The sequence below is a fragment of the Microbispora sp. NPDC046933 genome, assembly GCF_040644635.1.
Classification (GTDB): Bacteria; Actinomycetota; Actinomycetes; order Streptosporangiales; family Streptosporangiaceae; genus Microbispora.
The window spans coordinates 147699-205369 of record NZ_JBEYWW010000015.1 but is presented as its reverse complement, the minus strand read 5'-3'; the positions used below and the strand labels follow the sequence as shown (position 1 = coordinate 205369).

Below are 57671 nucleotides of genomic sequence, written 5' to 3'. Positions count from 1 at the left end.
ATCGACAGCGACTCCCACGCCGTCCCGCATCTGGCCCACCAGAGGTTCGGCGTGGGCATCGCGCAGCGGGCCTGGCTCACCCCGGACGACGTGGTGAACACCTGGCCTCTCGACCGCCTGCTGAGGCACCTGCGCGGCTCGTAGACGGCGGCCGGGGCGCGGAACCGGAGACGTCCCCGTCGGCACCCCGCCTGTCAGGCGGGAAGACCGGCCGCGGTGGTCAGCAGGGGGAGAAGCCGTTCTCCCTGGCGCTTGATCTCCGGCAGATAGGGGGTGTCGGAGAGCACGAAGTGGGTGACGCCGAGGGCTTCGTACTTGCGCAGCGACTTCGCCACGTCCTCGGCCGAGCCGACCAGCCATGTGGTGCCGGCGCCGCCCCCGCCGAACCTGCCGGGCGTGGTGTAGAGGTTGTCGTCGAGCACCTCGCCCCGCGCGGCGAGCTCAAGCAGTCGCTGCTGGCCGACGGCGGCGTGCCGGTTCGGGTCGCGGGAGATGGCGCCCTTCGCCATCTCCGCGACCTTGGCTTCGGCGTCGGCCCAGGCCTGTTCGGTGGTGTCCCGCACCAGCGTGGTGACACGCAGCCCGAACTCCAGCGGAGGGTGCTCGCGCCCGAGCTTCTCGCCGAGCCGCCTGAGCCGCGCGATCCGCTCGGCGACGCCGTCGAGCGGCTCGCCCCAGAAGAGCTGCACGTCGGCCTCGGTGGCGGCCACCCTCTCCGCGGCCTCGGAGGCGCCGCCGAAGTAGAGCCGGGGGTTCCTGCGTTCGCCCCGGACGACCGGGCGCGGCACCACGGTGGAGCCGGTGACGCTGAAGTGATCGCCGTGGTAGGTGACGTTCTCCTCGGTCCACAGCCGGCGCACGATCCGCATGAACTCCCTGGTGCGGGCGTAGCGGTGGGCCTGGTCGCCCTCGCTGTCACCGTACGCCGCCAGATTGTCCTTGCCCGAAACGACGTTGACCATCACCCGCCCCCCGGTGAGATGGTCCAGGGTCGCGGCGGCGGAGGCGAAGTTGGCCGGATGCCAGTAGCCCGGCCGGATCGCGATCAGCGGCTGGAAAGTCGTCGTCCGCGCGGCCAGCGCGGCGGCGACCGTGAAGGTGTCGGGACGCCCCCAGCCGGTGCCGATGAGCGCCCCGCTCCACCCATGCTCCTCCAGGGTTCTGGCATGGCTGGTGAGGCTCTCCAGACTGTTGTGGTTCTCGACGACGTCGTCGCCGCGGTGCCCGGGCTGGATCTGGTTGGGGATGTACCAGAGGAACTGGAGGCTCATCGGCGGGTCTTCCTGTCCGTTTCGGTCGGCGACGCGGGGGATTGGGGTCTGTGACTCACATCACTATTAAAACCCACTCTTCATGTAGGTAAAGTGTAGTTCGTGATCGGGTTGCTGCGGCACTCCAGACGCGAGATCGACTTCGCGTTCTTCGCCGGCGCGCTGTGTCAGCGCTGACGGGCTCTCTCGCCGTTCTCGGGTAAGTGCCCGCGTCGGCGGCGAGGCCGCACGTCGTCATGGCCCCGAGCCATCCGCACCCGCGCACCGGGACGGTGCGCGTCCCCCTCCCTCTCCCCCGTGCCGCCTGTCGCGTGCCCTACGAGCACAAGGAACGTTCATGTCCGACCTTCGCAGTGCGATCGAACTCGCCACCCCGAGGCGCAGGAGGTGGCCCTGGGTGGCCGGCGCCGTCGCCGTCGGCGTCCTCCTGGTCGCCGCGAGCGGGTTCGCCCTCACCCGCGGTGACCGCTCCACCGGCGAGGCCGCAGCCGCCGCCGCACCCGTCCGCGGCGGGACGCTGCAGTTCGCCCTCATCGACTACCAACGCAGCCCGGACCCGCAGTGGGGCACCAACTACGCCGAGTCGCTCATCGGCAACAACGTCACCGACAAGCTGACCTGGCAGGACCCGGACACCGGTGAGATCACCCCGTGGCTCGCGCAGTCGTGGGAGTACACCAAGGACCTCACCGAGTTCACCTTCCACCTGCGCGAGGACGTCACCTTCAGCGACGGCAGCCCGTTCGACTCCCAAGTGGTCAAGGCCAACTTCGACCAGTACGTGCACGGCGACGAGAAGCTGGGGATCAACCCCAACGGCGCCGTCCTGCTGCCCGGCTACATCGAGACGCTGACCCCGGATCCGTACACCGCCGTCGTCCGCTTCAGGAAACCGCTCGCGAGCTTCCTGCAGGCCTCATCCTTCACCGCCAACGCGCAGCCCGGCTTCCTGTCGTTGTCGACGCTGAAGCTCAGCGCGGAGGAGCGGACGGACCCGAAGAAGGTGATCGGCACCGGTCCCTTCGTGTACGAGTCGTGGCAGCCGCAGGTCAAGACCGTCCTCGTCAGGCGCAAGGGCTACAACTGGTCGCCGCCGGCGCTCAGGCACAAGGGCGAGGCCTACCTCGACAGGATCGTGTTCAACACGATCCCGGAAGCGAGCGTCCGGACCGGCTCGCTCACGTCCGGCGCCGTCGACGCCACGCTCGACGTGGGCACCACGGACGAGAAGCCCCTGGCCGACCAGGGCTTCAGGATCATCCACAGGGGCGTCTCCGGCACCGCCATCTTCTTCAACTTCAACTCCCAGCTGTTCCCGACCGACGACATCGCGGTACGCAGGGCGATCCAGCTCGGCTGGAACCGTGAGGCGATCAAGAAGACCGTGCTCACCGACTCCTACTCCGTCGCGACGTCCGTCCTCGCCCCGTCGGTCCCCGGATACGCGGACTACAGCGGCTCGGTGCTCAGGTACGACCCCGAGAAGGCCAGGCGCCTCCTCGACGAGGCCGGCTGGAAGGAGGGCCCGGACGGCATCCGGGTCAAGGACGGCGAGAAGCTCGTGGTCAAGCTGCTCGGCATCAGCAACCTGGTGGTGAACAAGCCGGCGTACGAGTCGATCCAGCAGGACCTGAAGAAGATCGGCATCGACCTGCGGCTCACCGTCGTCCCGATCCCGGACTACACGGCCAACGTGGCCAAGGCGAAGACCGACTGGAACATCACCGCGGCCAACCGCTCGCGCAACGACCCCGCGGTCCTCAACCTCCAGTACGGCCCGGCACTCGGCAACGGCTCGTTCGTCACGAAGGACTCTCCCGGGATCGACGTGGACGAGGTCGCGAAGACCCTGGGCAAGCTGGAGCTCACCCTCGACCCGGCCACGCGCAAGCAGTACGCCAAGGCGGCGCAGGACCTCCTGCTGGAGAAGTACGCGCTGGTGAACCCGGTCTACAACCCATCGCAGGTGATCGCCCACGCGGACCACGTCCACGGGATCATCTTCGACGCCCAGTCCCGCAACCACTTCGTGGACACCTGGAAGAGCAACGGGAAGTGACGGCCGGCGGTCGCCTCGCCCGCGTGCCCGGCGACCGCCCGCCCGCTCTCGTGGAAGGAACGTCGTGCTGCGCTACCTCGCGCTGAAGATCGGCCGGGCCCTGTTCGTGGTCTGGGCCGCGTTCACCCTCACCTTCGTCCTGCTGTTCGTGCTGCCGGCCGACCCGGTGGACCTGCTCTTCGACCCCGCCGAGATCAACACCGTGCCACCGGAGGTCCGCGAGCAGATGGCGGCGAACTACGGCTTCGACAGGCCGGTGCTCCTGCAGTACCTGGCCCGGCTGGGACACGCGCTGACCGGAGACTTCGGCACCTCGGTGCAGTCGGGGCGGCCGGTCGTCGCCACGATCCTCGACGTGCTGCCGAGCACCCTCGTCCTCGCGGCCGGCGCCCTCGCACTGGCGCTGCTCATCGCCTTCGTGATCGCGCTCGCCGCCACCTCGGCCCGCCGTGCGTGGGTGCGGAACCTCGTCGAGGCGCTGCCGTCGGGCGCGGTCTCGGTGCCGGTCTTCCTCTCCGGTGTCCTGATGCTGCAGGTCTTCTCGTTCCGGCTCGGCTGGTTCCCGGCCTTCGGCGACAGGGGCGTGGAGAGCCTCGTCCTACCGCTGATCACACTGGCCATCCCGGTGTCCGGTCCGATCGCGCAACTCCTCGTCCGCAGCTTCGCGACCGAGTTCCGCTCCGGCTACGTCACGACGAGCTGGGCGAAGGGGGCCACCCGCGGCGGCATCGTCGTCCGCGACGTCTTCCGCAACGCCAGCCTGCCGGCGCTCACCATCGCCGGCATCACCTTCGGCAACCTGATCGCCGGCTCGGTCATCACCGAGACCGTCTTCGCCCGCCAGGGCGTCGGCCGGATGACGCAGGCCGCGATCAACACGCTGGACGTCCCGCTCGTGCAGGGGATCGTCGTGCTCGTGGCGGCCGGCTTCGCGCTGATCAACCTCATCGTCGACCTGATCTACCCGCTGCTGGACCCGCGGCTGCGGGCCACGCTCGCCGTCGGCTGAGCCGGGCGGCGGCGTGAGGAGGATGTGATGACCGTCGAACTCGACGCGTTCGCGGCGGGCCGCCGGCCCGGCTTCGCCCGCCCGCTCGCCAGGCACCTCGGCGGGCTCGCACGGCAGCCGATCCTCGTGGCCTCGTGGATCATCGTGCTGGTCGTGATCGGCTGGGCGATCGTGCCCGGCCTGTTCACCTCGTACGGCCCCTACGACGGCGACGCCGCCGCGAGTTTCGTGCCGCCGAGCGCGGAGCACTGGTTCGGCACCGACCGGCTGGGCCGCGACCTGTTCGCCCGCAGCGTGTACGGCGCGCAGACCACCCTGACCGCGACCCTGCTGGCCGTCCTCATCGCCTTCGGCGTCGGCACGCTCGTGGGGCTTGTCGCCGGCTTCGCCGGGGGGATCGTGGACACCGTCGTCATGCGGGTGGTCGACGTGTTCCTGGCGATCCCCAGCCTGCTGCTCGCGATGGTGGTGGTCTCGGTCCTCGGCTACTCCACGCAGAACATCGCCCTGGCGGTCGGCATCTCCTCCATCGCGTCGTTCGCGCGGGTGATGAGAGCCCAGGTGCTCGCGGTCGTGACCCAGGACTACGTCAGGGCGGCGTACGGCCTCGGTGTCGGCCGGTTGGGCGTGATGCTGCGGCACGTGGTGCCCAACTCGCTCAGCTCGGTGATCGCGCTGGCGGCGCTGGAGATCGGAACGGCCGTGCTCGCCGTCGCCTCGCTCGGCTTCCTCGGCTACGGCGCGCCCCCGCCGCAGCCGGAGTGGGGCCTGCTGGTGGCCGAGGGCCGCGACTATGTGGCGGTCCACCCCTGGGCCTCGATCATGCCGGGCGTGGCGCTCGCGATCGTCGTCATCGCCACCCACCGCATCAGCACCTCCTACCGGAAGGACCACCGCCGATGACCGACCCACACGAGGAGAGGCAGGACCCGCTGCTGCGGATCACCGGCCTCGTGATCGACTACCGGACGGGACGGCGCCGGTGGACGCCCGCCGTACGCGGCGCCGGCCTGCACGTCGGGCCGGGCGAGTTCGTCTCGCTCGTCGGGGAGTCCGGCTCGGGTAAGAGCACCCTGGTTCAGGGCGCGCTCGGCCTGCTTCCGGAATCCGCGCGGATCCGGGCTGGTTCGATCGCCTACTCCGGCGTCGACGTCACGGGGTGGAACGACCGGCGGATGGCGTTGGTGCGGGGCAACTACGTGGGCTTCATCCCCCAGGACCCCAACACGTCGCTGAACCCGGTCAAGAAGATCGGACGGCAGGTGGTCGAGGCGGTCCGGTTCAACGAGCCCGAAGCCCGCGACGCCGCGCGGCACAGACAGGCCGCGCTGGAGAGCCTGCGGACGGCCGGTCTCAAGGACGCGGAGCGGGTGTTCCACCAGTATCCCCACGAGCTCAGCGGCGGCATGAAGCAGCGTGCGCTCATCGCGATCGCGCTGGCAGGCAAGCCGAAGATCATCGTGGCCGACGAGCCCACCAGCGCGCTCGACGTCACCGTCCAGAAGGTCATCCTCGATCACCTCGTGCGGCTGCGCGAGGAGCTCGGCATCGGCATCCTCCTGGTCACCCATGACCTCGGCGTCGCGCTCGACCGCTCGGACCGGATCCTGGTCATGCGCGACGGCGAGATCGTGGAGGAGGGCCCGGTCCGGCAGGTGCTGGAGAACACGGCCGGCGACTACACCCGCCGGCTGCTCGACGCGGCGCCCGCCCGGCATGCCGGGCGGCTGGAGCCGACGTCGGGCGCCCGCCAGGTCCCCGCCTCCGCGCCCGAGGTGCTGCGGGCACGGGAGCTCACCAAGACCTACCGCCTGCGCGGCCGGGGCCACAGGCGTGAGCTGCGGGCGCTGGACGGCGTCGATCTCGTGGTGCGCGAGGGCACCACGCACGCGATCGTCGGCGAGTCCGGCGCGGGCAAGTCGACGCTGGCGAGCATCCTGGCCCGTTTCACCTCCCCCGACCACGGCACGGTGCACCTCGGCGACCGGGAGCTGACCGGCCTGTCCCGCAGGCGGCTGCGGGAGGTCCGCCGGGAACTGCAGTTCGTGTTCCAGAACCCGTTCACCTCCCTCGACCCGCGGTTCACGGTGAGCGAGATCGTCGCCGAGCCGCTGCGCGCCTTCGGTCTTGTGCCGGGCAGGCGGGAGCGGACGGCCCGGGTGACCGAGCTGCTGAAGGCGGTGGCGCTGGACGAGAGCCACCTGCACCGGCTGCCGAGCCAGCTCTCCGGAGGTCAGCGGCAGCGGGTCGCGATCGCCCGGGCGCTGGCGCTCAATCCCCGGATCCTGGTGCTCGACGAGGCGGTGAGCGCGCTGGACGTGTCGGTCCAGGCCCAGATCCTGCAGCTGCTGGTCGACCTGCAGGCCGAGTACGGCCTCAGCTACGTGTTCGTGACCCATGACCTCGGCGTCGTACGCCTGATCGCCGACGACGTCTCGGTGATGAAGGACGGCGCCGTGATCGAGACCGGCCCGGTCGAGCGGGTGTTCCGCTCACCGCGGCACGAGTACACCCGGGAACTGCTGGAGGCGATCCCGGGGATCCGGCTCACCGTCGCCGGCGCACGCTAAGGAGATCGTTCGTGTCACGCCGACTGCACCTCAACGTCAACATCCTCAACGCGGGCGTCTTCGGCGGCTCGTGGCGGTTCCCCGGCACCGACGGCACCGCGAGCTACACGATCGAGCACTACACCTCGATCGCGAAGAAGGCCGAGGAGGCCAAGCTCGACGCGGTCTTCCTGGCGGACGGCCCGTCGCTCGACCCCCAGATCAGGCACCGTACGGCCAACAACCTGGAGCCCACGACGGTGCTGGCGCGGATCGCCGCGCAGACCGAGCGGATCGGCCTGATCGGGACGCTGTCGTCGTCCTACAACGACCCCGTCGAGCTGGCGCGCCGCCTCGGCGACCTTGACCACGTCAGCGGCGGCCGCTTCGGCTGGAACGTGGTGACCACGGCGGGGGCGGTGGCGGCGCGCAACTTCGGCCGGGACGGTGAGCCGGGCCACGCGTTGCGCTACCGCCGCGCCGCCGAGTTCACCGAGCAGGTCGTCGCCGCCTGGGCGGGCCGGACTGGGCTCGTCTCCCCGCAGGGCCGACCGGTCGTGGTGCAGGCCGGCGGCTCCGCCGACGGCCGCCGGCTCGCCTCACGGGTCGGTGAGGTGATTTTCTCCGCCGACCAGGATCTCGACCACGCCCGCGCGTTCCGCGCCGAGATCCGCGACGGCGCGGTCGCGTTCGGACGGCGTCCGGAGGACGTCGTGGTCCTCCCCGGGCTGTCCACCGTCGTGGGCAGCACCGAGGCCGAGGCCAGGGCCCGGCGTGAGCTGCTGGACGAGATCCTCCCCGGCGAGTACGCCCGCAAGCGGCTCGCCGGCCAGCTCGGCGTCTCCCTCGACGGGCTGTCCGACGACGAGCCGATCCCGGCCGAGCTGCTCGTCGATCCCGACGAGGCCGGTGGCTCGCAGACCTTCTACCGCGTCGTCAAGACGATCATCGACACGGAGAAGCCGACGCTCGGCCGGCTGCTGAAGAAGCTCTCCGGCGGCGGTGGTCACCGGATCCTCGTGGGGACGCCTGAGCAGATCGCCGACGACATCGAGAGGTGGTTCCGCGCGGGCGCGGCGGACGGCTTCAACGTGATGCCCGACGTGCTTCCGTCCGGCTTCGACGACTTCGCCGACCACGTGGTTCCCGAGCTGCGGCGTCGTGGCCTGTTCCGCACCGACTACGAGGGGACGACCCTCCGCGACCACCTCGGGCTCGGCCTCCCCGCCGCCGGGCCGTACGAGCGCCGTCCCCTGGAGGCGGCCCTGTGAGCGGCCCGCGACGACCTGTCCCGCAACCGAAAGTGATCTTTCCATGAGCACAGTCATCCAGCTCGCTCTCGCGGTCGGGGAACCGGCCGCCCGGCCGGCCGAAGGCCCGGCGCCGGTGCCGCTCGCCGACGCCGTCGTCGTCGCGGCCGCGGCCGAGGAGGCCGGGATCACCGCGATCCGGCTGCTCGACGGCGTGACCGCGGGCCACGTCCTCGACCCGACCGTGGTGGCCGCCTACCTCGCCGGCCTCCACGACGGCGTCGGCTACGTCGCCGAGGTCCCGACGACGCACAACGCGCCGTACAACGCCGCACGCCGCCTGCTCTCCCTCGACCGGGCGACCGGCGGCCGGGCCGGTGTCGCGCTGCGGGCGGGCGGGGGCGACGAGGTGAGCCGGGCCACGGCCCCGGACCCTGGCGCCGCCGACCCCGTCAGGCGCTGGACGGAATACGCCCACGTGCTCACCCGGCTGTGGGAGTCCTTCCCGCGCGCGGCGCTGATCGGCGACCAGGAGGCCGGCGTCGTCGTCGACGACGCGCTCATCAGGCCGATCGACCACGAGGGTGCCTTCTACCGGGTCGCCGGCCCGCTGGACGGGCCCTCGTCGGCGCAGGGACGCCCGGTCGTCGTCGCGGACCTCGGCGCCCTCGACGTGACGGCGGTCGCGGAGTCCGCGGACGTCGTGGTGGTGGACCGGGAGCACGCCGCCGGCGCGGACGCCGCGCTGACGGAGACGCTGCGGCGCGCCGGCCGTTCCCGGGGGGAGGTCGCGCTGCTCGGCCGGGTCGAGGTCGCCCTGGACGACCCGGCGACCGTCCCGGCGGCCGCCGCGGCTCTCGGCGACGAGCTCCGCGCCTGGGCCGGCGAGCACCGGCTGGACGGGTTCGAACTGGTGCCCACCGGCGGCACCGACGCGGTGGTCACCGCGATCCGGGCGTTGACGCCACGGCTGACGGGCGCCGCCGGCTCGCCGTCTCCCACCCCGCGCCCGCTCACCCTAAGGGCCGCGCTGGGCCTGCCCGAACTCGCGGCGGGATCCCCCTGCCGCGCCGACTACACCGTAGACGGCATCCGCGCCGCCGTCGCCCCGATCCTGCGGCGCCTGCGCGCGGGCGCACGCGAGCGCGAGCTCACCCGCCAGTACGCGTTCGACGACGTCCGGGCGCTCGCCGCCGAGCGGATCACGCTGATCGGCATCGCCAAGGAGGACGGCGGCGCCGGCGGCTCGGTGCGTGACGTGGCCGACCTGGTCATCGCCATCGCCCGCGCCGACTCCAACGTCGCCCAGGCGCTGCGCAGCAGCTTCCTCACCGCCAATCAGGTGGCGAGCCGGCGTGACCTGCCCAACCGGGCGGTGACCCTGCGGCGGCTGCGCGACGGCGACCTTTTCGCCGGCACCGCCAACGAGCGCACCGGCGGCGCCAACGGGTCGGTCAACACCACCATCCGGCGTGACGGCGACGGATACGTCATCGACGGCGAGAAGTACTACTCGACGGGCGGGCTGTACGCCTCCTGGTTCTCCGGGCTGGCCAAGGACGAGGACGGGACGGTGCTGGGCTTCACCGTGCCGGTGGACCGCGAGGGCGTGGAGCGGCTCGACGACTTCGACGCGGTCGGCCAGCGGCTGACCGCGAGCGGCACCACCCTGCTGGTGAACGTGCGGGCCCGCGAGGACGAGGTCGTGGCCCGCGACAACAGCCTGCTGGACAACCCGTGGCTGGGCTCGTTCGCCCAGCTCTACCTGGCGGCGGTCGAGGCGGGCATCGCCGCCGCGGCGCTCGACGACGCGATCTGGTTCGTCCGGGAGAAGGCCCGGCCGATCAAGCACAGCACGGCGGCCGAAAGCGTCGACGACCCGTACGTGCGCCAGACCGTGGGCGAGATCGCCGCCCGGGCCCAGGCAGCCCGTTCGGCGGTGCTGTTGGCCGCCGAAGCGGTGGAGAGCCTGCGCGGCCTCACCGGTTCCCGGGCGCGTGCGGCCGGCGCGGAGGCCGCGGTCACCGTGGCGCAGACCGGTGTGATCGCCATCGAGTCCGCGCTGCGGGCCGCCGAGATGCTGTTCGACGTCGCGGGCGGCTCGATCACCAACCGCGACCTCGGCTTCGACCGGCACTGGCGCAACGCCCGCACGGTCGCCAACCACAACCCCCGCCAGTGGAAGGCCGCCGTGGCGGGCGCCTACCACCTGACCGGCGAGGACCCGCCGACGAGCGGGCTCTTCTGAAACCGAAAGGAAACCATGACCAGCAAGGTCAACCGGACGCTCGGCCGCACCGGCGTCCTGATCAGCCCGCTCACGCTCGGCACGATGAACTTCGGCCGGTGGCAGGAGGAGGGCGAGAGCGTCAGGATCATCCGGGCCGCCCTCGACGCCGGTGTCACGGCCGTCGACACCGCCGACGTCTACGCCCAGGGCGCGTCGGAGGAGATCGTCGGCAAGGCGATCAAGGGCCGCCGCGACGAGGTCTTCCTGGCCACCAAGTTCCACGGACAGATCGGGGACGAACCCCGGCGCGCCGGCAACTCGCGCCGCTGGGTCGTCCGCGCCGTGGAGGACAGCCTGCGCCGGCTCGGCACCGACCACATCGACCTCTACCAGGCGCACCGGCCCGACCCCCGGACCGACCTGCTGGAGACGCTGCGGACGCTCGACGACCTGGTCCGCCAAGGCAAGATCCTCTACTACGGCACCTCGGTCTTCCCCGCGCACCAGCTCGTGGAGGCACAGTGGCTCGCCGACAGGCACGGGCTCGTCGCCCCGCACACCGAGCAGCTGCCGTACTCCCTGCTCGTCCGCACCGCCGAACGGGAGGTCTTCCCCGTCGCGCGGAAGTACGGCGTCGGCGTCCTCGGTTACGGCCCGCTGGCTGCCGGCTGGCTGTCCGGGAAGTACCGCGTCGGCGGCGAGCAGCCGGAGTCGGCGCGCGCCGACCTCATCCCCGGCCGGTTCGACGTCACCCTCGAACGCAACCAGCGCAAGCTGGCCGCGGCCGACGCGCTGGCCCGGCTCGCGGAGGACAACGGTCTCACGCTTGTCGACCTGGCCCTGGCGTTCGCGCTCAACCACCCGGCGGTCAGCAGCGTGATCATCGGCCCGCGCACGATCGAGCACCTGGACTCCTACCTCAAAGCGGTCACCGTCGAGCTGAGCGAGGACATCCTCGACCGCATCGACGAGATCGTCGACCCGGGCACCCACTTCGTCGAGCGCGACACCGGCCGTGACACCCCGTCCCTCCAGCCGGCCGCGCTCCGCCGCAACCCCACGACCACCCATTGAGGAAGAGCGACCACCATGAGCTACGGCGCTTACGACAAGACCTACGCGGCGGCCGAGGACCGCTACGAGAAGCTGGAGTATCGGCGTGCCGGGAACTCCGGCCTCGACCTGCCGGCCGTCTCGTTCGGCCTGTGGCAGAACTTCGGCACCGACCACCCGTACGAGACGCAGCGCGAGATCGTGCTGCACGCCTTCGACCTGGGCGTCACCCACTTCGACAACGCCGACAGGTACGGCCCGCCGCACCGAGCCGCGCAGCGGTTCTTCGGGACGGTGCTCAGGCGGGACCTCGCCCCGTACCGGGACGAGCTGATCCTGTCGACCAAGGCCGGCAACCCGATCGGCCCCGGTCCCCACCTCAAGGGCGGCTCACGCAAGTCGCTGCTCACCTCCCTGGAGCACAGCCTGCGCGACCTGGGCACCGACTACGTCGACATCTTCTACAGCCACAGCCCCGACCTGACGACGCCGCTGGAGGAGACCGTCGGCGCCCTCGTCAGCGCCGTGCAGCAGGGCAAGGCGCTCTACGCCGGCATCTCCAACTACGCTCCGGAGCGGGCCCACGAGGCGGCCGGGCTGCTGCGCCAGGCGGGGGTGCCGCTGCTGGTCCACCAGCCGCGCTACTCGATCTTCGATCGCCGGCCCGAGCTCAACGGCCTGCTCAAGCTGGCCGCGGAGGACGGGTTCGGCCTGGTCGTCTACTCGCCGCTGGCGCAGGGGCTGCTCACGGACAAGTATCTCGCCGGCATCCCGGCCGGCGCGCGAGCCGGGAACAGCGCGTTCCTGTCGCCCGACGTGATCGATGACACCTACCGGCGGCGGGCCGGCGAACTCAACCGGATCGCCGAGGGGCGCGGCCAGTCGCTCGCGCAGCTGGCGCTGCAGTGGGTGCTGCGGCAGCCGCAGGTGACCTCGGCGCTCATCGGAGCCAGCTCGACGGCGCAGCTGGACCACAACCTCAAGGCGCTCGACTTCCCGCCGCTGACGGAGGAGGAGCTGGCGCTGATCGACGAGCACGGCGTGCACGGAACCGGACTGAGGCTCTGACATGACCGACCTCACCACGACGACAGGGGCCGGTGTCGAGGACGGCCGGCCCTTCCGCCTGGGCTTCCTGCTGCACCTCGACGGCGACCTGCCGCCGGGCCTGGCCTACCGGCAGGCGATCGACCTGTTCGTGGCCGCGGAGGAGCTGGGCTACGACTCGGGATGGGTCATCCACCGGCACTTCCGGCAGGGCAACGAGCACGTCTCCGCGCCACTCGTCGTGCTCGCCGCGATCGCCGAGCGCACCACGCGGATCCGGCTGGGCACCGGCGTGCTGGTACTCCCGCTGGAGGACCCCCTCAAGACCGCGGAGGACGCGGCGACCCTCGACGAGCTCAGCGGCGGTCGTCTGGAGCTGGGGGTGGGTTCTGGTCCCTTCCCCGGGGCCTGGGAGGCGTTCGGGAAGGACCTGGCCGACAGGCACCGGCTCTTCGACGCCTCCGTGGCGCGGCTCCACGAGGTGCTGGATGGGGTGCCGCTCAACAGCCTCGGCGAAGTGCTCCACCCGCCCGCGGCCGGTCTGCGGCGGCGGCTGTGGCAGGCCACCACCAGTGACCCGGAACGGGCTCACGCGGCGGCGGCCGCCGTCGGCCGCGCCGGTGACGGGCTGCAACTCTCCCGCGCCACCGCCTGGCGTGGCGGCACCGTACGCGAGGCGCAGCGGCAGCAGGCCGAGTGGATCGCGGCCTACCGCGCGGCCCACGAGGCGGCCTGGCCCGAGCCCGGCAGGGAGCCCCGGGTGCAGGTCTCCCGGGCCGTCTACCCCCACCCCGACCGGGCGAAGGCCGTGCGCCTGGTCACCCCCGGCGTCCGCCGCTGGCAGAGCTGGCTGTCCTCCCGGCGCGAGGTCGCGAATCTCAGCGTCGAGGAGTACCTGGAGGCCGACCGCGCTCTGCTCGGCCCGCCGGAGGCGCTCGCCGCCGAGCTGGCCGCCGATCCGGCGTTGCGGCTGATCACCGACCTGCTGGTGAGCTTCGTCCCCGGCGTGCCCGAGTTCGACGAACACCTCCGGCTGCTCGCCGCCGGCGCGCGCGAGCTGGCGCCCCTGCTCGGCTGGCGTCCCGCGCGGCAACCCGTCACGGTGCCGGGCGGAACGCGATGACCGGATTCCATCTCACCCTGTCGCTGATGACGCCCGGACACTTCCGGCACGCCTGGCGGCTGCCGCACGCCGACCCGCTGGCCTACGTGGACATCGACCACTTCCAGCGGCTGGCGCGGATCGCCGAGGAGGCGAAGATCGACGCGGTCTTCCTCGGCGACGCCCCCGCGCTGGGCGGCGAAATCGAGGAGGCGCCCGGCGCCGGCCTCGATCCGCTCGTGCTGCTGGGCAACCTGGCGGCGATCACCACGAACCTCGGCGTGATCGCCACCAGCTCGACGACGTACAACTCGCCGTACAACCTGGCCCGGCGGTTCCAGGCGCTCGACCACGTCACCAAGGGCCGCGCGGCCGTCAACGTCGTCACCACCGGCACATCCGGCGCGGCGGCGAACTTCGGTCTGGCCGAACACCCCGGGAAGGAGACGCGTTATCGCCGGGCGCACGAGTTCCTCGAGGTGGTGACCCGGCTGTGGGACGGCTGGGAGCCGGATGCGATCATCGCGGACAAGGAGAGCGGGCGGTACGCCGACCCCTCCCGCATCCACAGGATCGACCACGAGGGCGAGTTCTTCTCGGTGGCCGGGCCTCTCCCGGTCGGGGCCGGACCGCAGGGACGGCCGGTCATCGTCCAGGCGGGCGGCTCCGAAGGCGGGCTCGCCCTGGCCGGCCGGTTCGCCGACGTCGTGTTCACCGTGGCGCGGACCCGGGCCAAGGCGGTCGCGTTCCGCGACGGCATCCGGCGGCGCGCGGTCGCGGCCGGCCGCCACCCTGGCGACGTGAAGGTCTCCCTCGGCGTGGTGGTGCTCGTCGCGGCCACCGAGGAGGAGGCCCGGCGCCGGGAACGCGAGCTGTACGCGACGCTGCCGATCGAGCGGCTCACACAGGTGCTCCTGCGCAACCTGGGCCTGCCGGAGGGCAGCTTCGGTCCGGACGACCCGATCACCGTCGGCGACCTCCCCGCCTCCGTCCCCGACGGCGCCTTCTCCGCGGGCTTCAGCGCGTCCACGCGGGCACTGCTCGCGGAGGGCGCGCGCACTCCCCGTGAGCTGGTCCAGGGCAGCGCCGGCGGGTCCGGGCACCGGCTGCTCGCAGGCTCGGCCGAGCAGGTCGCCGACGACCTGCAGTCGTGGTTCGAGGCGGGGACGGCGGACGGTTTCACGGTCATGCCGGCCGACACCGCCGTCGACCTGGAAAACTTCGCCACGCTGGTGGTGCCGATCCTGCAGGAGCGCGGCCTCTTCCCGAAGGAGTACACCCATCCCACGCTCCGTGGCCGCTTGGGGCTGCGTCGGCCGGTGACGGACGACGTTCCGGCCTGAGGGCGGCGCACGCCGGTCCGGGGGCCCGGGTCTCGCCGCCGACGTCCGGATCGACCAGCATGGCGGTGGCGGACCCGTCGTCGTGGGCGGCGACGACCGGAAGCGTAATCCCGGCGGGGACGCGCCACAGCAGCTGCGCGCCCGTCCCTACCGCGCCGCACCAGTCGGGCCAGCCGAAGAAGTCCGTTCCTGCGACGAGCAGCCAGTCGCCGCGGAGCCGTGGGAAGAGCCTGCGCAGTCGCCGTCCGAGAACAGCGCCATCCCCATGGCGAAGTAGACCATGAGGCACGGCGGCAGCTTGCCGTCCGACCTCCGGGCCTGCCGCCCCGTCTCCAGCGGCGCCCGGTCGACGGCCTCCCGGGGGATGGACGCCGCCACGACCACGATCGACAGCCAGTCCGGGAGCCGCCCGTCCGCGTCACGCCTCATATGCGGACTGTGGAACACGGACGCCGGCCCTCACCCCGCGGATGGACGGCGGCGCCTTCCCCGCCACCTGGGCCGGGGCCGACCCGCCTCACAGGCCACGCATCACAGGTCGCCGCATCACAGGTCGCCGCATCACAGGTCACTGAGGATCGTGCGCAGCATGGTCACGGTGTCGCGGGCGGACTCGGCCTGCACGCTGAGGTCGTTCATCACGGCGGTGTAGTCGTCCACGTCCTCCTGCTTGTCGAGGTACAACGCGCTGCTGAGCTGTTCGAGGTAGACGACGTCGGGCAGGTCGGGCTCGGCGAACCGCAGGATGGTGAAGGGGCCGCCCACGGCGGGGTGACCGCCGGCCCGGAAGGGCAGGATCTGCAGGGTGACGTTCGGACGCGCGGCGGCCTCGACCAGGTGCTCGATCTGGCGGCGCTGCACGGCCCGGCCGCCCAGGGGACGGCGCAGCGCCGACTCGTCCACCACCGACCACAGCCGGGGCCCGTCGCCCTGGTCCAGGAGCCGCTGACGCCGCATGCGCAGGCCGACACGGCGGTCCACGTCGGCCTCCGGCGCCCCGCGATGCCGCAGCCGGATCGCCGCGCGCGCGTAGTCCTCGGTCTGCAACAGGCTGTGCACGAACTGGACCTCGTACGTACGGATGGTGGCCGCCGCCTCCTCCAGCCCGACGTAGACCTCGAACCATCCGGGCAGCAGGTCGTTGTACTGGTGCCACCAGCCGGGGGTGCCGGCCTGCTCGGCGAGCGCCAGCATCGTCTCCCGTTCCCCGCTGTCGACGACGCCGTACAGGGTGAGCAGGTCGGCCACGTCGCGCCGTTTGAAGGGGGTGCGGCCCAGCTCCAGCCGGCAGATCTTCGAGGTGGAGGCGCGGATGGCGTTCCCGGCCTGGTCGCGGCTGATGTCCCTGGCCTCGCGGAGCCTGCGCAGCTGGGCGCCGAGCATCATGCGCACCACCGTCGGCCCGCCCCTCGGCTGGACCGGCTGTCCGTCCGGAGATGTCGCAGCCTCCGGTCGAGCCGAGATCATCCCTGTCCTCCCCGATACGGGTCTTTCCGGTGCCGGCCGTACGCTGCCGGTGACGGGATGCTAGCGGCCCAACGGGGTCCGTAATCGCGTTTTCAGCCCGGCCGATGCGGTTGCGTGCCGGAGCTTGATCGGAAAGGATGAGCGCGACGCGCGATCCGCCAGCGACAGCGGAGATCACGGACGCGGGTGCGGTCGTCTCTCCGTTCCGACTGATCCGAGGCCCCCATGAGTGACACTCCCCTCGACACTCCTCCAGCCGACGACCCCGACGTCCGCAGGATCGACAGCAGCGTGCCGCACTCGGCTCGCGTCTGGAACTACTTCCTGGGCGGCAAGGACCACTATCCCGTCGACAGAGAGGCGGGAGAACGGATCCGGGCCGTCTTCCCCGGGATGGTCGACATCGCCCGCCAGTCCCGGCAGATGCTCGTGCGCACCGTCGGACACCTCGCCGGCGAGGCGGGAATCCGCCAGTTCCTCGACATCGGCACGGGCCTGCCCACCGTCGACAACACCCACGAGGTCGCCCAGCGACTGGCCCCGGCGTCCCGGATCGTCTACGTCGACAACGACCCCCTGGTGCTGGTGCACGCCCAGGCGCTGCTGACCAGCACGCCCGAGGGGGCCACCGACTACATCGAGGCCGACGTGCGCGACCCCGGCCACATCCTGCGGGAGGCGGCCAGGACGCTCGACTTCGAGCGGCCGACCGCGCTCATGCTGATGGGCATCCTCGGTCTGGTGGCCGACTACGACGAGGCGCGGGAGATCGTGCGCCGGCTGCTGACGGCCCTGCCCTCCGGCAGTTATCTCGCGCTCTACGACGGCTCCGACACCGACCCGGCGTACGTCGAGGCGCTGGGCCGCTACAACGCGGGCAGCGGCGCCACCCCCTACACGCCGCGAAGCCCCGAGCAGATCGCGGGCTACTTCACCGGCCTGGAACTGCTCGAACCCGGCATCGTCTCGGTGTCGCGATGGCGGTCGGAGGACAACCCGTGGGGCGAGCCCCGCGAGGTGGCCTGCTTCGGGGGCGTCGCACGCAAGCCCTGACCCACCGGCTCCCGGGTCTCGGCCCGGGAATCCGCGCGTGATCGCATTACCATTCGCCCGGTTTCCGTCGGCGGGCCGGGATCTCCAAGAGCCTGCCGACAAAGGGTTCGGTCGCTGGAGCCGTGGCCGGGAGCGATGCCCATAACCGCGATTCAGACGGTCCGGAGAACTGGAAACGGCCGCTCTTTTTACAGCGGCAAAGTGCCGGATCAGCCATTTCGCCGGGCAAACCTAAAAAAGATCTCGGCAGACATCGCTTCGCGCGAGCGCCTCTCACCGGCAAGGAGTGGCCGACTGCGGCCAGTCGGAAACTTGCCGTAAACGGCCTATTTACATCTATTCGCCGACCGGTCACCATATGACCGTGGCCACACCCGCCTCGTTGATCAGCGGCTGCCGCTGAAAAGGTCGCCGAGGTTGTCGAACAATGCGATTTGGTATCCACTCGCGCCGGCACACGAGGAGAGGGCGTCCCCGGGTAACGCAATCACAGGAATTTCGCACGGCCAGCGATCCCAAATTGGTTGTGGCATAACGCCATGCCAGAAGGAATGACACCGTGAGAATGACGCGAAGATTACAGGCCGCCGTGTGCGTGGTGGTGGCCGGTGCAATGCTGGCGGCCGGGGTAGGGACGGCGGCCGCCGCGCCCGGGGTCACCCCGGCGAACGTGACGCTGAACCTGGCCCCGGGCGAATCGAAGACGATCGCCAAGACCGTGTCCACTCCGGCGATCCCCCCCAAGCCAGATATCACGTTCCTGATCGACACAACAGGGAGCATGGGCGGGGTCATCTCGAACGTGCAGACCAATGCGAACACCATCCTGTCCAACGTCGCGTCGGCGCAGCCGGACGCGCAGTTCGCGGTCGCCGAGTACAGGGACGTGTCGTGGGACGCGACGCCGTTCCGGGTGGCGCAGAACCTGACCGCCAACCAGACCGACGTCGCCAACGGTCTCAACTCGCTGGTCGCGACGGGCGGCGGCGACTACCCCGAGGACGGCGTCAACGGTCTGTTCCAGGTCGCGTCCGGGGCGGTCGCCTTTCGGCCGAACAGCTCTCGGATCGTGTTGCTGATCGGGGACGCCCCCAGCCATGACCCCAGCAACGGCCATACGCTGGCCGATGCGATCAGCGCCCTGCAGGCAGCCGACATCACCGTGCTCGCGTTCGACCTGTCCGGGCTGAACTCGACCGGGCAAGCGACCGCGATCACCAACGCCACGGGTGGACAGGTGTTCTCCGGCATCAACGCCTCGGAGGTCAGCGACACCATCCTGGCGGCCCTGCACAACCTGCCGGTCACGGTCACCCACCAGCTGCGCGACTGCGACCCGAACCTGTCGGTGTCCCTGACGCCGGGCAGCCGGACGGTGACCAGCGGCGATGACGCCACCTTCACCGAGACCGTCTCCGTCGGGGCCGGAGCCGTACCGGGAAGCACCCTCACCTGCAAGGTGGACTTCCTGCTCAACGGCGTCCTGTCACCAGGCTTCACTGAAACGATCACCGAACACGTCCCGAAGGTGACCCCGTCGATCGCCACGACGCCATCGGGCCAGGTGCCCGCGGGTGGGAACGTCTCTGATACGGCGACCCTGTCCGGCGGGTACCACCCGACGGGCACCGTCACGTTCCAGCTGTTCGGGCCTGGTGACACCGACTGTGCGACGCCCATCGCGACTCGTACCGGGACGGTGTCGGGCAGCGGCACCGCCGCGTCCGGCAATATCGCCGCGGGTGGGGTGGGTACCTACCGGTGGGTGGCCTCCTACAGCGGCGATGACGCCAACAACCCGGTCACCTCCGAGTGTGGCGACGAACAGGTCGTGGTCGTCAAGGCCACACCGGGCATCGCCACCACACCATCGGGATCCGTGCCGGCCGGTGGCGTCGTGTCCGACACCGCCACCGTCTCCGGCGGGTTCCACCCCACCGGCACCGTCACATTCACGCTGTATGGCCCCGGCGACACCACCTGCGCGACGCCCATCGCCACCCGCAGCGACACGCTGTCCGGCAGCGGCACCGCCGCGTCCGGCAACGTGACCATCGGCGCGGCCGGCACCTACCGGTGGACCGCCACCTACAGCGGCGACGCCAACAACAACTCCGTCACCTCACCGTGCAGCGACGAACAAGTCACCGTCACGCCGCAGCGGCTGACCGGACGGGCCTACGGCCTGACCGCCGACGCCTCCCTGGCCGGCATCCAACTGGTCAACATCGCACGCACCCCCGACACCGGCCCCGTCTCCACCACCTCGACCGGCACCACCTCGGTGCCCTGCACCGCAACCCTCAGCGGACTGATCAGCGCGCACGCCCTGTGCGCCCAGGTCGCCACCACCGAATTCCCCGGCAAATCCGTGGCCACCGCCTCCATCGACGACACCACCATCGGGATCACGGGAATCCCGGTGATCACCCTCAAGACCATCAAGTCCAGCTCCACCACCACCTGCGCCGGATCCACCGGAACCACCACGATCGCCTTCCTCAAGGTCGGCAACACGGTGGTCATCGCAGAACCCACCAATATCCAACCGAACACCACGGTCAACGTCGGCGTCGTCAAGCTCGTCCTCAACGAGCAGACCTCGTTCACCACCCCCGACAAGGGCCTGACCGTCAACGCCGTCCACGTCACCGTCGACGCCCTCGGCCTGGCCAAGACCAACGTCGTCCTGGCCTCCTCCGAAAGCGATATCGGCAACTGCCCCTGACCCAACCCACCTGAACCGATCAACGCCAAGGCCGGGCGGAACACCGTAGCTCCGCCCGGCCTCGGCCGGGCCTCAGGCACCTTGGGGTCGCACACCCGAGCGCCCCGCGGCCTCGGCGAACACGGACGTCCAGACCCGGATATGGGGCGATACCGTGCCGCTCGCGTCCGGCTCGGGGCCGCTCCCCGCCCGGGACGCCGATCGTCTCGGGGAAGTCACGGGGACGCCTGAACATCCCCCGGCGGCACGTGGGAGAAATGCGGCGGTAACGCGGCGGGGCGATGATGGTCACGGTGCGCAGGCGGGTGGTTATCGTGCGCCAGGGGGATCGCCGCGGCGACGCGGCCCCCCGCGGACGACGCCCGGCCGGGCCGGCGCCGGGTGGCGACGACCGGTGCCAGGACAGCGGCCGCGGACCGGCGGCGGACCGGCGGCGGACCCGCCGCGGGATCGGCCGCGGATCGGGCGGTGTGAACAGGAGGATGACGAGATGCGCCAGTTGACGGCACTCGACGCGCAGTTCCTGAGCGTGGAGTCGGCGACGACCGCGGCCCATGTGGCGGGCGTCGCCATACTCGACCCGTCGACCTCTCCCTCCGGCACTCTGACCAGGGAGGCGCTGCTCACCCTGCTGCGCGAGCGGCTGCACCTCGCCCCGCCGCTGCGGATGCGGCTGGCCGACGTGCCCCTCGGGCTCGACCGGCCGTACTGGCTGGACGACCCGGACGTGGACCTCGACGCACACGTGCACGAGGCCACTCTCCCGGCGCCCGGCGGGGAACGGGAACTGGCGGCGTACGTGGCGGGCGTCCACGCGCGGCGGCTCGACCGGCGGCGGCCGCTGTGGGAGGCGCACCTCATCCACGGCCTGGAGGGCGGCCGCTGCGCCCTCTACACGAAGGTGCACCACTGCGCGATCGACGGCGTGTCGGGCTCGGAGATCCTGACCGCGCTGCTCGACCCGTCGCCGCAGCCGCGCCGGGTGGAGGCGCTCCCGGCCCCGGCGCCGCAGCAGCCGCCCGGGCTGCTCGCGATGCTCGCCGGAGCGATCACCCGGTCGATCGTCCAGCCGGTGGAGACGCTGTGCTCGCTCGCCCGCGCCGCCGCGGACCTGGACACGATCCCGGTGGTGGCGGCGCTGCCCGACGCCCGGCTCGTGGCCCAGGCCGCCCGCGCGCTCGCGGGGGACTCGCGCCCGCTGCCCGAGACGCCGCCGCTGGTCGCGCCGCGTACGCCGTTCAACGGCCCGATCTCCGGGAGGCGGGAGGTCGCCTTCGGCTCCGTACCGCTTGCGGAGGTCAGGAGGGTGGCCAGGGCCTTCGGCATGGGCCCGAACGACGTGGTGATGACGCTGTGCGCCTCGGCGCTGCGGCGCTGGCTGGTCGCCCACGACGCGCTGCCCGACCGGCCGCTGGTGGCCGCAGTGCCGGTGGCGTTGCGATCGCCGGGCGCGGGTGGGTCGTCCCCGGACGCCGCGGACGGGCGGGTCGGCAACCGGATCTCAGCCATGATCACGCCGCTGGCCACGGACGTCGCCTCCCCCAGGGAGCGCCTGGCGGCCGTCCGCTCGGCGCTGGCCGCCGCCAAGCGGCGCTTCGCCGTCTCCCACCGCACCTGGCTGGACGACGTGTGCGCGATGGTGCCGAACGCCTTCGCGGCGCTGGCCACGCCGGTGGTGTTCCGCCTCGCCGGGGTCGCGGGGGCGGGTGTCAACCTCATCGTGTCGAACGTGCCCGGTCCTCGCCTGCCGCTGTATCTGTGCGGCGCCCGTATGCTCGCCTACCACCCGCTGTCGGTGGTCACCGACGCCACCGGGGGGATCAGCATCACCTGCGCGTCGTACGACGGCCGGCTGGACTTCGGCGTCGTCGCCTGCCCGACCCGGCTGCCGGACGTCTGGAGCATGATCGACCACCTGCGCGAGGCGATGGACGAGCTTCTCGCCCTGCTCGATGACGCCTCACACGTTCAGGCCCCCCATGACCAAGCCCTCCACGACCCGGCCCCCCACGACCCGGCCCCCCACGACGACGCGGCTCCCGTACGACCCCGGCAGGAGCGGGAGGAGCGGGAGGAGCGGGAGGAGATGGTGCCCGCCTGACCGTCGGGTCGTGCCGGAGGCACGCCAGAAGCACTCATGCCGGAGGCACGCCAGAAGCACCCGTGCGGAGGCACGCCAGAAGCACTCATGCCGGAGGCACGCCAGATGCACTCGTGCCGGAGCGTGCCGGGAAGGAGCGCAAGGGGCACGGCCCTGTCAGTGCAGGGCGTTGGCGATCAGCTCCGCGACCGCGTCGGGGTCGATGTGATGCCCGGTGAGCAGGCAGATGCTCTCCTGGTACAGCAGGACCGCGGCGAAGGTCGCGGCGGCGGCCTCCAGCCGGGCGGCGTCACCGCGCCCGCCCGGCAGGGCGAGCTCCAGGGCGAACCTGGCCCGGCGGATGATCTCGGCGTTCAGGCGGCCCAGGCGCTCCCGTACGGACAGGTGGGTGTCGGCCTCCCGGAACAGGATGCGCCGCATCGCGGGGGACGCGCGCAGCGGCAGCCTGCGGGCGAGCCTCGACAGTGCTCCGGCCGCGTCGCCGGGGACCGCCTCGACCTCCTCCTCGATCACCACGGTGCGCTCGTCCACCAGCGAGATCAGTACGTCGATCTTGCGGGGGAAGTAGTGGAAGACCAGGCCCTTGGGCACGCCGGCGAGTTCGGCGATGCGCGCGGTCGGCGTGGCCTCGTAGCCGCCGCCCGCGAACAGTTCCTCGGCGGCGTCGAGGATGCGGGTGCGAGCGTCGCCGTCGGGCGGCTGCTTCCTTCTCCGCGAGCGGGACCACGCCTTGGCGGTCTGGAGAGGGCTGTCCACGGACCGAACCATAACCAGAGTGGGTGCCCCAACACCATGACGCGAGGGACAGGGCAGGCATACGCCCGGCCGCGGTCCTCCCCGGTGGAGGGTGGCACAGCGCCCGCGCAGCGGGGCGCATAGGGACACAGCGCCCGCGGAGGCGGGCCCATGGGGTCACAGCGCCCGCGCGGCCGGGCGCGTGGGGCGCCGGCTCCCCGGCGGCGGTGGGTGGCACCGCCGGGAGGCCGGCGAGGTGTGGCCGGGAGCCGGCGTCAGTGGCTCGTGGCCTGCTCGGCGCCGAGGCCGGTGAGCGAGCGGACCTCGATCTCGGCGTACTTCGACGCGTTGTACTCCTTGCTCAGGATCGTGCCGAGGTAGCCGCACAGGAAGCCGATCGGGATCGAGAAGATGCCCGGGTTCGACAGCGGGATCAGGTGGAAGTCGGCGTCGGGGAACATCGCCGTCGGCGCTCCGGAGACGACCGGAGAGAAGATCACCAGCACCACGGCGGAGATCAGGCCGCCGTAGATGGCCGAGACCGCGCCCGCCGTGTTGAACCTCTTCCAGAACAGGCTGTAGAGGATCGCGGGCAGGTTGCCCGACGCGGCGACCGCGAAGGCCAGCGACACGAGGAAGGCCACGTTGAGCGACTGGGCGAAGATGCTCAGCGCGATCGCGATCGCGCCGATCACGAACGCGGCGACGCGGGCGACCACGACCTCCTGGCGCTCGGTGGCGGCGCCACGCTTGAACACGTGGGCGTACAGGTCGTGGGCGAAGCTGGAGGAGGACGCGAGGGTCAGGCCCGCGACCACCGCGAGGATCGTGGCGAACGCGACCGCCGCGATGACCGCCAGCAGGACCGTGCCGCCGACGTCGCCGAAGATGTCCTGGCCCACCTTCTGGGCGAGCAGCGGAGCCGCCGTGTTGCCGGCCTTGTCGGCCGCGGCGATCGTCTTGGAGCCCACCAGGGCGGCGGCGCCGAAGCCGAGCACCAGCGTCAGCAGGTAGAACACGCCGATGATGCCGATGCCCCACAGGACCGACTTGCGCGCGTCCCTGGCGGTGGGCACCGTGTAGAAGCGGATCAGGACGTGCGGCAGACCGGCCGTGCCGAGCACCAGGGCCAGGCCGAGGCTGATCAGGTCGATCTTGCCCCAGGTGCCCTGGGCGGCCGTGCCGTACTTGAGGCCCGCGTTGAGGAAGGCGTCGCCCTTGCCGCTCTGGGTGGCGGCGTCGCCGAGCAGCCCGGACAGGTTGAAGCCGAACTTGCCGAGCACCAGCAGGGTGATCAGCGCGGCGCCGACCATCAGCATGACGGCCTTGACGATCTGCACCCAGGTGGTGCCCTTCATGCCGCCGAACACGACATAGATGATCATCAGCAGGCCGACCGCGATGATCGTCCAGATCTTGCCGGCCTCGGAGTGCACGCCGAGCAGCAGGCCGACGAGCGCGCCCGCGCCGACCATCTGCGCGAGCAGGTAGAAGATGCTGACGACGATCGTGGACACTCCGGCCGCCGTACGGACAGGGCGCGGCGACATCCGGAAGGCCAGCACGTCGGCCATCGTGTACTTGCCGGAGTTACGCATGAGCTCGGCGACCAGCAGCAGCGCCACCAGCCAGGCGACGAGGAAGCCGATCGAGTAGAGGAAGCCGTCGTAGCCCGACAGCGCGATGATGCCGGCGATGCCGAGGAACGACGCGGCCGACATGTAGTCGCCGCCAATGGCCAGGCCGTTCTGCAGCCCGCTGAACGATCGCCCGCCGGCGTAGAAGTCCGAAGCGCTCTTGGTGTTGCGGCTGGCCCAGAATGTGATCGCCAGCGTGCCGGCGACGAAGACCAGGAAGAGGATCGTGGACAGCGTCTCGTGACTCACTTGGCGCCCTCCCCGACCTCGTCACGGCTCTCGGCCCCGCCACGCAGTTCGTCGGCGATCGGGTCGAGCTTGGCCGCCGCGTGCCGCGAGTACGCCCAGGCGATCAGGAACGTCGACACGAACTGCAGCACGCCGAAGACGAGGGCGACGTTGATGTTGCCGAACAGCTTGGTGCCCATGAAGTCCCGGGCGAAGCCGGACAGCACCACGTAGAGCAGGTACCACACCAGGAAGGCGATGGTCATGGGGAAGGCCCAGGACCGGTAGCGGCGGCGCAGCTCCTGGAACTGCTCACCCGCCTGTATACGCTCATAGACCGATGGATCGTGCTGGACGGTCACAAGATCTCCTTCGGCAAGTGATCTGGATCACTTCAACGTAGGAGCGCGGCGCGTCCGCCGACGAGTCCCGACGCCCGCCGAGTCGCCCAGCCGTACCGCCCGCTCGTTCACATGGCGCATCCGTGCGACGAGTGGTCGGTTGCACGCGCCGAGCGGTCACGCACCGCGTTACATGAAACGCCCGCCGCAGCGAAGCGCCGGGCTACATGAAACGCGGGGCTACATGAAACGCGGGCGCCAGTCGCCGCGGTCGACGTTCAGCGTCTCCGGCGTGTGCAGGCGGACCATCGTGCGCGCCACGCCACGCGGCACCCGCGACGGCGTCAGCAGCGACACCACCACCATGACCGTGAACGACACGGGCACCGTCCAGGCCGCCGGCTCCGCCAGCAGCGACCCCGCCCATCCGGTGTGCGGGCCGCCGGTGATCGTGATCACGACCGCCGCGCAGGCCAGCCCTCCCCCGGCCAGCAGCCCGGCCATCGCCCCCGCCGTCGTCAGCCTGCGCCACCAGATGCCGAGCACGAGCAGCGGGCAGAACGACGAGGCGGCCACGGCGAACGCCAGCCCCACCACGGTCGCCACCGGCAGCGAGCGGGCCACACCCGCGAGCGCGAACGGCACGAGCACCGCGAGCACGGTCGCGACGCGGAACGCGCGCACTCCGCCGCGCAGGATGTCCTGCGCGATCACGCCTGCGACCGACACCGTCAGGCCCGACGAGGTCGACAGGAACGCCGCGAACGCCCCCGCGGTCACCAGCGCGGTCAGGAACTCGCCCACCGGCCCGCCGACCAGCCGCCCCGGCAGCGCGATGACGACGGTGTCGCTCTCCGGCATGCCGTAGACGTGGCCGAGGTAGCCGTACACCGCGGGCATCAGGTAGAAGGCGCCGAGCAGCGTCAGCACGACGAGCGTGGTGCGGCGGGCTGCCCGGCCGTCCGGGTTGGTGTAGAAGCGCACGAGCACGTGCGGCAGCCCCATCGTCCCGAGGAACGTCGCCAGGATCAGCGAGTACGTCTCGTAGACCGGATGCTCGCGGCCGTGCAGCGGCAGCGCCCACTCGTCCCCCGGAGCGAGCCCCGGCGTCCCGTCGGACCACCAGGCCACCAGCATGAACGCGAGCGGCACCGCCAGCGCGGTCAGCTTCAGCCAGTACTGGAACGCCTGGACGAACGTGATCGACCGCATGCCGCCCGACAGCACGTTCGTCGCGACCACCACCGCCACCAGCAGGCTGCCCGTCCACGGCGGCGCCCCGGTGATCGTACGGAAGACCAGCCCGGCGCTCTGGAACTGCGGCATGAGGTACAGCCAGCCGATGAGCACGACGAGCACGCTCGACAGCCGCCGCACCGCCATCGACTCCAGCCGCGCCTCGGCGAAGTCGGGCAGCGTGTACGCCCCCGACCGCCGCAGCGGCGCCGACACCAGCACCAGCAGCACGAGGTAGCCGCCGGTCCAGCCGACCGGCAGCCACAGCATGTCCGCGCCGAAGGTGAGGATCAGCCCCGCGATCCCGAGGAAGGAGGCCGCCGACAGATACTCCCCGCCGATGGCCGAGGCGTTCCACAGGGGCGACACCGTGCGGGAGGCGACGTAGAAGTCCGACGTGGTGCGGGACACGCGGATGCCGAAGGCGCCGATGAGGACGGTCGCCAGCATCACGAGGACGACGGCGGCGATCTGGCTCACCGGCGCACCGCCCTCATCCGTGTACCGCCCGCACCGCTCTCATCGGCGTACCGTTCTCACGGCGTACCGATCTCATCGACGTTCCACGAGGTCGGCGAAGTCCCGCTCGTTGCGCTCGGCCTGCCGCACGTACAGCCAGGCGCCCCCGACGAGCGCCGGGTAGATCAGCCCCGCGAGAACGACCCACGGCAGCGGCAGCCCGAACAGTTCGGCCTCGCGCAGCTCCGGGGCCAGCAGGAACAGCAGCGGCAACCCGCCCACGACGCAGGCGAGCAGGGTGCACACGAACAGCGCCAGGCGGAACTGGGTCCGCACCAGGGAACCCATGTAGACCTCGCCCAGGCGGGTCTGTTCGTCGATCTCCCGGGTGAGCGGGTGCCGCGGCCTGCGGGCCGCCGCCGTGCGCGGGCTGGTCACCGTCACCCTGCGGGGTTTGCCGGTCGTCGCCGCCCCCTCGCCCTGTCCGCGCGTGCCGGCCGCCGCCCTGCGGGGCTTGCCGGTCATCGCGCCCTCACCGCCCGCTCACCGGGTCTGGCCCCTGCGGGCCCGGCGGACGAGCAGGTCGCGCAGCTCCCGGGTGTGGCGGCGGCTCACCGGGATCTCGGTGTCCCCCACCCGCACCACGCACTTGCCCGAGTCGATGTGCAGCTCGTCGATGTGCTTGACCGCGACGAGGTGGCTGCGGTGGACGCGCAGGAACCCGGCCGACGCCCAGCGTTCCTCCAGCGTGGCCAGCGGGATGCGGACCAGGTGGCTGCCGGTCGCCGTGTGCAGCCGCGCGTAGTCGCCCTGCGCCTCGACGTACCGCACCTCCGTGCTCGCCACGAATCGGGTGACGCCGCCCAGCTCGACCGGGATCGTGTCCGCCTGCGGCCCCTCCCCCGGCTCGCCCCGGCTGCCGCACACCCGGCGGATCGCCTCGGCCAGCCGCTCCGGCCGTACGGGCTTGAGCAGGTAGTCCTCGGCCTTCAGCTCGAAGGCGTCCACGGCGTGGTCCTCGTACGCCGTCACGAAAACGATCTTCGGTGGGCGGGTGAACTGGGTCAGCAACCGGCCCAGCACCACGCCGTCGAGCCCGCGCATGCGGATGTCGAGGAAGACCGCGTCCACCGGCCTGCCGTCCGCGATGGCGCGGTCGAGCAGCCGGAGCGCGGCGGCCCCGTCGCGGGCGGTGAGCACGTCGCCGATGCGGGGATCCGCGCGCAGCAGGTAGGCGACGTCCTCCAGCGCGGGCTGCTCGTCGTCCACCGCCAGAACCCGCAGACCGCTCACGATCACCCCTTTCACCGACCGATCCCCTAGAGAGTGATGACCACAACGTCGGTAAGTCAACGCCTCCCCATCACGACCGCATCACGGCTGGGATCGCGGCGGTCCGAGGTCAGCCCGGACGGCGGAGCAGCGCCCTGGGGTCGAGCGTCACCCGGAACGGCTCGTCGAGCGTCACCGGCTCACCCATCCGCACGTCGTGACGCTCGCGATACTCTCCCGCGGCGAGCTCGAAGACGATGAGGCGCGGCTCCGCGTGGTCGAGGCGGACCACCCAATAGAAGGGGATGCCGATGCTCGCGTAGACCTGACGCTTGGTGATCATGTCACGGGTGATCGCGTCCTTGCCGGTGATCTCGGTGACGATCAGAACGTCCTTCCCCTTGAGCAGGTCGTAGCCACCCTCGGCCACCCTGCCCGGCACGGTGACGAGATCGGGGCTGCGGTAGCCGGGCAGCGGACCTGGGACGTCGACGTCGACCGGCCCGATGGTGATCAGATCCAGCCCGGCATCCTCTGCCGCGTCATCGGTCAGGCCCGGACACTGGGGTGGTATTTGGGGATCCGTACGGTGACCTTGGTGCCGGCGCCCTCGGCGGTCTCCACGACGAGGCCGTACTCGTCGCCGTAGACCTGGCGCAGCCGCTCGTCCACGTTGGCCACGCCGATGCCGCCCGCGCCCGAACGGTCCTCCCCGGCGAGCACCCGCCGCAGCCGTTCCGGGTCCATGCCGACGCCGTCGTCCTCGACGGTGATGCCGCACTCCGCGCCCGCGTCCTCGGCGACGATCGTGATGCGGCCCACGCCCGGCTTGGCCTCGAGGCCGTGCCGTACGGCGTTCTCCACCAGCGGCTGCAGGCACAGGAACGGCACGGCCACGGGCAGCACCTCCGGCGCGATGCGCAGCGTGACCTGGAGCTGGTCGCCGAACCTGGCCCGTTCAAGGGTGAGGTAGCGGTCGATCGAGCGCAGTTCCTCGGCCAGTGTGGTGAAGTCGCCGTGCCGCCGGAAGGAGTAGCGGGTGAAGTCGGCGAACTCCAGCAGCAGTTCCCTGGCCCGCTCGGGGTCGGTGCGGACGAACGACGCGATGGTGGTCAGCGAGTTGTAGATGAAATGGGGCGAGATCTGCGCCCGCAGCGCCCGGACCTCCGCCTCCATCAGCATCGTCCGCGAGCGGTCGAGCTCGGCCAGCTCCAGCTGGGAGTCGACCCACCGCGCGACCTCCTGCGCCGCCCGCACGAGCCCGGCCGAGGCGTGGTCGCCGTACGCCGCGAGCGAGCCGACGACGCGGTCGTCGGTGGTGAGCGGGACGACGACGGCGTGCCTGACGGGGCACTCGGGCCGCGGGCAGTCGAGCGCCAGCACCTGCGTGCGGCCGTCCTTCAGCGTCTCCGCCGCGTGCTCGAACGCCTCGGCGGCGTGGTGGTCGCCCGCGCCGTCGTAGACGAGCAACTCCTCGCCGTTGGTGATGGCGATGGCCGGGGATCCGAGCAGCTCGCGCAGGTGCCGCGACGCCTTGAGCGCCCCGGCCTGGGTGAGCCCGGCGCGCAGCGGCGGCGCGGCGAGCGACGCGGTGTGCAGCGTCTCGAAGGTCGCCCGCTCGGCGGGGCTGCTGCCGAGGTCGCGCCGGCCGCGCAGCACCCGCCACAGCACGACCGCCGGCACGGCGACCAGGACGGCGACGACGAGCGCGGTGACGACCGGTTCCACGCCGCCGCAGCCTACTCCGCGCCCGCCGCCCGCCCGCCGGCGCGGCGGTGAACGGTCCTCATCGCGCGCCGGGGCGCACGGCCGCCCGTTCCCCGGGCCTACCGGGCGGGCGTCTTGCGGACGAACGCGGCGACGGCCTCACCCAGCTCGCGGCCCGCGTCCTCCTGCAGGAAGTGGCCGGCGCCGGCGATGACGGGGTGGTCGAGCCCGGCCGCGCCGCGCATGGACTTCTTCAGGATCGGCGCCATCCCGCCCGTGATGGGGTCGCGGTCGGAGAACGCGACGAGGAACGGCAGGTCGAGGGTGACGAGGGTCTGCCAGGCGGCGCGGTTGGCGGGGGCGGCGGGGTCGCCGGGGGTGATCGGCACCAGGCCCGGCATCGCCCGCGGCCCCGCCTTGAACTCCTCGGAGGGGAACGGCGCGTCGTAGGCACGCCGTACGGGCCCGGACAGCTCGGTGACGCAGCCCGACTGGACGAACCGGGCGATGTCGAGCACGGGCGCCTTCTCGACGGCCTCCCGGAATCGGTGCCACACCTCGGGCATCGGGATGTCGCCGGTCGGCAGGCCGGTGTTGGCGGCGACGACCCGGGCGAAGCGGTCCGGGTGCTCGGCGACGAGCCGCAGCCCGATCAGCCCGCCCCAGTCCTGGCCGACCAGCGTCACGCCGCGCAGGTCGAGCGCGTCGAAGGCGAGCGACCGCACCCACTCCACGTGCCGGGCGTACGTGTGGTCCTCCGGACGGGACGGCTTGTCCGAGCGGCCGAAGCCCACCAGGTCGGGGGCGATCGCCCGGCAGCCCGCCGCGGCCAGCACGGCCATCACGTGGCGGTAGAGGAACGACCAACTCGGCTCCCCGTGCAGCAGCAGCACCGGCGGGCCGTCCGCCGGCCCCGCCTCGGCGTACGCCATCCGGGCGCCTCCGGTCACCTCGGCGTAGCGGGGTTCGTAGGGGAAGCCGGGCAGGTCGGCGAAGCGTTCCTCGGGGGTGCGGAGAAAGTCCATGCTCTCTGCCTTTACGTCGTAGATTCGCGAACGGGTTCGGCGTGCTCTGCGCCTCGGACGGAGGGCAGGCGGTCGGGCCCGGGAGACGGTCTCAGCGGAGTCCGGCCGCGGGAGGCTCGTCCAGCGCGGCGCGGATGCGGGCGGTGTAGTCCTCGATCTCGGCGTCCCCGTCGTACTTCACGCGGGGCCAGAAGAAGCCGCGCAGGCCGTCCTTGCGGTTGCGCGGCACGACGTGGACGTGCAGATGGGGCACGCTCTGGCTGATCCGGTTGTTCATCGCGACGAACGTGCCGGCCGCGCCCGTGCCCGCCTCGACCGCTCGCGCGACGGCCTGGACCCGGGCGAAGAACGGCCCGACCTCCTCAGGCGGAAGGTCCGGCAGGGTCTCGACGTGGCCGCGCGGCACGACGAGCACGTGCCCCTTGAACACCGGCCGGGTATCGAGGAAGGCCGCCGCGACCTCGTCGTCCAGCACCACGTGGGCGGGCCGCTCCCCCGCCGCGATCTCGCAGAAAACGCAGCCGTCCACCGTCACCAGCCGAGCATGGCGTCGCCCTCGACGAGGGCCTTGGCGATGATCAGCCGCTGCACGTCGTTGGTGCCCTCCCCGATCGCCATGAGCGGCGCGTCCCGGTAGAGACGCTCGACCACGAACTCCTGCGAGTAGCCGTACCCGCCATGGATCCGCATCGCCTCCATCGTCGCCCTGAGGGCCACCTCCGAGGCGAAGTATTTCGCCATCGCGGCCTCGCTGCGCACCGGCCCCGCCTCCGACCGCACCGCGGCCCAGTACGTCATGAGCCTGGCCGCCTGGATCTCGGTCGCCATGTCGGCCAGCTTGAGCTGGATCGCCTGGAAACCGGCGATCGGCTGCCCGAACGCGTGCCGCTCACGGGCATAGTTCAGGGCCGCGTCGTAGGCGCACTGGGCGACGCCGACGGCCCGGGCGGCGATGTTGAGGCGGCCGAGCCCGAGCGCCGACAGCACCTGCCGCATGCCGTGGCCCTCCACACCGCCGAGCAGCCGCGACGCCGGCACGCGCACGCCGTCGAGGACGACCTCGCACGTCTCGGTGCCCTTGTAGCCCAGCTTGGGCAGGTCGCGGCTGACGGTCAGGCCCTCGCTGCCGGCGTCCACCAGCAGCACCGACATCCCGCGATGGGCGGGCGTCTCGATCGAGGTCTTCACCAGGACGGGCAGCGGGTCGGCGTGCCGCGCGTTGGTGATCCACGTCTTGGTCCCGGTGACGACGTAGTGGTCGCCGTCGCGGACCGCCCGGGTGGCGATGCCCTGCAGGTCGGTGCCCGCGCCCGGCTCGGTCAGCGCGATCCCGGTGCGGCGGGCGCCCGTGGCCAGGTCGGGCAGGTAGTGGCGGCGCTGCTCCTCGGTGCCGTATTCGGCGATCATCCAGGTGGACAGGGAGTGGGAGCCGAGGATCCCCGCCACGCCCATCCAGCCCCGGGCGATCTCCTCGAAGACGAGGGCGAACGACACCCGGTCGAGGTCGAGCCCGCCGTACTCCTCAGGGACGGTGATGCCGAACAGCCCCAGTTGCGCGAACCGCCGGACGATCTCCTCCGGGTAGCGCCCCGTGCGCTCCCACTCGGACGCGACCGGGACGATCTCCTTGTCCACGAACTCGCGCAGCGTCCGCCGGAACAGCCGCTGTTCCTCGTTCAGCTCGAAGTCCATCAGGCCTCCATCGGGCCGGTCCTGGCACGCGGGAAGTACCCCTTGTCGTGGGGCGCGTCGCGCTTGTAGACCATCACCGCGCGCCGCCAGGACATCACCTCGTCCCCGTCCTGGTTCAGGCCCCGGGTGCGGCAGGTGACGATGCCGGCGTACGGCCGGGACCTCGATTCGCGCTTTTCCACCACGATCGACTCGGCGTACAGCGTGTCGCCCACGAAGACCGGATGGGTCAGCCGGATCTCGTCCCAGCCCAGGTTCATCATGGCCGTCTGGCTGATGTCGATCACCGACAGCCCGAGCACGATCGCCACCGAGAGCCCGGAGTTCACGATGATCTTCCCGACCGGAGCCCGGGCGGCGAAGTGCGCGTTGAAGTGGTTCTGGTTGGTGTTCATCGTCAGCAACGTGAACCAGGTGTTGTCGGCCTCGCTGATCGTCCGGCCGAGCGGGTGCTGGTAGACGTCGCCGACCACGAAGTCCTCGTAGTAGCGCCCGATGCGGGCCTCATGGACCGTCACACCAGAATACTATTCTGGCCCCTCCCGGCGGTCACGGTCCGGACGCCCCATCGTCGTCCGCGTGAGCGCCGCCCCGGCGGGGCGGCAGGTCGTAGGCCAGGCCCATGACCTTGCTGGCTAACTCGTTCTCACGATGCTAGGTCGAGTTCGGCCAGTTCAAGGCGGGCGAGGTGGCTGGTGTGACCTCGGTCGAGCGGATGTCCGTTCCACCAGGCGTCCAGGCGGATGAGGTTGAGGGCGACCGCTGAGAAGACGTGTTCGAGGTGGACCTTGTTGATGCCGCGGTAGCGGGCGCGGCGGATGCCGGTGACCGCGATGGCCTGTCGTATGGTGCCCTCGACACCAGCGCGGATCTTGTACTTGTCCTGCCATTGCTTGCTGGTCTGCTCGGCGCGCGCGGAATCGAGGGCCTGCTGGAAGGCCTGCGGGCGGAGGGTGAGTTGGCGGCTGCCGCGTTTGGAGGTGGTGCATTGCGTACGCACCGGACATGGGCGGCAGGACGTGGCGGGGAACATGACTACGATTGCGTCACTGCCGCGCTGGAGGCACCGGCTCCACGAGGCGCTGGCCTGTCCTTGGGGGCAGGTCACCCGCTGGTTGTCCCAGTCGACGGTGAACGCGGTGCGGTCATACCCGGCCTGGGCGCGAGCCTGAGGCGATTGATCCAGGAGTACGGGCGTAATGAGTGTCAAGCCGTAGGCCTCGCACGCGCCGACGATCAGCTCCGCCGAGGCGTAGCCGGAGTCGACATAGTGCTCGTGTGGCAGCAGCCCGCGTCGTTGCAACCCCTGATGGACCTTCTCGGTCGTCGCCACATCGGGCACGGTGGCGTCCGTGGTCGCCACGTTCGTGATCAGGTTAGGCGGCGCGATCGCCTGGCCGTCCGTGCCGTCGTTGTCCCCGACAACGTCGGCGTCGGCGTGGCAGGTCTCGCTGATGTGGACCTTGTAACCGTTCCAGAACAGGTCATCACCCTTGGCCGCCCACCGGGTATCGGTGTCATAGGGGGAGGTCAGACGCCATCTGCCGGGCGGTAGTCCCTCTCCGCCGTCATCGAGGGGCCGCCGCCGCTTGACCACCTCCCGCCCGCTGTTGCCGGTGGTCCGCACATAGTTTTGGATCAGCATCACCCGCAGCGCGTCGACCGCGGGCACCTGCCGCAGCCAGGCCGGGGAGAACGGCGCATAAACCGCCGCGACCAGCGCGTACCCGTCGCTGCCGTAGGCGCGGGCCAGTTCCTCGCGTTTGGTCTCCGAGGCCGGCAACCGCCACGAATCGATCCGGGACCGGTAGCGGTCAGCCCATCCGGGCAGGTCAAGCATCTCCTGCACCCAGCGCGGCGCGGCGGCTGACAATGCTTCCAACGCCGCTCGCACGCACTCGCCGGCCAACTCCAGCCGGTTCAGATCCCGCACCGCGCTGATCACATGGGTGGAGTCGGTGCGCTGCTTGCCGCCCGCCTTGAGCAGACCCCGCTCGATGAGGGCGGTCACCAGCAGGTCCAGGACCAGTTCCTCCAGCCCGTGTGCGACCACGCGGGAGCGGAACTCGCTGAGCACCGATGCGTCGAACCCAGGGTCGTCCAACTCCAGGCCGAGCGCGTATTTCCAGCTCAGGTCCGCGCGGACGGCCTCGGCGGCCTGCCGGTCGGTCAGGTTCTCCACCCGCTGGAACACGGTGATCAACGCCAGCCGGCCGGGTGACCAGCCGGGTTTGCCCTCAGCCCCGAACGCGCCCGCGAAGTGGGCGTCGGCGAACAGTTCGCCGAGTTCGTCGCGGACCCGGACCGGCAACGGCGGCTGCCGCTTGCCCCGGTACATGGCCCGGACCGCCCGCGCGACCTCGGGGCACGGGTTCGGGCCACGATCTCGGCTGCAGCGACATCGGTTAACTCCATCCGCAGCCGATAACGGGGGTGAAATACGGCCGCGTACGGCATGACCCCGGACACAACTGCCCTGATCACGAACCATCGCCCGCGTGTCGCGAGTTAGCCAGCAAGGTCGAGGGGGCCCATGTCGCAGGAGCGTCGCCCGTCGCCGGCTTTCAGCGCTTTGGCGCGCTGGGCGATCTTTTCGACGAGGGTGTCGGCGATGTCGCCGACCGCGACGAGTGCGGAGATTGCCATGCAGCGTTCGCCTGCTGAGCCGAAGCCGGCGTTGATCGCCTGGTCCGCGGCGAGATCAAGGTCGGCGTCCGGGAGGACCACCATGTGGTTTTTCGCTCCGCCCAGTGCTTGCACGCGTTTTCCGTGTGCGGTACCGGTTTCGTAGACGTACCGGGCGATCGGGGTCGATCCCACGAAGGAGATCGCTTTGACGTCCGGGCTGGTGAGCAGGGCGTCGACGGCGGTCTTGTCGCCGTTGAGGACGTTGAAGACGCCGTCGGGAAGGCCCGCATCCTTCCACAGTTCCGCCAGCCACAGGGCAGCGGTCGGGACCTTCTCCGAGGGCTTGAGCACCACGGTGTTTCCCGCGGCGATCGCGGCCGGGAAGAACCACATCGGCACCATGGCAGCGACGAGCCGGCCGTGGCCGTCGACGGACAGCGGGGCATCACGGGTGTGACACGGACAGGTCTTTCTGCTTGGCGGATGTGTTGGTCGCACTTCTCATCCTGCCGCTGAAAGACCCGTCTCCGCGCTTAGGCTCCGTCAGCCGTCACCAACGTCATGCCCCGCAACACCTAGTACTCCAGTGACACATTGAGATCATGGTTGGGATCTTCGCTGGTAGTGGCATCGGCGGGCGGTGGCTTGATGGCGGCGTCGCCAGTGTGACCAGTGCAGGATCTCCTCGGTCCGGCGGTGTCGGGTGAGGGTGAGGGCGGCCAGCAGGCGGCGGATCTCGGGCATGGTCAAGGGCAGATGTTCGTGGTCGTCGTCGGGCTGGGAGGCGGCCAGGGCCGCGGGGAAGGCCAGGGCGAGCATCGCCAACGTGATGTGGCGATACAGCCGTCCCAGCTGCGGACCTGGTAGTGGTCCAGCCCGACCTGGCCCTTGGCGGCCTGGAAGGACTCCTCAACCGTCCAGCTGATGCCGGCGATGCGCACCAGGGCGGCCAGTGGTGTCGGCCGGGGTGCGTAGCAGCGGTAGAAGGCCAGTTCCCCGGTGGCCACATTGCGGCGGATCAGCAGCCACCGGTGACCGGGCCGGTGGGTGTCGATGCGGGTCCAGGCCCAGGCATACCAGCGGTGCCCTTTGGCGCGCGCCCGGCGCTGTAGCGGTGCCGGTGCGCATCGGGGACGTGCGCGGCGATTTGGGCGGCCTGCCAGTCGAGGCCCTCGCACCGCACCCGGATCGTGCCCGCGATCACCAGCACCCTGCCGCGCTTCGAGCAGGGCGCGCAGGCGCGGGTCCTGGCCGTAGACCTCATCACCGGTCACCCAGGGCGCGTCGATCCCGGCGTCCAACGCGGCGGCGATCATCTGCGCGGCCAGGGCGAGTTTGGTGGCGAAGGCGATCTCGTCCGGCACCCCGGCGGAACGACACCGGCTCTGGTCGGCCCGCCAGGAGTGCTCAGGCAGGTACAGACGGCGATCGATCAAGGCCCGCCCGCGCGGGGTGGCGTAGGCCAAGAACACACCGACCTGGCTGTTTTCGATCCGGCCGGCCGTACCGGTGTACTGGCGTTGCACCCCGGCCGATCGGCAGCCCTTCTTGAGGAAGCCGGTCTCATCGACGATCAGCACTCCATCGCCGCCGAGGTGTTCGCTCACGTAGCCGCGGACGTCGTCGCGTACGGCCTCGGCGTCCCAGCGCGCGGTGCGCAGCAGGCGCTGCATGGTCTGCGTGCCGTTCAGCCCGGCGTGTCCGGCCAGGTTCCAGCAGTTCTTCCGCTCGACGCCGGACAGCAGGCCCCGGACGTAGGCGTTCGCCGCGCGACGCGGCTCGATGCGGCCGAACCGATGCGCGATCCGCGTCATCAGCTCATTGAGGGTGACGATCCAGTGGTCAGGGTCTACGCTGTCGGCCACGGCCATCACGCGATCTTCAGATGTCTTCACAAACTCCGAGTGATCACGTGGTGGCCGTTCCCATGCCACCTGAATCGCGAAGATCGCGAAGTGTCACTGGAGTACTAGCAGTTCGGCAAGCGCACCCGCGCAGTCTGGTGTCCGAGGCGAGGGGTTCGTATTTTGGGGCGGCCTGCGCGGTCTCGGTCAGGACACCGAGCGGAGTGTGGCCGAGGAGCTCTCGGGTGCCGCCGGGGTTGTCTGGTTGCGGTAGGCGGCGGTCAGGGTGCGCAGTTTGAGTCCCATGTGGAGGGTGAGCCGGTCTTCGCCTCGGTTCAGGTCGCATTCGGTGATCGCTTCGATGCGTTTGAGCCGCTGGTAGAGGGTGGCACGGTGTACCTTGAGTTCGCTCGCGGTACGGGCGACGTCGCCCGCGTTGTCGAGGAACGCTTCCAGCGTGGTGACGAGTCCGCGTTGGCCGTCTTCGTGTTCCAGTGTGGCGAGTGCGGGTACCTGTGCGGCGGCGAGCAGATCCTCGGCGGGCATTTTCATCAGGAGCGCATAGGGGCCCAGTTCGTCCCAGCGGGCGATCGGTCCGATGGAGGGGACGAGTTGTGCCGCGCGTACGGCGAGGAAAGCCTGCCGGTAGGACTCAATGATGTCCTCGATCCGGCAGACGGGACCACCGATGCCGAGCACGAGTTGTCCGGCGTGGTGAGTGAGCTGGGCGAATCGTGCGGTGAGGCGGTCGCAGACCGTCTCCATCTCACGACGCGACAGTGGTCGCGGCTGGGCGATCACCAACCAGGCCCGGGACTTGTTGGCGGCTATGAGCGCGGATCCCTGTGCCGTGCAGTACTGGGCGATCGTGTCCTGCGCGTCCTCGACCGCCGCCTCCATGGCCACCGTCTGTGGGGATTCGGTTCCCCGGTGCTGCACGCCGAGCACCTGGAAGTGCATGGCCGTCGCGGGGAACAGTTGCTCGGCACGCAGGTCCTCGACTGCCTGCGAACGGATGGCGGGATCGGTGGCCACCAGCTCCCACAGGATCGCCTCGTGCCGGGCCCTGGTGCGTTCGTGCACGATGAGGTCCCGATACAACACGACACCGGCGCGTTCAGCGGCTTCCTGCGCGCTTTCCTTGTCGTGCTCGGTCAGTGCGGCATCGGGGTCGATGAGCCACAGATAGCCCAGCAGGAGACCGGCGCAGCGGATCGGTACGCACAGCCGCGGCAGGATCCCTTCGTTCGGCACGACCACCGGGCCCGGGCTTGTCCACTGCGCGATGCCCGTGGCGAGGATCTGCTCGCACAGCCGCGGGTCGAGCGAACGGTTGAGTACCGAGGAAACCCGCGCCGTGTCCTCGTCGCCGAAATGGCGGCTCGCCGCGAGCAACCGAATCTGCGGGTCGTCGATCGCCACCGACCGCTGCAGCCGCTCGGCCAGGGTGTCAACGACCTCCTGCAGCTCATCAGCCATGAGCGCTTACCTCCACTGGAACGGGCCAGTGTTCACTCTCCCCCACAACGCCTTCGAGTACAAGCGACATATGTCGTATGCGTCGACGGTCCAGTGCGACAGGCGACGCGTGTGGGGTCGTCTGCGGGCCCGGGAAGAGCTGGGCGGTCACGGCGGCTGACTCAGGCAACCCACGGTGTTCCAATGCGATCCCGGCGAGCTGTTTCCAGGCAGCGCTCGTGTCGACAGTGCTCGTGTCGACAGTGGTCGTGGTTTCACGCGTGGAGATGCGGCGAATGCTTGATGCTGCGTGACCCCGTTCCTACCGACAATGGCGGTGTCATCGTGCGTGGTTGGCGTGGCGCACGTGGGTTTCCCTGAGGGAGTGGGGTTCCATGGCTGCCGATGTCGTGGTGATCGGTTCGGGTGTTGTCGGTGCTTCGGTCGCGCTGGAGCTTGGCAGACGCGGGTGGCGGGTGACGGTCGTCGACAAGGCAGGGGCCGCAGGGCATGGTTCCACGGCCGCCTCAAGTGCGGTGGTGCGGTTCAACTTTTCCACGGTGGCCGGCGTTTCTGCGGCCTGGGAGGCACATTTCGGCTGGCGGTCATGGGCGGAGCACCTCGGTTGTGATGTGGGGCAGTTGGCCAGGTTCGAGCGGTGCGGGCTGGCGATGTTGGATGTCCCTGCCGCGCCACGGTCGATGTATGTGCCGCTGTTCAGGGAGGTCGGTGTCCCGTTCGAGGAGTGGTCGAGTGCGGACTTGCGGGAACGGATACCGGGAATCGATGTCGGTAGGTATTGGCCGCCGAAACGCATTGACGACAACCGGTTCTGGGCGGACGCGGAGTCCTCATTGGGTGCGGTGTACACGCCCGATGCGGGGTTCGTGAATGATCCGGCGCTGGCTGCGCAGAATCTGGCCGCCGCCGCGCGGGTCTATGGTGCCGAGTTCCGATTCCACTCGACCGTGTGCGGTGTCGAGCGGGCCGATGGCCGCGTCACGGCGGTGGTGCTGGGTGATGGGAGCCGGATTCCGTGTGCCGTTGTGGTCAACGCCGCCGGTCCGTGGTCGACGCGGGTCAACGAGCTGGCCGGGGTGGGCGCGGATTTCACGGTGTCGTGTCGGCCCTTGCGCCAGGAGGTCGCGCATGTGGCGGCGCCGCCGGGGTATCGTGCCGGTGATGGTGTCGGGATCTCGGTGGCGGATATGGATCTGGGAACGTATCTGCGTGGCGAGGCCGGTGGGGGTCTGCTGGTCGGTGGCACGGAACCGGAGTGTGATCCGCTGCAGTGGGTGGACGATCCGGACGCGGTCACCACGCAGCCGACCATGGCGGTGTTCGAGGCGCAGGTAACACGTGCCGCTCGGCGACTGCCCGAGTTGACGGTCCCCAACCGGGCCCGTGGGGTCGTGGGGGTCTACGACGTCGCCGACGACTGGACGCCCATCTACGACCGCACCGAGCTCGACGGGTTCTACGTCGCCATGGGCACCAGCGGTAACCAATTCAAAAACGCCCCGGTCGTCGGCAAGTTCCTCACCGCGATCATCGAACAGACCGAGAACGGCACCGACCACGACGCACGACCGGCACGGTACATCGGCGAACACACCGGGCTGGACATCGACCTCTCGGCATTCTCCCGCAAACGCCCCCACAACACGGAAAGCTCGGGCACGGTACTCGGCTGAGGGCCGGCCGCCCCACACGCGTTCGATCGCGGATATGGTCCTCGGTTCCGGTTCGCCACACGGGCCGCCCCCTTCGGTGATCAGAACCTGCGCCCGCTCGCCGAGATTCGGCGCCGGCTGGACACCGATCGGCCGGTGCCCGCCTCCCGATCGGTCATCGGTCCCGCACCGGAGCCGGACGGTGGGCCTGCCGGACGACCCCGGCGCCCGTGTCACGGAGTGGCTCGAGGTGACTCGGTCTTGAGCGTGGGAACGCGATCTTCGAGTACTTCGAGATCAGGCACAACCGCCAACGACGCCGCAGCAGCCTCGGCTAGCCCAGCCCAACAGAGTTCGAGAACACAACCGTCGTGGCAGGAAAATCCATCGAACCGGGGCAGACCATGGTGTCATCCGGTGGTTTGCCCCGCAACGAAGTTTGCCGCGTTCTCGCTGACGGCGGTGAGCGGGAGGGCACCGGGGCCGAGGACGACCTCGTGGAAGGCGCGGACGTCGAATGTGGTCCCGAGTTTCCGCGCGGCGTGTTCGCGCAGTTCCCAGAACTTGAGGAAGCCGAGGCGATAGCCGAGTGCTTGGCCGGGCATATCGGTTGAGTAGCGCAGCGTTTCGGTGTGTATTTGTTGCGGCGATTCCATCGTCGTGGACGCCATGTACGCGGCCGCCTTCTCCAGGGACCAGCCGAACGCGTTGAGCCCGGTGTCAACGACGAGTCGTTGCGCGGTGAGGCGCTGGTGCACGTAGTGGCCGTACCGATCCCATGGGTCGGTGTAGAGGCCCATTTCGATACCGAGTGAGGCGGCGTATTCGGCCCAGCCTTCGGTGTAGGCGCCGAGTAGTCCGGGGGCGAACATGCCGCGGATCGGGTGCAGCGCAGTGTCTTCTTCCTGGCGCGCGAGGTGGAAGTGGTGACCGGGGACGAGCTCGTGGAAGATCAGGGTCGCCGCGTTGATCTGGGACCTGCTGTCGAGCCCGGATCCGTTGTAGCGGTAGCGGCCTAGCGGGTTGGTCGGTCCTGGTTGTTCGTAGTAGCCGTAGGACAGTCCGGCTTCGAGTTCGGGATCGAGGCGTTCGACTGCGTGACGTGCCTTGGGGGTTGCCGAGAACCACTGTCCGACCAGCGGCTCGATGGCGGCGAGGTGGCGCCGATAGGTCGCGGCGACGTCCTCGGCGCAGCGGGCGTGGAATCGTTCGTCTGCCTCGAGGACGCTCCGATAGGCGGCTTCGTCGCCGTCGAACCCGATCTCGGAGCGCAGTTTCGCCATCTTCTCGGTGAGTTCGGCGACTTGGGCTTGCCCGATGTCGTGCACCTGCTCTGGCGAGATGTCGTAGGAGGCATACTGACGCACCAGTCGCCGGTATGCTTGCTCGCCGCCGGGATAGTGGCCGAGTCCGGCCACTGGCGTTGCGGTGTCTCGTGCCGGACCGTCGAGGTAGCGCAGCAGGGAGTCGACCGCGGGCAGTATGTCGTTCATCGCGGCGCGGCGAAGCCCGTCGGTGAGCCTGCCTCGCAGTGCGGGGGAGAGGGGCTCGATGCGCTGCTCGTCCACGGTGAGCCACCGCTGTATCGCGGCGCGCAGGCCAACGACGGCGGAGACAAATCCTGGCAACGCCGCTTGCGGTGTTCCCCAACCACTCTCGGCCTGCGCACGAAGCTTCGCCTCCGCGCCGCGTACCTGTCGAGCGAGATCCCCCGCGAGGGAACGGAAACGCTCGACGTCGGTGTTCGGGTCGGCGAAGGTGATCACGTCGAATGCTTGCGACGCCGTGAAACTGAGCTCGTACAGCTGGTAGGGCGCTACCGGGAAGTGCCACCACCACGACTGGTCGGCGCACGCCCAATGATCGGCGATGAAGTGCAGCAGCGCGGCCGTGTCCCGCTCGTCCCGTTCGAGGGTGGCCTCGCCGATCCCGGCGAGTGCCGCACGCACGGACCGGCCCATCGCGGCCCGTTCTTCCGCTTCGTCGAGCGATCCGCTCGGCAGGTGCTCGACGGGCCGGCCGGTGCGCAGCGCGTAGTGCGGCTCGGTATGCAGGACGTGGTCCCACACTCGGTCGGCGAGGGCTCGGACGGTCGGGGCCATGATCGTCTCCTTGGTCAGGCAGATCGCACAGTTCAGTGGGCCTCAGTGGGCCGCCGTCAGCCGGGCGGGGAGCCGGAAGGACACTGCCGCCACGAGTGCACCTACAGCGCCCGCGCCGAGGAAGACCCAAGTGATGGCGTTCCAGGTAGGCAGCTGGGTGCCCGGAATCAACTCGAGGGCCATGACGGTGGCGGCCAATTGGGCACCGACCGCGTTACCGACCGCACGCAGCACGTAGGCGAGCCCGGTGACGCTCGCGACGCGGTCGGCGGGAAGCGTGAGCGCGATGATGTTGACGCCCTGCGTGAGCCCGGTGCTCACGGCCACGCCGACCAGTCCGGCGCCAACGGCGAGCACGAAAGCGTTGGACCGGCCGCTCACCATGATCAGTCCCGCCACGAGCAGCAGCGCCCCGGAAAGGACCATGACCATGCGCGACCCGATAAGCCGTTCCAATCGGCCGGTCAACGGGGCGGCGATCGCGCCGAGCACACCGAGCGGGAACATGATCAGCCCGGTGACGACCGCGGTCGAACCCAGCCCGTACCCGGTCGCTAACGGTGCGGCCGTGATCACCGGGATAGCGATCATCAGCACCGCTGAGGACACCCCCGCCGCGAACGCGGTCACGTGCACGATCAGCACCGCGGAGCCACCCAGCCGCAGGTCCACCAGGGGGTCGGCGACCCGTCGCTCGACGAGGACGAACACCGCCAGTGCGATGATCGCCGCCGCGCCCAGCCCGAGTACGGGAGCCGAGGTCCACCCTGTCGAGGCGACGAACGTGATGCCCAGCAGGAGCGCGACCACGCCGATGCCGAGCAGGGCGGCGCCGGCCCAATCGACCCTGCCGTGCACCGAAGGCGGATAGGAGGGCATCACGACGACCACGAACACCAGCAGCGGAGCGAGCACGATCAACGCCATCCAGTACAGCCACTGGTACGAGAGCACGGCGAGGAGCGGCCCGGCCAGCAGCACACCGGCCGCATTGGCGACGGCCAATCCTCCGACGAACAGGCCGTTCGTTCGGCGCAACCGCTCGGGTGGTTCGGTGTCGCGGACGATGCCGACGGCAAGCGGCACCAGGCCGACCCCGGCGCCTTGCAAGCCCTGGCCGATCGCGAACACCACGACCGACTGGGCCAGCCCCGCTGTCCCGATCCCCACGAAGACGATCGCGAGGATACCGAGGAAAATGCCTCGCCGGTCACGGACGTCGGCGAGCCTACTGACGACCGGGGTGGCGACCGCGCCGACGAGCGCCATCGCCGAGATGATCCACCCGGCCTGCGCCTGCGTGGCACCGATTCCGCGTTGAATGAGCGGCAGCGCGGGCACGATCATGGCCTCGAGCAAGCCATAGACGAGCACGGCACCGACAAGCAATGCGCTCACCGATCGCGTGCGGCCCTGCGACGCCGGCAGGCCGCTGGCCACAACTTCACTCTTCATCGCGAGCCACCTCGGCTTCGACCAGCTGCTTGAGCGTGGCGAGCTCGGCGTCGAAGCGGCGCCGGTTCGCGGCTCGATAATCGTCCGCGGTCATCCCGCCATCCATTTCGTGTCGGCTGTAGACGTCGTAGCTCACCAGCGTCGAGCCAACCAGCGGGACGAGCTGCCACGCCGCCCACCCTGGATCGTCCGGTGCGCCGGTCAACAGCTTCACGACCTTACGGAAGGGCGGTTCGAGCACCACCGTCTCGACGGTCAGACCGTACTCGACGCCGTCGATCACCTCACGGGCGACCCGGACCTCCCCGACGGCGCCCGGCTCACCGGATTCCCGAACCGGTTTCGCACCCTGTTTCCACCTGTCCGTGTCGAGCAGGAACGGCCAGACCGCTGCCGGTTCCGCGAGAATCTCGACGAAGTTGTGGGTGACTAGGTCGACGATGCGTGAGGGCATGATTACCTCCAGGTAAGGGCGACGCGCGGTGTCGAAGACGTCGAAGCTGGTACACAGCTTGCGATGCGGCCTCGCCGATGAGAACTGGACAAACGTCGTGCAGTTCGGTGCGGCGATCCGACATCTGGCGCAGGTGACGTCTGTCGCGTCCGATGACAGTGAGTCGCAACGCTTGTCTACAGCCGGGAAGCGACGACGAATCCTAAACTGAACGGCACCATTGCGTGGAGCGCGTTCCTTGCCCACGCAGAACCGAGGAGCACGGGTGACGACGGAAACGGCGTACGGAGAGACCAGCGAGCAGACCGTGACGGTCGGAGCGGTGACGTTCACCGATGAGAACCGCTGGCTGCGGGAGAACACACCTGAGACGCTCGCCTGGCAAGAACAGGAGAATGCCGCCACCTCGACTGCGATCCACGGCTGGACGCATTTCGGCGAGATCCGCGACCAACTCGATCGGACCATCGCGGACCAGCCGTCGAACGCGGAGATCTGGGGGACCACGACGCCGCGCCGCATGGGCCGGTTCTGGTTCCGTCTCGCCGCGGTCGCCGCCGACAATCCGACGCTGGGCCTGTGGGTCTCGGAAACCGCGGACGGCCCCCGCACTCTCATCGTCGACCCACGCGACCCCGCGTTCGGTCAGGACACGCAGTTGCTCTGGTACGAACCGACCCCCGACGGATCACGTGTCGTGTTCGCCGCCTATCCGCTGGGAAATGCGATCGGCACGCTGCACGTCGTCAGCACCGAAGATGGCCGGGTGCTGCCCGTCGAGGCGCCGCGACACATAGCCGCGGGCGCGACTCCTGGCTGGCTGCCCGACGGTACCGGGTTCTACACGGCCGACCGGACGGATACCGGCGAGCACCGGATGCGCTTCGTCCCGGTAGCCGCGAGCATCCCCGACGAGGCCGACACCGTGTTCCCCCACGCCCAGCTCCCGCACAACACCTTCACGCTGACCGCGCAGGTGTCCCCGGACGGCGCCCGCGTCATCGCCCTCGCCGGGCAGCACGAGCAGATCGCCTGCCACCTCATGGACCGCGCCACCGGCCAGTGGAGGCCCTTCCTCCCCGTGGACTACCCCGGTGAGTGCCACGGTGTGTGGTACGACGACGACACCTACGTCGCGGTGGTCACCGCCAACGCGCCGCGCGGCAGAGTGGTCGCCATCCCCGTCGCCACCTCCACCGAGGAACGCACCTGGCGCGAACTGGTACCGGAGTCCGAAGCGGTCCTGCGGTGCGTTCGCAAGCTCGGCGACGACCTGGTCGTCTGCGAGATACGGGACATCGCGGTCGAGTTCCGGGTGGTCGCCGCAACCGGCGAGGCAAAGGCATCCATCCCGATGCCCGGTTCCGGTTCCTCGCCCACCGCGATGGCCGCCCGCCGCTTCGAGCGCTCCACCGAGCTGACGTTCACCCACGAGACCTTCCAGCAGGCGTCCGTGGACTACCGCTATCTGCCCGAGACGAACGAGCTCGTCCAGCTGAGCGAGAGCAGCAGGGCATTTCAGGACCTGACCGTCGACCGCGCATTCGCCACCAGCCGGGACGGCACCCGGATACCGTACTTTCTCGTCCACCGGGCCGCTGTCGACCGCACCAAGCCACAGCCGACCTTCATCGAAGCCTACGGAGGCTTCAACCAGGCGCTGATGCCCCACTATCTCGGAAATATCGGGCCGTTCCTCGCGGCGGGCGGCGTGTACGTGCAGGCGAACCTTCGCGGTGGTGCCGAATACGGCAGGGAGTGGTACGAAGCCGGGCGCCTGACCAACAAGCAGAACACCTTCGACGACCTGTTCGCCGTCGCCGACGAACTGATCGCGACCGGCGTCAGCAAACCCGGACAGCTGGCCTTCTACGGCAAGAGCAACGGCGGCATGCTCGCCGGTGTCGCGCTCGTACGGCGGCCGGATCTCTGGGGCGCGGTGGTGGCCGATGTCCCGCTGTTGGACATGCTGGAGTTCCAGAGCCCCGGCAACCCCGCAGCCGTGGAAGCGCGCGGGGCTTTCCTCGAGGACTACGGAGACGTCACGGACCCCGATGACTCCCGTCGTCTCGCCGGCTTTTCCCCGTACCACAACGTTCGCATCGGCATGCGGCACCCAGCAGTGCTGCAGATTTTCGGGGAGCACGACTTCGCCTGCGAGCCGTTCCACGGTCGCGTCTTCACCGCGCGGCTGCGCGCGGCCAGCGCCGCCAACAAGCCACTGCTGCGGGTCAGGAAGGACTACGGACACCTGCCGGCGACGCGAGCGCAGGCCATCGAACACCACGCCGAGATCCTCGCCTTCGTCATGGACCACCTCGGTATGACGCCGGCTGCCACCTAGCTGTGTGAGGCCGTGACGTTGGTGACGCCGGTGCGGAGCCGAGATGCTGGTGGCTGGTTTCCGGCGGAGGTGTGAGGTCGATGGTAGCTCCTGTCTGTCAAGCTGCCGTGGGTGTTGCAGCCTGCTGGTCGGCTGCGAGGTGGCGATAGATGACGGTGGCGAGCCGCCGTTTGAGGCAGCGCATGGCTTCGCGGTGTGCTTTGCCGGCTGCGTGCCCATGGCGACGAAGGCGGCCCAGAAGTAGGGATCGGGGTGACGGCGGCGGAGCGCCAGGCGGGCCTGCCGCAACGCCTCGTCCACGGGCACGCCGTCCTTCAGCCGCCGGTAGAAGAGCTTCATGAAGCGGATGGTGACGGCGTCGGAGACCGGCCAGAGGCTGAGCACGACGCAGCGCACGCCACCCGCCAGGAAGGCGTGAGCCAGGCCGACCACCCCTTCTCCCGCGCGCGTCTCGCCCAGGGCCGTCTGACAGGCCGAGCACACCACGAGGTCGGCTCGGACGCGCAGGTCGGGGATCTCCAGGGCGTGCAGGAACGCGTCGTGCCCGCCGTCGCCCGTCGCGGGCGGGCTGAGCAGGAGCCCGGAGAACATCGAGTCGTTCGCGTCGAGCAGACCGTGGGTGGCGAAGTGGACGTAACGGTAGCGGCCGGCGCGCTCCCGTACGGCCTGCTCGGTGAAGTCGCCGCCCAGAACCGCCTCCGCCCTGTCCCCGAACAACGCGGCTATCGCGTTGACCTCCGTTCTGGTGCCCGGAAGGGCCGTCAGCGAGCGCCGGTACTCGCTCAGCCATTCCCGGAAGCGGGTGGAGCGCACCTTCTCGGACGGCACCGGGTCGCCGTAGCCGATGAACTCGCCCTCGAACGCGCCGCCTCCCGGACGGCGGGTCAGCAGCCGGTGGGCGGTCAGCGAGGTGGCGTACGAAGTGGCGCGGACGTCCACCAGCCGCACGCCGTCCTCCCCGCCCGGCACCGGCAGCAGCTCGAAGGGCAGGTAGTGAAGCGGTCCGTCGCCGACGACGAGCAGGGGGCCCGTCCCGCCGAACACGTGCGGCGGCAGGGGCCCGAGCAGCGCGTGCGCGAGTTCGGCCGCCGCCCGATCCCGGTCGGCCAGGGTCTCGGCCGCCTGGCCGTGGGACCGGTTGGCCGGCCCCACGATCCTGATGACCAGCTCCGCGGTCCGCTCGGCGTCCAGCGTGGTCCGCACCAGGTCCATGGAGCCGTCCGGGCCGAGAGTCCACACGTAGACGGCGCCGTCGATCAGCCGGAACGACAGAACCGTGAGCGAGTGCGCCGCGGCGAGGTCGCGGGCCTCGTCGGCGGGGATCGGCTGGAACGCCTCGACCGGGGCCGGCGCGAGGGCCCGCAGCCGTGCGCGGACGATCTCGAGCCGGTCCGCCAGGCCGGGACCGGCGGTGACGGCCCGCACGAATTCGTCGGCGAACTCCTGCATTCCCTCCCCGGCCTCACCCATGCGCCGGACGGTCGCCTCGACGGGGGTGCTGCGCGCCGCCGCGGCCACCGACAGGCCCGAGACGAGGGAGCGGTACTCCTGCCGCAGCTCCTCCGGCACCGGCACGCCCGTCTCCCCGGCCGTCCCCGGCGCCAGCTGGTCGATGAGACTCCGCGCCCTGCTGCTCTCCGTCATGGCGAAGGCCTCAGCCCACCTGCCCTGCTCGGCGAGCAGGGCCACCAGCATGTCGTACGGCTGCTGTTGCCTCGCGAAGAACAGCTCGCGGAACGCGGGGCTGAACGCGGCGTTCTCCCGCAGCCGTTCGGCGACGGCGACGGCGGCGCGAAGGTCGGCCTCGGCCTCGGCCGTGCGGCCGCCGTGCCATCGCAGACCGGCCCGTTGCGTGAGGGCGTGCAGGAGGACCGAGGACTGCCGCCGCTCGGCCCGCATCATGCCGATCGACTCCTCCAGCAGCCGCTCCGCCTCGGCGGACCCGGAATCCTGGGCGAGGAGCATCATGGCCAGGGAGACCCGCATGGAGATCACCGGCTCGGAGGCCGGCGCGACCCGGTCCCCGTCCCGGATCCCCTCTCTGAGGGTGTCGACGACATCCTGAGCGTGTCCCAGCTGGAGGTGCGCGGCGGCCAGCTTCTCCACCGCGCTGAACCACTCCTGCGGAGTGCCGTCGCGACGCAGGGCGTCGACGCTCTCGCGCATCGCCGCGACAGTGTCGTCCGTGACACTGCCAAGGGTGATGTCGAGGCTGTGCAGAGCGACCCGGGCCATGGCGGTACGCCCCGGCGGGAGGCCGAGCTCGCCGGCCAGCGTCTCCGCCTGCAGAAGCGGCAAGGAGGCGTTCCAGACGTGGCCGCGGGCCAGGCGCAGCGCCCCCATGGACGACAGGCAGACGACCATCTCGTCCGAGCGGGGCGCCACCTCCGACAGGATCCGGTGTTCCTCGTCGAGGTACTCGCCTGCCCGCGCCAGATCGCCCCGCTGGAAGGCGGTGTTGGCCAGGTTGCTCAGGCAGATCGCGACGTCCAGCTCGCCGCCGGGCACCTGACGGGCGATCCCCAGCGCCCGCTCGCCCAGCTCCTGGGCGCGGGCGTAGTCGCCCAGCTCCCGATAGACCGAGGCGAGGTTGTCGGTCGCCACCACACGGCTCCTCCTGGGCGCGGGGTCGCGGTCCTCCAGCTCGACCAGGCGCTCTCCGAAGGCTGCGCTCTCGTCGAGCCGGTGGTCCTCGCGAGCCGAAGCCGCCAGCGCCCGCAGCGCCTTCCCGGTCCCGATCGGGTCTCCGGCCCGCTCGTAGGCGGCCAGAGCCTCCCGCAGCAGCGCCTCACCCCGGTCACGGTCGCCCTTGCCGAGCCATACCTTGCCCATGTTCGCGACCGCCAGGGCGGCGCGTACGGCCTGGTCCGGCCGGCGGGAGAGGATCTCCCACGCCCGGGTGAACCGCTGGAGCGCTCCGTCGAGATCGTCGAGACCGATCGACGCGATCCCCGACCACAGGGACAGGACTCCGGCGGCCCTGCTGTGCGGCGCGGTCAGGTCGAGGCTCCGTACGAGGCCGTCCAGCGTGCGCAGGGCGTCTTCCGGCGGCTGACGCTCACAGCTCAGTTCAGCGAACCGCTCCACCGCGTCGGCCGTCTCCGGCAGGTCCGGGCTGCCGGTCAGCATCCGCGGCAGCATCCTGATCAGATAGGGGATCGCCTCGCCGGTCCTGCCCGACCTGTCCAGGGCCTGGTAGAGGTAGTCGTAGGAGGCCAGCAGGTACGGCGTCGCCGGGGCGAAACGTTCCATCAGGTCGACGGCGCGCCGGGCCGGTCCCACGGCGGCGGCCGGGTCGCCCCTGCCCAGCAGCAGGGCGGCCAGGTTGCACAGCAGGGGCGCGACGGCCGGATTGTCGGGATCGGCTTCGCTCTCGACGTCGATGGCGGACTTCAGGTGCTGTTCGGCCTCCTCCAGCCGTCCCGCCGCCTGCAGCACCAGCGCCCGGCCGTTGAGCGCCCCCGCCAGCACCGAGCGCCCTCGCGCCGCCTCGGCCTGCTCGACCGCCCTGGCGGACGCCTCCAGCGCGCCGTCCAGATCGCCCATGGTCCTGAGCACGCGCGCGAGCCGCGTCCACAGGAGAGCCGGCAGCTCACCGGGACCGTCCACCAGCGCCAGCGCGCGGCGATAGCGCTCAAGCGCCTTCCGCGGCCGTCCCTTCGCCACCAGCTCGTCGCCCGCCGTCATCAGCCTCGCGGCCTTGTCCCGATCCCCGCCCACGGCGAACCCGCCCTTTCAACGCGAGCACTGTTCCGGTCACCGCCGCGGCCCCCAGTCCGGCCACCGGAGCCCAGAATCCGGCGCCCGTCCAGGCCAGGCAGGCCCACACCGCCGTACCCGCCGCCAGGCCGGTGACGAGGCGGTACGTAACGGGCAGTCGCCGGTCGTACCATCGCGTCGCCACGAGGGGCGCGGCGACGACGACCGCGAACAGCGTGAGAACCAGCGGCAGTCGTGCGGCGACCGGAGGCCTGGCGTCCACCCCGAAGGTGGTCAGCGCGCCGATGACGGCCAGCAGCGCGGCGACCAGAGCCGCCTGGACGGTGTTGACGCGCTGCTGCCGGGCCAGCAGCGTGCTCTGGTGCAGGGTGAGCCACCCGCGCGCGCTCCGCAGGCGCGCCTCGGCCCGCACCTGGGCCGTCTCCACGTGCTCCAACGTCTGCCCGGTCTGCAGCAGGAGCAGGTCGGCCTCGGCCGCGTCCGCGCCGAACACGCCCTCACCAGCCGGAAACAGGCGCCTCTGGTCCATGTTGTAGCGCAGCGACGTCACCACCCGCCGCAGGTCGCGCAGCCCGGTGGCGAGCCCGACCATGGACATCAGCTCGGCCGACGCCTCCGTCAGCGTGCTTTCCGCGCCGTCCAGTGACGAGATCTCGGATCCGATCGCCAGCCGTGCGCCGCGCGTCTCGACGGCGTCCCTGGCCCGCCACAGCTCCTCCTGTAACCGCTCCCGCTCGGCGCGCTGCTCGCGCAGCAGTACGGTGTTGAGCCAGTGGTGGGCCAACGGGGAGACGTGAGGCGGGCGCCACACGAGGCGGTCGAGCGCAGGCAGCCGGTCCGCGGCCGCGAGCACGGCCAGGACGCGCGGGCCCGTGGGGGACTCCCACTCCCAGCGGGCCGCCCCGTCCATGGGGTACGGGTCGCGCCAGCAGTCGAGTCCCGCCGCGAGAAGCGTCCGGCGCACGGCCGTCCCGTCCGGGGTGCCGCCCGCCCAGAAGAACAGGCACTCAGGCATGCCCTCCGGGACCGCTGATCGCCAGAGCCGGTACAGATCCGCCCATGTGTCCAGGCCGTGCGCGCCTTCCGAGCGGCCGAGCGCCAGGCCGACGCCCGTCGCCGCCGGATGGCGGATCACCATCGCCTCGGCGACCTCTCCCAGGGCCGGCCGGGTCCTGGCCGCCGCGATGCCCACCGTCCCAGCCGCGCCCGCGGGCTACCACTCCATGGGCACGTCGCGCAGCAACGGCTCGGTCATGCCCAGCCGGTCGCCGCAGGCCTTCCACACCGGCCGCAAGGGGTCGCCGTCGCCGGTGACGAAGACGAAACCGGCGAGAGCCGGTTGGAGCGCCTTCACCGTGCGGTACGCGATCGATCGGTCAGCCGCCGGATCTCCACCACGAGGTGGCGCACCTCGTCGGGAGCCTCCTTCGGCCCGGCGGCGTCCGGCTCGCGGTAGGGCGCGAGCCTGGGCGGCGCCGCCTCCTCCAGTGCGGCCACGGCCTCGTCCCCGCCGGCCAGCGCATCCGAGAGACGCCGCAGCGCCTGTACGACCGCGGCCCACTCCTCGTCATCGAGTTTCCAGTCGCGGATCAGGGTCACCACTTGATCCGCATCGTCGAGCGTCTCACCCAGCAACGCGGTCACCTCCGTCCTGGCCGTCCACGCCAGGCAGACGCCAATGTATCTTCAATACAATCATTCGGCCCGATCCGGTAGTCAATTCACGCTCCTGGGCAATCCCAGGGAGCGCCGCCGGTAAGGACGAGGAGAAGATTTGGAGAGGCGATAATTCGTCCGCCTGATGCCATCCTCGACGGCGCCCTCACCTCGGCCGCCCACGTCGCCGGCCGGAAACCGCGCTGTTCGGGCAGGCCCAAACCCCATGGGTAAAGGTCCGGCTCCTCGCCGACCTCACCGGCTTCCGGAGGCCATGCGGGCAGAGAAGCCAGCAGTGACCGGGGATTTCCGCATATCTGGAGGAATGTACCGCCTGGTGCTTCCATTCCAGGATCAGACGATTCGCCCAATTAGATGGGAAACCGAGCTCGGGGAGCACGATTGTCGTCCTACGAAACCTCGCGTCCCCTTTCGGGGCCGGATCTTCCGCGCCGCCTGCGAACGCTCCCCGCGACCGGCGGCGTCATTGGCAGAACGCGAGCTTGCCGGCGAGCCCTGACGCCCGCGGGAGCGGCAGGAGGGAAGTGTCCGCCCATCCGTTCTCAGGTCCGGGTGGGGGACTCGCTCAGGCCTTCCTCGGGTTCGGGGTCCTTCGGGGATCACGGGGGTCGACGTACGGCTCCGCGGGGGACTCGCCCTCGGCGATCCTGCGACCGCGCTGGAGCTCGGCGTCGAGTTCGGCGCCGCTGAGGATGACGATGTTCGACAGCCACAGCCAGACGAGGAAGACGACCACGGCCGCGAGCGTGCCGTACGTCTTGTTGTAGGAGCCGCACCGCGCGACGTACAGCCCGAAGCCGGCGGACACCACGACCCAGGCCACGACGGCGAACAGGCTGCCGGGGCTGAGCCACCGCACGCCGGGCTGGCGGACGTTGGGCGCGGCGTAGTAGAGCAGGGTGATCATGCCGGCCGCGAGCAGCACGAGGACCGGCCACTTCACGACGCCCCAGACCGTCACCGCGGCGGGCCCGAGGCCGAGCAGGTTCCCCGCGATCTCGGCGAGGCGGCCGGTGAAGGTGACGGCGAGCACGGAGGCCGCCATCAGGATCACCAGCAGGAGCGTCAGCCCCACCCGGAGCGGGGTCACCTTCCAGAACGGACGGCCCTCCCGGATGTCGAAGATCGCGTTGGTCGCCCGGATGAACGCCCCCATGTAGCCGGAGGCCGCCCACAGCGCGAGCAGCAGACCCGTGATCGCGAACACCCCGGCGGTGCCCTGGTGCCGCTGGACGTTGGCGAGGCCGGTCTGCAGCATCTGCTGGACCGGCCCCGGCGTCAGCGACTTGATGTTCCCGAGCAGCGGGTCGGTGGCGCTCTGCCCCAGCAGGCCGAGGATCGACACCAGCACGATGAGCCCGGGGAAGATCGAGAGGACGGCGTAGTACGTCAGCGAGGCCGCCCAGTCGGGGACGTTGTCCTCCTTGAACTCCTTGGCCGTGCGCTTGACGACTCCGATCCAGTCGCGGCGCGACAGCCTCTTGAGCGGCCCCTGCTCGTCCTCGGGGTCGGTCATCGGTGGGCGAACCTCCGCATGAGCGTGCGACGTGACTGCGGGAACATCCGGCCGAACACGCGGGTCCGTCCGAACGTGCCGCGCATGCTCATTCCGCCGAACATGCCCTTCCGGCCGAACACGCGCGTCCCGCCGAACATCCGGGCTCCGCCGAACGCGCCCTTGCCGCCGACCGGGCCCATGCCGCCGAACCTGCTCTTGGCGCCGAACATCCGGGCTCCGCCGCGCGGCTTGCCGATCGTGCCGGAGACACCGAACATCCCCCGGCCCATGCGGGCTCCGCCGAAGCCGCGGATCCTCGGCATGCCGGCCCTGCCGGAGATGCCCGGCTTCTGGAACATGCCGGACACGCCGGGCCTCGTCGTACGGCCCTGGCTCCGGGCGATCCGGCGGAGCAGCAGCAGCGCGGTGCCCGCGGCTCCGGCGGCGGCGATCAGGCCGGGACGACGCTTCGCCTGCTCGCCGACCCTGCCGGCGGCTCCCCGCAGCGGCTCCGGCGTGGCCTCCCGTACGCGCCCCGTCACGCCGGCCACCCTGGCCCGCGCGGCCGCGGTGGTCGCGTGCACGCGTTCCTGCGCCCGCGCCTTCACGTCGGCCTTCGCGGCCAGCGCCTCGATCGTGTCGCCGAGGTCGTCTCGGGTCCGCTCGATCTCCTGGCGGACCTCGGCGATCTCGTCGTGTCCCTTCTCCTCGTGTTCGCGTCTGGTCTCGGTGTCCCGGGCCGCGGCGACGGGCTCGGGACCGGGCCGCGACTGCCGTACGGCGTTCAGCGACTCCGTATCCGTGACCGGCTCGGACGCGTTCTGTCTGTGCACACCCACGGTCCCGGCGTTCGGCCGGCCCGCTCCGGAATCGGTCTCGGTCATCTGCGCGCACTCTCCTTCATGACGTCGATGTCCGCTTTGAGGCTGCGCATCGCCTCGTCGGGAGTGGGCGGCGTCGCACGGGACACCTGCTCCTTGCCCACCAGGGCGATCAGCCCGGCGAGCGCCAGCAGCGCGGCGCCTATGATCAGGGCGCTGGCCCAGGCGGGCAGCACCAGCGCGAGCGCCAGGATCGCCGTGGCCACGAGGGCTCCTCCGCCATAGAACGCGATGAGACCCGCGGCGCCGAGCAGGCCCGCGCCCATGCCCGCGCGTTTGCCCTTGCGAGTCATTTCCAGCCGCGCCAGCCGCAGTTCGTCGCGGATCAGCCGGGAGACGTCCTCGGACAGCCGGCGGACGAGTTCGCCGGTGGACAGCGACTCCTTCTGGATGGTCATGGCCTGCCTCCCTTCCAGGGTTGGGAAGCGCCTACCCGCAGCCGAGAGCCCTAACCACGAGCCTCCGCGGGGTGAACGGCCAGGCCGTTACATATGAAAGTTTCAGTTATGAAATAGCTTCACATCTGTCGGACACGGGCAAAAGGCCAGCAAGGGGCCCCGGCTCACCGCCTGGCGGGGCCACCGCGTGAGGCGCCGGCAACCCGTGATTGACATACCGGGGGCCCAATCCACAATCCTGATGTGGGAGCGCTCCCATCGTATCGGTTCAGATCCACCCTTGCCCGCATCGGCCACGAAATCCGCCACCTGGCATTTCTTCACCCGATGCTCCCACCCCCAATCCCTTTGGAGACCCTCCACAAATGCGAACGAGAGCTCTGAGTACGGGAGCGCTCCCACGATCGCGGAGACGGATCGCCCTCCTGGCGGCCGCCGCCGTGTCCGGCGGCCTCCTCGTCGGGCTGGCGCAGACCCCCGCGTCCGCGGCAGTGGCCTGCGACGTGAAGTACGCGGCGAACTCCTGGCCCGGCGGATTCACAGCCAGCATCGACGTCAAGAACCTTGGCGACCCGATCAGCAGCTGGACCCTCAAGTTCAGCTTCCCCAACGGCCAGACCATCCAGCAGGGCTGGTCGGCCAACTGGAGCCAGAGCGGCGCGAACGTCACGGCCACGAGCATGTCGTGGAACGGCAGCCTCGGCACGGGCGCGTCGACCAACATCGGGTTCAACGGGTCGTGGAACGGCAGCAACAACGCGCCCACCTCGTTCTCCGTGAACGGGGTGACCTGTGGGGCGGCTCCGAGCCAGAGCCCCTCCGCGAGCCCGTCCGCGTCGCCCTCCGCCAGCCCGTCGGCCTCCCCGTCGGCCTCGCCTTCGGCGTCCCCCTCCGCCTCGCCTTCGGCGTCGCCCTCCGCGTCGCCGTCGACGAGCCCCTCGCCGGGGAACAACCAGTACATCAACAACTTCATGACGATGTACAACAAGATCCACGACCCGGCCAACGGGTACTTCTCGCCCCAGGGCGTGCCGTACCACTCGGTCGAGACGCTGCTCGTGGAGGCTCCCGACCAGGGCCACGAGACGACGTCCGAGGCGTTCAGCTACTACCTGTGGCTGGAGGCGATGTACGGCAAGATCACCGGTGACTGGACGAAGTTCAACACTGCGTGGCAGACGATGGAGAAGTACATCATCCCGTCGCACGCCGACCAGCCCACGAACGACAAGTACGACGCCAGCAAGCCGGCGACGTACGCGGGTGAGTGGAACGACATCAGCCAGTACCCGTCCAAGCTCGACAACAGCGTCAGCGTCGGCAGCGACCCGATCGCGGGCGAGCTGAAGAGCGCCTACGGCACCTCCGACATCTACGGCATGCACTGGCTGCTGGACGTCGACAACACCTACGGCTACGGCCGCTGCGGCGACGGCACCACCAAGCCGGCGTACATCAACACCTACCAGCGCGGGCCCGAGGAGTCGGTCTTCGAGACCATCCCGCAGCCGTCGTGCGACACCTTCGCCTTCGGCGGCAAGAACGGGTACCTCGACCTGTTCACCGGTGACAGCAACTACGCCAAGCAGTGGAAGTACACCAACGCGCCGGACGCCGACGCCCGCGCCGTCCAGGCCGCCTACTGGGCGCTGACCTGGGCGACCGAGCAGGGCAAGCAGTCGCAGATCTCCTCCACGGTCGCCAACGCGGCGAAGATGGGCGACTACCTGCGCTACGCGATGTACGACAAGTACTTCAAGCAGCCGAACTGCTCCAGCACCTCCTGCCCGGCGGGCACCGGCAAGAACGCGTCGAACTACCTGCTGTCGTGGTACTACGCCTGGGGCGGCGCGACCGACACGTCGGCCGGCTGGGCCTGGCGCATCGGCTCCAGCCACAACCACGGCGGCTACCAGAACCCGATGGCGGCCTGGGCGCTGTCGAACGTGAACGCGCTGAAGCCCAAGGGCACGACCGCCGTCACCGACTGGTCGACCAGCCTCACCCGGCAGATCCAGTTCTACAAGTGGCTGCAGTCGGACGAGGGCGGCATCGCCGGCGGCGCGACCAACAGCTGGGAGGGCCACTACGCCAACCCGCCGGCCGGTCTGCCGAAGTTCTTCGGCATGGCCTACGACTGGCAGCCGGTCTACCACGACCCGCCGTCCAACCAGTGGTTCGGCTTCCAGGCGTGGTCCATGGAGCGCGTGGCGGAGTACTACTACGCCACGGGCAACGCCGACGCCAAGTCGGTGCTCGACAAGTGGGTCACCTGGGCGCTGTCCGGCACCCGGGTGAACGCCGACGGCACCTTCGAGATCCCGTCGACGCTGCGGTGGACCGGCCAGCCCGAGTCCAGCTTCAGCGGCCCCGGCATGCCCGGCCCCAACCCCAACCTGCACGTGACCATCCAGGACTACACCAACGACATCGGCGTGGCCGGTTCGTACGCCAAGGCGCTGATGTTCTACGCGGCGAAGGCGAACCACGCCCAGGCCAAGAGCACGGCCAAGGCCCTGCTCGACGGCATCTGGAAGAACAACCAGGACGCCAAGGGCGTGTCGGTGGCGGAGACCCGCGCCGACTACAACCGCCTCGACGACCCGGTCTACGTCCCGTCCGGCTGGACCGGCAAGATGCCGAACGGCGACCCGATCAACAGCAACTCGACCTTCATCTCCATCCGGTCCTGGTACAAGAACGACCCGGACTGGCCGAAGGTCCAGTCGTACCTGAACGGTGGATCGGCTCCGGTCTTCCGCTACCACCGCTTCTGGGCGCAGACCGACGTGGCGACCGCGCTCGGACAGTACGGCCTGCTCTTCCCCAACGGCTGAGCGGTCCCGTAAGCCGGGGTGCGGTGTCGCCTGACCCTTCACCGCACCCCAAGTAAGCCGGGGCGGGGGGGGGGCGGGCCCCCCCCCCCCCCCCCCCCCCCCCCCCAC

Annotated in this window: 42 protein-coding genes and 3 pseudogenes (1 of these 45 only partly in view); 17 read left to right on the top strand and 28 right to left on the bottom strand. The window is 70.5% G+C overall.

Annotation, left to right across the window (positions count from 1 at the left end; translation table 11 throughout):
* A protein-coding gene (gene polX / locus ABZ857_RS21715) for a DNA polymerase/3'-5' exonuclease PolX (protein WP_357045540.1) crosses the window boundary here: on the top strand, positions 1 to 144 show its 3' end. Its footprint begins 1545 nt before the window's first position; the window shows 144 of its 1689 coding nt (coding positions 1546-1689); its start codon lies off the left edge, out of view; its stop codon occupies positions 142 to 144.
* Positions 145 to 194: 50 nt separating this feature from the next.
* On the opposite strand, the gene ABZ857_RS21710 is transcribed toward polX, so the two are convergent.
* Entirely contained in the window at positions 195 to 1271 is a 1077-nt protein-coding gene (locus ABZ857_RS21710; protein WP_357045538.1) for an LLM class flavin-dependent oxidoreductase, read from the bottom strand.
* Between the two features lie 337 nt (positions 1272 to 1608).
* Here ABZ857_RS21710 and ABZ857_RS21705 point away from each other — a divergent pair, with 337 nt between their 5' ends.
* The 10 genes from ABZ857_RS21705 to ABZ857_RS21660 all read left to right on the top strand — a co-directional run bounded on the left by ABZ857_RS21705 (position 1609) and on the right by ABZ857_RS21660 (position 14913).
* Positions 1609 to 3330 (top strand): ABC transporter substrate-binding protein, encoded by a 1722-nt coding sequence (locus ABZ857_RS21705; protein ID WP_357045536.1) that lies wholly within the window; start codon positions 1609 to 1611, stop codon positions 3328 to 3330.
* A 64-nt stretch (positions 3331 to 3394) separates the two neighbouring features.
* Complete coding sequence (locus ABZ857_RS21700) at positions 3395 to 4339, top strand: ABC transporter permease (protein ID WP_357045534.1); 945 nt, start codon at positions 3395 to 3397, stop codon at positions 4337 to 4339.
* Between the two features lie 27 nt (positions 4340 to 4366).
* Positions 4367 to 5242, top strand: a complete 876-nt coding sequence (locus tag ABZ857_RS21695) for an ABC transporter permease (RefSeq protein ID WP_357045532.1) — start codon at positions 4367 to 4369, stop codon at positions 5240 to 5242.
* A complete protein-coding gene (locus ABZ857_RS21690; protein WP_357045530.1) occupies positions 5239 to 6909 on the top strand; it encodes an ABC transporter ATP-binding protein in 1671 nt (556 codons plus the stop codon). The genes ABZ857_RS21695 and ABZ857_RS21690 overlap by 4 nt, the downstream gene beginning before the upstream one ends.
* An 11-nt stretch (positions 6910 to 6920) precedes the next feature.
* Entirely contained in the window at positions 6921 to 8159 is a 1239-nt protein-coding gene (locus tag ABZ857_RS21685) for an LLM class flavin-dependent oxidoreductase (RefSeq protein WP_357045528.1), read from the top strand.
* 43 nt (positions 8160 to 8202) lie between these two features.
* Positions 8203 to 10386, top strand: a complete 2184-nt coding sequence (locus tag ABZ857_RS21680) for an LLM class flavin-dependent oxidoreductase (protein WP_357045526.1) — start codon at positions 8203 to 8205, stop codon at positions 10384 to 10386.
* Between the two features lie 15 nt (positions 10387 to 10401).
* Positions 10402 to 11442, top strand: coding sequence for an aldo/keto reductase (locus ABZ857_RS21675; protein ID WP_357045524.1), 1041 nt, complete (start codon positions 10402 to 10404; stop codon positions 11440 to 11442).
* 15 nt (positions 11443 to 11457) lie between these two features.
* The gene (locus ABZ857_RS21670; RefSeq protein ID WP_357045522.1) at positions 11458 to 12489 is read left to right on the top strand and encodes an aldo/keto reductase; all 1032 of its coding nucleotides are present in this window, start codon (positions 11458 to 11460) and stop codon (positions 12487 to 12489) included.
* Position 12490: 1 nt separating this feature from the next.
* Positions 12491 to 13591 (top strand): LLM class flavin-dependent oxidoreductase, encoded by a 1101-nt coding sequence (locus ABZ857_RS21665; RefSeq protein ID WP_357045521.1) that lies wholly within the window; start codon positions 12491 to 12493, stop codon positions 13589 to 13591.
* Positions 13588 to 14913, top strand: a complete 1326-nt coding sequence (locus ABZ857_RS21660; RefSeq protein WP_357045519.1) for an NtaA/DmoA family FMN-dependent monooxygenase — start codon at positions 13588 to 13590, stop codon at positions 14911 to 14913. The genes ABZ857_RS21665 and ABZ857_RS21660 overlap by 4 nt, the downstream gene beginning before the upstream one ends.
* A gap of 147 nt (positions 14914 to 15060) precedes the next feature.
* Here ABZ857_RS21660 and ABZ857_RS21655 read toward each other — a convergent pair whose 3' ends face one another.
* Together ABZ857_RS21655 and ABZ857_RS21650 are read right to left on the bottom strand one after the other, a co-directional pair.
* The gene (locus ABZ857_RS21655) at positions 15061 to 15342 is read right to left on the bottom strand and encodes a transposase domain-containing protein (RefSeq protein WP_357045516.1); all 282 of its coding nucleotides are present in this window, start codon (positions 15340 to 15342) and stop codon (positions 15061 to 15063) included.
* A 132-nt stretch (positions 15343 to 15474) separates the two neighbouring features.
* Positions 15475 to 16380, bottom strand: coding sequence for a helix-turn-helix transcriptional regulator (locus ABZ857_RS21650; RefSeq protein ID WP_357045514.1), 906 nt, complete (start codon positions 16378 to 16380; stop codon positions 15475 to 15477).
* 225 nt (positions 16381 to 16605) lie between these two features.
* Between ABZ857_RS21650 and ABZ857_RS21645 the strand changes: the two genes are divergently transcribed.
* From ABZ857_RS21645 to ABZ857_RS21635, 3 genes are all read left to right on the top strand, one after another.
* A complete protein-coding gene (locus ABZ857_RS21645) occupies positions 16606 to 17433 on the top strand; it encodes an SAM-dependent methyltransferase (RefSeq protein WP_357045512.1) in 828 nt (275 codons plus the stop codon).
* Between the two features lie 565 nt (positions 17434 to 17998).
* The gene (locus tag ABZ857_RS21640; protein ID WP_357045561.1) at positions 17999 to 20161 is read left to right on the top strand and encodes a choice-of-anchor P family protein; all 2163 of its coding nucleotides are present in this window, start codon (positions 17999 to 18001) and stop codon (positions 20159 to 20161) included.
* 490 nt (positions 20162 to 20651) lie between these two features.
* Positions 20652 to 22262, top strand: coding sequence for a wax ester/triacylglycerol synthase family O-acyltransferase (locus ABZ857_RS21635; protein ID WP_357045511.1), 1611 nt, complete (start codon positions 20652 to 20654; stop codon positions 22260 to 22262).
* Between the two features lie 156 nt (positions 22263 to 22418).
* Here ABZ857_RS21635 and ABZ857_RS21630 read toward each other — a convergent pair whose 3' ends face one another.
* From ABZ857_RS21630 to ABZ857_RS21555, 16 genes and pseudogenes are all read right to left on the bottom strand, one after another.
* Complete coding sequence (locus tag ABZ857_RS21630) at positions 22419 to 23018, bottom strand: helix-turn-helix domain-containing protein (protein ID WP_357045509.1); 600 nt, start codon at positions 23016 to 23018, stop codon at positions 22419 to 22421.
* Between the two features lie 254 nt (positions 23019 to 23272).
* A complete protein-coding gene (locus tag ABZ857_RS21625) occupies positions 23273 to 24883 on the bottom strand; it encodes a cation acetate symporter (protein ID WP_357045506.1) in 1611 nt (536 codons plus the stop codon).
* Positions 24880 to 25224, bottom strand: a complete 345-nt coding sequence (locus tag ABZ857_RS21620; protein ID WP_357045504.1) for a DUF485 domain-containing protein — start codon at positions 25222 to 25224, stop codon at positions 24880 to 24882. The genes ABZ857_RS21625 and ABZ857_RS21620 overlap by 4 nt, the downstream gene beginning before the upstream one ends.
* Positions 25225 to 25443: 219 nt before the next feature.
* The gene (locus ABZ857_RS21615; RefSeq protein ID WP_357045502.1) at positions 25444 to 26919 is read right to left on the bottom strand and encodes a cation acetate symporter; all 1476 of its coding nucleotides are present in this window, start codon (positions 26917 to 26919) and stop codon (positions 25444 to 25446) included.
* A 72-nt stretch (positions 26920 to 26991) separates the two neighbouring features.
* Positions 26992 to 27423: a hypothetical protein gene (locus ABZ857_RS21610; RefSeq protein ID WP_357045500.1), complete on the bottom strand. Its 432-nt coding sequence runs from the start codon at positions 27421 to 27423 to the stop codon at positions 26992 to 26994.
* Positions 27424 to 27441: 18 nt separating this feature from the next.
* Positions 27442 to 28191 (bottom strand): LytTR family DNA-binding domain-containing protein, encoded by a 750-nt coding sequence (locus tag ABZ857_RS21605; protein ID WP_357045498.1) that lies wholly within the window; start codon positions 28189 to 28191, stop codon positions 27442 to 27444.
* Positions 28192 to 28300: 109 nt separating this feature from the next.
* Positions 28301 to 28723, bottom strand: a complete 423-nt coding sequence (locus ABZ857_RS21600) for a Uma2 family endonuclease (protein ID WP_357045559.1) — start codon at positions 28721 to 28723, stop codon at positions 28301 to 28303.
* Complete coding sequence (locus tag ABZ857_RS21595) at positions 28720 to 29898, bottom strand: histidine kinase (protein WP_357045496.1); 1179 nt, start codon at positions 29896 to 29898, stop codon at positions 28720 to 28722. Before ABZ857_RS21595 ends, ABZ857_RS21600 begins: the two co-directional genes overlap by 4 nt.
* Before the next feature lie 98 nt (positions 29899 to 29996).
* The gene (locus ABZ857_RS21590; protein WP_357045494.1) at positions 29997 to 30902 is read right to left on the bottom strand and encodes a haloalkane dehalogenase; all 906 of its coding nucleotides are present in this window, start codon (positions 30900 to 30902) and stop codon (positions 29997 to 29999) included.
* Between the two features lie 91 nt (positions 30903 to 30993).
* Positions 30994 to 31437 carry an HIT family protein gene (locus ABZ857_RS21585; RefSeq protein ID WP_357045492.1) on the bottom strand — a complete coding sequence of 148 codons (444 nt, stop codon included), beginning with the start codon at positions 31435 to 31437 and terminating at the stop codon, positions 30994 to 30996.
* On the bottom strand, positions 31434 to 32594 hold the full coding sequence (locus tag ABZ857_RS21580) for an acyl-CoA dehydrogenase family protein (protein ID WP_357045490.1): 1161 nt from the start codon (positions 32592 to 32594) through the stop codon (positions 31434 to 31436). The genes ABZ857_RS21585 and ABZ857_RS21580 overlap by 4 nt, the downstream gene beginning before the upstream one ends.
* Positions 32594 to 33112, bottom strand: a complete 519-nt coding sequence (locus ABZ857_RS21575) for a MaoC family dehydratase (RefSeq protein WP_357045489.1) — start codon at positions 33110 to 33112, stop codon at positions 32594 to 32596. Before ABZ857_RS21575 ends, ABZ857_RS21580 begins: the two co-directional genes overlap by 1 nt.
* 128 nt (positions 33113 to 33240) lie before the next feature.
* On the bottom strand, positions 33241 to 34932 hold the full coding sequence (locus ABZ857_RS21570) for an IS1182 family transposase (RefSeq protein WP_357045487.1): 1692 nt from the start codon (positions 34930 to 34932) through the stop codon (positions 33241 to 33243).
* 188 nt (positions 34933 to 35120) lie between these two features.
* Positions 35121 to 35627 (bottom strand): annotated as a pseudogene (locus ABZ857_RS21565) (aldehyde dehydrogenase family protein); the annotation flags it as partial.
* Between the two features lie 195 nt (positions 35628 to 35822).
* Positions 35823 to 37036: pseudogene (locus ABZ857_RS21560) on the bottom strand (IS701 family transposase).
* A gap of 237 nt (positions 37037 to 37273) precedes the next feature.
* Complete coding sequence (locus ABZ857_RS21555; RefSeq protein ID WP_357045485.1) at positions 37274 to 38545, bottom strand: helix-turn-helix domain-containing protein; 1272 nt, start codon at positions 38543 to 38545, stop codon at positions 37274 to 37276.
* A 374-nt stretch (positions 38546 to 38919) separates the two neighbouring features.
* On the opposite strand from ABZ857_RS21555, the gene ABZ857_RS21550 reads away from it, so the two are divergent.
* Entirely contained in the window at positions 38920 to 40218 is a 1299-nt protein-coding gene (locus tag ABZ857_RS21550) for an FAD-dependent oxidoreductase (RefSeq protein WP_357045483.1), read from the top strand.
* A gap of 389 nt (positions 40219 to 40607) precedes the next feature.
* Here the strand turns inward: ABZ857_RS21550 and ABZ857_RS21545 are convergent, their stop codons facing one another.
* Positions 40608 to 42299, bottom strand: a complete 1692-nt coding sequence (locus ABZ857_RS21545) for a DUF885 domain-containing protein (RefSeq protein WP_357045481.1) — start codon at positions 42297 to 42299, stop codon at positions 40608 to 40610.
* 42 nt (positions 42300 to 42341) lie between these two features.
* Positions 42342 to 43754, bottom strand: coding sequence for an MFS transporter (locus tag ABZ857_RS21540; RefSeq protein ID WP_357045479.1), 1413 nt, complete (start codon positions 43752 to 43754; stop codon positions 42342 to 42344).
* A gap of 719 nt (positions 43755 to 44473) precedes the next feature.
* Here ABZ857_RS21540 and ABZ857_RS21535 point away from each other — a divergent pair.
* A complete protein-coding gene (locus ABZ857_RS21535) occupies positions 44474 to 46552 on the top strand; it encodes a prolyl oligopeptidase family serine peptidase (RefSeq protein WP_357045556.1) in 2079 nt (692 codons plus the stop codon).
* Positions 46553 to 46777: 225 nt separating this feature from the next.
* On the opposite strand, the pseudogene ABZ857_RS21530 reads toward ABZ857_RS21535, so the two are convergent.
* From ABZ857_RS21530 to ABZ857_RS21500, 7 genes and pseudogenes are all read right to left on the bottom strand, one after another.
* A pseudogene (locus tag ABZ857_RS21530) lies at positions 46778 to 50239 on the bottom strand (CHAT domain-containing tetratricopeptide repeat protein); the annotation flags it as partial.
* Positions 50187 to 51464, bottom strand: coding sequence for a CATRA conflict system CASPASE/TPR repeat-associated protein (locus ABZ857_RS21525; RefSeq protein WP_357045477.1), 1278 nt, complete (start codon positions 51462 to 51464; stop codon positions 50187 to 50189). The pseudogene ABZ857_RS21530 and the gene ABZ857_RS21525, both read right to left, overlap by 53 nt.
* 21 nt (positions 51465 to 51485) lie before the next feature.
* Entirely contained in the window at positions 51486 to 51626 is a 141-nt protein-coding gene (locus ABZ857_RS21520) for a hypothetical protein (protein ID WP_357045475.1), read from the bottom strand.
* A complete protein-coding gene (locus ABZ857_RS21515) occupies positions 51623 to 51916 on the bottom strand; it encodes a CATRA system-associated protein (protein ID WP_357045472.1) in 294 nt (97 codons plus the stop codon). The genes ABZ857_RS21520 and ABZ857_RS21515 overlap by 4 nt, the downstream gene beginning before the upstream one ends.
* Positions 51917 to 52514: 598 nt before the next feature.
* Entirely contained in the window at positions 52515 to 53465 is a 951-nt protein-coding gene (locus ABZ857_RS21510) for a YihY/virulence factor BrkB family protein (RefSeq protein WP_357045470.1), read from the bottom strand.
* Positions 53462 to 54331 carry a DUF3618 domain-containing protein gene (locus ABZ857_RS21505; RefSeq protein ID WP_357045468.1) on the bottom strand — a complete coding sequence of 290 codons (870 nt, stop codon included), beginning with the start codon at positions 54329 to 54331 and terminating at the stop codon, positions 53462 to 53464. Before ABZ857_RS21505 ends, ABZ857_RS21510 begins: the two co-directional genes overlap by 4 nt.
* Complete coding sequence (locus ABZ857_RS21500; RefSeq protein WP_357045466.1) at positions 54328 to 54726, bottom strand: phage holin family protein; 399 nt, start codon at positions 54724 to 54726, stop codon at positions 54328 to 54330. The genes ABZ857_RS21505 and ABZ857_RS21500 overlap by 4 nt, the downstream gene beginning before the upstream one ends.
* Before the next feature lie 365 nt (positions 54727 to 55091).
* Between ABZ857_RS21500 and ABZ857_RS21495 the strand changes: the two genes are divergently transcribed.
* A complete protein-coding gene (locus ABZ857_RS21495; protein ID WP_357045464.1) occupies positions 55092 to 57563 on the top strand; it encodes a glycoside hydrolase family 48 protein in 2472 nt (823 codons plus the stop codon).
* Positions 57564 to 57671: the final 108 nt, after the last annotated feature.

Coding starts and splice junctions, on each gene's coding strand:
- ABZ857_RS21690 (WP_357045530.1), top strand. CDS start 5,239: ATGACCGACCCACACGAGGAGAGGCAGGACCCGCTGCTGCGGATCACC.
- ABZ857_RS21675 (WP_357045524.1), top strand. CDS start 10,402: ATGACCAGCAAGGTCAACCGGACGCTCGGCCGCACCGGCGTCCTGATC.
- ABZ857_RS21540 (WP_357045479.1), bottom strand. CDS start 43,754: ATGAAGAGTGAAGTTGTGGCCAGCGGCCTGCCGGCGTCGCAGGGCCGC.
- ABZ857_RS21655 (WP_357045516.1), bottom strand. CDS start 15,342: ATGAGGCGTGACGCGGACGGGCGGCTCCCGGACTGGCTGTCGATCGTG.
- ABZ857_RS21670 (WP_357045522.1), top strand. CDS start 11,458: ATGAGCTACGGCGCTTACGACAAGACCTACGCGGCGGCCGAGGACCGC.
- ABZ857_RS21505 (WP_357045468.1), bottom strand. CDS start 54,331: ATGACCGAGACCGATTCCGGAGCGGGCCGGCCGAACGCCGGGACCGTG.
- ABZ857_RS21710 (WP_357045538.1), bottom strand. CDS start 1,271: ATGAGCCTCCAGTTCCTCTGGTACATCCCCAACCAGATCCAGCCCGGG.
- ABZ857_RS21660 (WP_357045519.1), top strand. CDS start 13,588: ATGACCGGATTCCATCTCACCCTGTCGCTGATGACGCCCGGACACTTC.
- ABZ857_RS21610 (WP_357045500.1), bottom strand. CDS start 27,423: ATGACCGGCAAGCCCCGCAGGGCGGCGGCCGGCACGCGCGGACAGGGC.
- ABZ857_RS21665 (WP_357045521.1), top strand. CDS start 12,491: ATGACCGACCTCACCACGACGACAGGGGCCGGTGTCGAGGACGGCCGG.
- ABZ857_RS21680 (WP_357045526.1), top strand. CDS start 8,203: ATGAGCACAGTCATCCAGCTCGCTCTCGCGGTCGGGGAACCGGCCGCC.
- ABZ857_RS21705 (WP_357045536.1), top strand. CDS start 1,609: ATGTCCGACCTTCGCAGTGCGATCGAACTCGCCACCCCGAGGCGCAGG.
- ABZ857_RS21645 (WP_357045512.1), top strand. CDS start 16,606: ATGAGTGACACTCCCCTCGACACTCCTCCAGCCGACGACCCCGACGTC.
- ABZ857_RS21570 (WP_357045487.1), bottom strand. CDS start 34,932: ATGTACCGGGGCAAGCGGCAGCCGCCGTTGCCGGTCCGGGTCCGCGAC.
- ABZ857_RS21500 (WP_357045466.1), bottom strand. CDS start 54,726: ATGACCATCCAGAAGGAGTCGCTGTCCACCGGCGAACTCGTCCGCCGG.
- ABZ857_RS21590 (WP_357045494.1), bottom strand. CDS start 30,902: ATGGACTTTCTCCGCACCCCCGAGGAACGCTTCGCCGACCTGCCCGGC.
- ABZ857_RS21580 (WP_357045490.1), bottom strand. CDS start 32,594: ATGGACTTCGAGCTGAACGAGGAACAGCGGCTGTTCCGGCGGACGCTG.
- ABZ857_RS21555 (WP_357045485.1), bottom strand. CDS start 38,545: ATGGCTGATGAGCTGCAGGAGGTCGTTGACACCCTGGCCGAGCGGCTG.
- ABZ857_RS21495 (WP_357045464.1), top strand. CDS start 55,092: ATGCGAACGAGAGCTCTGAGTACGGGAGCGCTCCCACGATCGCGGAGA.
- ABZ857_RS21545 (WP_357045481.1), bottom strand. CDS start 42,299: ATGGCCCCGACCGTCCGAGCCCTCGCCGACCGAGTGTGGGACCACGTC.
- ABZ857_RS21695 (WP_357045532.1), top strand. CDS start 4,367: ATGACCGTCGAACTCGACGCGTTCGCGGCGGGCCGCCGGCCCGGCTTC.
- ABZ857_RS21635 (WP_357045511.1), top strand. CDS start 20,652: ATGCGCCAGTTGACGGCACTCGACGCGCAGTTCCTGAGCGTGGAGTCG.
- ABZ857_RS21650 (WP_357045514.1), bottom strand. CDS start 16,380: ATGATCTCGGCTCGACCGGAGGCTGCGACATCTCCGGACGGACAGCCG.
- ABZ857_RS21510 (WP_357045470.1), bottom strand. CDS start 53,465: ATGACCGACCCCGAGGACGAGCAGGGGCCGCTCAAGAGGCTGTCGCGC.
- ABZ857_RS21550 (WP_357045483.1), top strand. CDS start 38,920: ATGGCTGCCGATGTCGTGGTGATCGGTTCGGGTGTTGTCGGTGCTTCG.
- ABZ857_RS21640 (WP_357045561.1), top strand. CDS start 17,999: ATGACGCGAAGATTACAGGCCGCCGTGTGCGTGGTGGTGGCCGGTGCA.